We start from the raw sequence: 57,671 nt of genomic DNA, 5'->3' as shown, positions 1-57,671 counted from the left end.
GTCGGCCGCGGCCGCCATCAGCCACTCGGCGGTCTCCGCGTCCGTCTCGGGCGGGACCACCAGCAGGTCCCAGCGGCCGGAGCGGTAGGAGACCAGCATCAGCAGGTCCAGGTCCTGTTCCGCGAACCAGCCGACCTTCAGCACGTGCCCTTCGACCGGCACCCTGCGCGGGACCACCGGCCAGCGGGCCGGGTTGACGGTGGCCCGCGTGATCCGCTCCCCGCGGCTGCCGAGCACGCCCGCCAGCGCGGGAAGCTCCGCGGTCAGGTCCCGGGAGTACGGCCACCACGCGCCGTCGATGAGGGTACGGCCCGAACCGGCCGGGACCAGGGACAACCGCGGTGGCCGCGCGACAGGGAGCCCTGTCTCAGGAGCCGGGGGAACGTCGGGAACGTCGGGGACGCATACGCGCGCCCTTGGCGTGTCGCCCTTGGTCGCCGTCATGACGCGAACCTCACCCCGGACCGGGGTCGACCGGACCGGTGGTCGTCGATCGCCGAAAACGACACGGGCAGGCTGCGGGTGCACGGAGAACTCTCGGTGACCCCACCCTACTCCCGCGCGGTCCCCGGCGGAGCGGCCCACCACCGGGTGCCGTCAGTCGATCGCCACCAGGTGGTCGGCGGAGCCGCCGCGCCATTCCACGAGCAGGATCGTCGCGTCGTCGCTGGTGATTCCGCCGCGTGCCTGCATCAGCGCGTGGGAGAGGTCCCGTACCGTGGCGCGCGTTCCGGCGCGGTGGCGCCCGACGTCGGCGATGACGTCGATGAGCTGCGGGAGCCCGAACTCCTCACCCCCGCTCACGTGTTCCTCGACGAGGCCGTCGGTGAAGCACAGCACGCGGTCGCCCGGCAGCAGCTGCTGCTCGCTGATGAGGGGTTCCTGCCCGCCGAACCCCACCGGGAGGGTCGTGCTGCCCCCCAACTGCGCGACGACCTCGTGGTCGCGGATGAGCAGCGGCCACGGATGGCCGGCGTTGACCCACTGCAGGTGCCCCGTGCGCACGTCGAGCTGCATCATCTGGGCGGTGACGAACTGCTCGGGCCCGAACTGCGCCGCGATGATCTCGTCCATGTAGGCGTAGATCCCGGACAGGCCCACGTCGCTTCTGCGGGAGTGCCGGTAGCCGCCGATGGCGGCCGTGGCCATGACGGCGGCGCTCAGCCCGTGGCCCATCGCGTCGATCATGGCGAAGTGCAGGACGTCGCCGTTCAGGGCGTAGTCGAAACTGTCGCCCGCCACGTCGTAGGCCGGTTCCAGGATTCCGGCGATCTCGACCTGGGGAACCGACATGCGCAGCGGCGGGAGCAGCGACCACTGGATCTCGGCGGCCACGCTCATCGGGGCCCGCCGCCGGGCCAGTGCGAAGATGTCGGTGTAGCTGTCCTTGGTGACCACCATGTCGGCGACCAGGCCGGCCAGCCGCCGCAGCAGCCGCCGGTCGTCGTCGGTCACCGTGTCCAGGCTGACGGCCATGACACCCACCTGGTCGCTGCCGTCCAGCAGCGGCAGGAACATCCGCGTCCCCGCGGCCAGCGGAACCTCGACGGTCCGCGCCTCCAGGAAGGCCGTGCCGGCCGGTGAACCGTCGATCGGCTGCGGCGCCCCGGGGAGCAGCCCGGTGCCGGGCAACGGCATGAGCATCAGCTGCTCGTAGTCCTGGAGCAGTACGGACACGTCCCGGCCGCCGACCCTGGCCACCTCCTCGGCGACCAGCGGGGCGATGAGATGCGGCGGCATCTCGTGGGCACGGTCCAGCAGCACGCCCAGCAGACGCTCGCCGAAGCCCTCGGACCGGTCGACCGGGATCTCGTCGAACCGGCGCTGCTCCTCGTTCATGGGCACCACATAACACCATCGGATCCACCACCCGCGGTGAAGTGCGGCACCACGTCGCGACCTGGCGGTCTGGGCACGCCGTTCCGGGGCAGGCGGCCGGCGAGGGGCGTTCACCGATCCGTGGGAAACCGGGATCACCGGCAACGCTCCCGACCAATGACAGGCCACCACGTGACAGAGAGCATCTGGACCTACCGGGCGACGTCCGGCCACCCCGCGGGAGCGGACCTGACCGGCTTCAAGGTCGAGGCGACCGCCGGAGCCGTCGCGTCGGTGGACGCCGAGCGGCGGCGCGTCCTGGTCTCGCCCTCGCCACCGGCCTGATGGCCGGCCTGTTCGCGGCCTTCGCCTACTCCGTCGTACCGGGCCTGGCGCGTTCCTCCGACCGCACCTTCGTCGAAACGATCCGGATCAAGAACCTGGCAGCCGCGCGCAAGGGCTTCGAGGACAGCTGGGTCGCTTGGAACATCGTCCGCGCCCTCCTGCACACCGCCGCCTTCGGCTGCCTGCTGTGGGCGCTGATCGTCTTCGGCACCCACCGGTCGCAGGAGACCACGACCGCTGCCCCTCCGGCTCTGCGACCGCTCGCAGCCACGGCACAACACGACAGCCTCATGGACGCTCCCCTGGCACCGATGGCGCAGGCGGGCCTGATGCCGCGGGGACCACAGGCCCGTGGAACCGGTGGCCCGCGCTGGTAGTCCACCGGGACGGCAATGGGGAACCGTCGACGCCGCACACTGCTGCACGCGACCACGCGCTGGTCGCCGGACCGGCGGCCTCGCGGTCAGGACCAGCGGGCGCGCGGCGGCAACAGGCAGGTGGGCAGGCCGCTCAGAGAGTGGGTCAGGGCGCGCACCACCTGTCGTGTCCGCCGATGCGGCATCATTCACGCCATGCTCGACGACCTCGCCCTGGCCCAGCAGGCGGCCCTTGCCGGCGCCGCCGTGGGGCTGCGCTACTTCGACCGTGTACGCACCCTCACCCAGCAGCAGAAGGCGGACGGTTCGGTGGTGACCGAGGCGGATCTCGCTGTTGAGGAAGAGGTACGCCGTGTCCTGCTTGCCGAGCGACCCGACGACGCCTTTCTGGGGGAGGAAACCGGGGAGCGCGGGGCGGGCAGGCGCAGGTGGATCCTCGACGGCATCGACGGGACGCTGGTGTTCGTCCAGGGTGACGACCGCTGGCAGTCCCTGATCGCCCTGGAGGAGGACGGCTGCGTGGTGGTCGGAGTCGCGATCGTCCCTGCCCAGCGGCGGATCTGGTACGCGGTTCGCGGCCAGGGCGCGTTCATCGCCGATGTCGAGGACGGCCGTCCGGTCCGCGAGCGGTCCTTGCGGGTCGGTGAGTCGCCGTCCACGCTGGCGGAGTGCACGGTGGGGGTTCTCCCGCCGCTCGACCTGATTCCCGTGGCACTCCGCGCCCAGGTGGACAGGCTGACGGACAAGGCGGTTGTCGCCGACTGGTCGGTGCACGCGGGGCTGCTGGTCGCCTCGGGAGAGTTGGACCTGGCAGTGCAGGTGGGAGGGAAGGTCTGGGACTACGCGCCGCTGTCCCTGATCGTGGAGGAAGCAGGGGGCTCGTTCAGCGGAGATCGCGGGCAGTCCCACCCGGTTACCGGAACCGCCGTCTTCGCCGGCAGCGTCGACACGCTGACGGCCGCGCGCGCCGCACTCGGCGGCTGCTGAGAGCTTCCGTCCTCGTCGCCGCCCCAGGCACCAAGTGGTGCGCCTGCAACCCCCGAAGTGCGGTTCCTCGGCGACGGTCAGGACGATCCCGATGCCGCGACGCGCCACGCCCGGCGCACCTCTCGCGGCGGCCGTCGCCGTATTCATAACTCCCGCCTTAACGAGCCTTCCCGGATCGGCAGTTGGTCGGCGCTCCGCGCGGCCCGAGGCTGGAGGCACGGATCGGCTCCCGCTCGGGCGGCCTGCCCGAGGTCGGCCGCCGCGCCCACCTCGCGGACGGCGTCCGGCACGCCCTGGGCCGCGCCCCGCGCGACGTCGCCGACCACGCCCGCCGCGCCGCCGCCACCCGCATCTGGAACGAAAGGCACCACGCATGAAAAACCTGCAGCAGGCCACCCTGGTCCTGACCGCCCTCGCCACCGGCCTGATGGCAGGCCTGTTCGCGGCCTTCGCCTACTCCGTCATGCCGGGCCTGTCACGCTCCTCCGACCGCACCTTCGTCGAAGCGATGCAGAACATCAACAAGGCCATCCTCAACCCGGTCTTCATGCTGCCCTTCATGACCGCGATCCCCCTGCTCGCCCTCGCGGTCGTCCTGGCCTGGCGCGGCCACGGCCGGGCCGCGCTGCCGTGGCTGATCGCCGCGCTGGTGCTCTACCTGGTCGCCTTCATGGTCACCAGCGGCATCAACGTCCCGCTCAACGACCAGCTCGCCAAGGCCGGCAGCCCCGACCGCGTCAAGAACCTGGCGGCCGCACGCGAGGACTTCGAGGACAGCTGGGTCGCCTGGAACATCGTCCGCGCCCTCCTCCACACCGCCTCCTTCGGCTGCCTGCTGTGGGCACTGATCATCTTCGGCACCCACCGGTCGCAGGACACCGCAACCACCGCGCCCCCGGCCCTGCGGCCGCTCGCCACCGCGGCGCACAGCGCCCCCGCGCCGATGGCGCCGGCAGGACCGACCCCGCAGGGCCCCTGGACCGGCGGCCCCCGCTGGTAGCCACCCGGCCACCCGCGCCCCCGCCGAACCGCGGAGCCGGACTACACCGAACCCGCTTTCACCGAGGCGAAGAAGCAAGTGGGGCTGTACTACGTGGCGGAGAAGTACCATTCCATTTCCCGGAACATGTAGTCGCAGACCCACGAGGAAGCCACACGCATGCTCTCAGGCGACCAACCGTACGACGGCCACGACCCCGCCACGGTGCTTCTTCTGCTGCTGGCCGGCGCTGTCGCCACTCCGTGGCTTCTTGCCCGCGGGATCAGGCTCGCGCTGCGAGCCCGGAGCATCCGGTCGGCAACGGCGATCAGATCCGCGGCGACCCTGGCGGGATGCGCCACCGTGGGCATGTACACCTGGGGGGTCCTGCACCTGCTCTTCTTCGATGACGCCGATCGGGCGACCGCATGCAATGCCGCGGTCGGAAAGGGTCATTTGACGGGTTATGAGCCGTCGTTCATTCCCCTCCATTTCGGATGCCGAAGCAATGACGGACGCACCATGGAAGCGGTCATTCCGTCCTATCTCAACTCTTCCGTGATCACGCTCGCCGCATGTGCCGTCGCACTCACCACCGTCGCCGTCATCGCAAGAAGGAGGACCGATACGTGACGACGAATCTGCCGCGGCGCAGCAGCAGCGGGCGCTCCCCGAATCCCACCACGCGTCGGGTACCGCCCTCCGGATTCGCCCCGGATTCTGCCCGGCCGGCTGTGCTCAGGGGGATTCCACAGGGTGCGCTGCGATGACCTCGCGGCGGATCTGGCACCACTCGGGGGCCTGACCGGCCGTCCAGCGGGGGTCGCTGCGCTGGGTCCGGTCGCGCTCCGCGGCGAGTGATTCGCCGGTGGGGAGGCTGCCGAGGGCGAAATCCCCGACGGACCCCTCCACCAGCGGGTCGCTCCCCGTGGCCCTTGCCACCAGTCCGGCGTCGCCGCCGCCGAGCGCGCAGGGGGCGAGGCCCAGGACGGTCGCCGCGAGGTAGAAGGTCTGGTAGAGCACGCCGACGTTGCGCAGCGTGGTCGCGTAGGCGATCCGCTCGTACTTCCAGGCCAGCCGGGAGAAGCGCGAGGTCACGGTGAGCACCGCGTCGGGTGCGCCGTCGCCCTTGGACTGGACGGCGGTGGCCACGAGCGCGTCGACGACCGGCCGCGCGTCGCACACCTCCACCAGCTCGTGCCGCCAGGGATCGTAGTGGTAGAAGGAGCGCGCCAGGCCCTCCACCCGGTGGGCCGTGACGTAGACCTCCAGGTCGTGGGCGCCTCCTCCGCTCGGGTAGGGGCGGTCGGCCGCCTCGTAGGGCATGCCGCGTTCCGGGTAGGGGCCGTAGCGGGCCCTGGTGCGACTGGTACGGAAGAGGAATTCACCGAGCTGGTCGACGGACATGGGCCGGGGACCGTAGGTCCGGATGGACTGGCGGGCTTCCAGCACCTCGCTGAAGGACGGTTCGTCCGGCCGGGCGCGCAGGTGGGCGGGCCGCCGCAACGCGACAGCGCGGCCGTGGTGCCCGGCGCGGACGGCGGGTTGCGGTGCGGTGGTGCCCAGCAGCCGGAAGGTGGCGCCGTAGGGGCGGTCGTCCCAACCGAGCCTCGACCGCGTGTGCACCTGGAGGTCGTTCGCGGACCACTGGCCGAGCACGCCGGTGTCCTCCGCGAAACGGCCGCCGGCATCCGCGACGGCGAGCAGCCCGCAGGCGACGAGCCAGCGGACCGTCTCGCGCGCGGTCGCGGGTGGCAGACCGCAGCGCGGGTCCGGTGGCGCGTCCCAGACCGCCGGCGCGCCCAGCGTGCCCAGCAGCGCCACCACCCGTGGATCGGGCAGCAGGACGCGCAGCCCGCGCAGCGCGGTCTCGGCCGCCGTCGTCCCGTTCTCCGCACGCATCACCGCGGCGCGCGACAGGCGGACCGTCGCCCCGGGCGCCAGGTCCGCCGGTGTGTGCGGCACCGGCTCGGCCATCGGCACCATCCGCATCAGCTCGCCGTCCTCGGCGAGCACGTGGCGCACCGCGCGGGGGGACAGCACCGCGAGCAGCCGCCGGAAGCGGGCGATGCGGCCCACCGCCGTGCCCGGGTCGGGATCGTCGAGCAGCAGGTCCTCGGCCCGCTCCGGCGCGGCCGTGCCGAGGAGGGCGCTGCGGAGGGCCGCCTCCACCTCGGCGTCGGCGTCTCCCAGATCGGCCGCGTCGCCGGGCCCGCGCAGCGTCAGCTTTCCCGCGGCGCGGACGAGTTCCCAGGGCGCGGGGAGGGAGAGGGCGACGGCGGGCGAACCGGTGGTGGGAAGGGGCGGTGAGGTGGTCAACGTGGGCTCCCGGCGGGTCGGGCGCTCCCCTGCCGGAAGCGCGGGTGGAACGGCTTGTCCGGCAGGGCGGGGCCGCGTTCCGGGCACCGGGCCGGTCACAGGAACATCGCCACGGGGTTGAGTCGCTGCTCCGGCAGCGGCTCGTCGAGCCAGCCCATACGCACGGGCACGTCGTAGAGCCGGCCGGGCCCGAACCGCGCCCAGAAGTGCCGCAGTCCGGGCACCACGGCCTTGAACACCGGCAGGCCGATGTCCGGCCGGGTCATGTCGACCCCGTAGGCGTCGAGTCCGGCCTTCGTGCACAGGTCCACGGCGTACCGCAGATCGACGGCGATGTCGCCGCTGGTCTGCCGGGGGAAGGAGTCCAGCCGCACGGGTGCGGCGGCCGGGTCGGGGGCGAGGTGGGGGTGGTCGGCGAGCCGGGCGGTGCGCCACCAGTGCATCTGGACGGGGTCGGGGTAGCGGTAGCCCTCGCCGTCGTGGCCGACGTGCAGGACCGCCGGCAGGAACTGGTTCAGCTCCGAGATCGCCCTGCGCAGGGCGATGGCCGGGTCGAGGTGGGCGCCGAACGCCAGGAGCAGGTCCTCGACGGGCTTGTCCACGCGCCGCGACACGGCGGTGAAGGCCGGGACACCGAGGTCGTTGGTGACGTCCAGCACCCACAGTTCACGGCCGACCGCGCGGTACGCGGCGACGCAGGCCGCGACGAAGGGGTCGTCGGCCGATTCCAGGTCGACTGCCGGGCGGCGCAGGCGGTTGTACCACCAGATCGCCACCGCGTCCCGTTCGAAGAGCTCCATCAGGCCCTGCAGCAGCGCGTCCTCGGGCGTGGTGCCGGCAGCGCAGCCGTTGGAGTCGGCCCAGGCGTACAGCGTCCTGGTGTGCTTGGGGTAGAAGTAGTAGAGCTGCATCGTCGGCAGCCACCGGGTGGGGCCCCCGGCCAGCGAGTGCAGCGGCGACCACTCCAGCCGGGCGTCCTCGTCGAAGGGGACGGCCACCACGGTGAACGTGGAGCCGGTGCTGTTCCAGCGTTCCCGGTCCGCGTACTGCGCCGCGCTGTAGCCGGAGACCGCGTTGGGGTGGACGGCCGCGTCGCCGAGTTCCCGGTACGTGGCGGTGATGCGCGCCTCGTCCCCGTGGTAGAGGCCCGAGTAGCGCTCGATCGCCTCGCACGCGGCTCCGAGGCGGGCCTGGAGGGCGGTGGTGCCCTTGCCCGCAGCGCGGCTGCGGATGCCCTCCCGCAGCGCTTCGAGCCCGGTGGCACCGAGCGCGAAGTTCTGCCCGGCCACGCAGGTGTGCAGCAGGTCCGGGGGCAGCCTCGGGTCGTCGGTGCCGAACTCCTCGATGCCGGACACCACTCCGGTGACGGGGCTGACGAGCCGCTCCAGCCTTCCCATGAGCTCCTTGCCGTCGACGGCCCGCAGTCCGCCGTCGCGGGCGACCGCCGGCACCGAGGGGGCGAGCACGATCGGACGCTCCCCGACGCGCGCCTGGGCCGCGGGGTCGCCGCACCGCGGGCACTGCGGCCGGTGCACGGGCGGGTGTTCGAGGCGTTCCGCGGTGAGCGGCCGCACCATGTCCACATGGCCGTGGCCGGGCGCGGGGGCGCCGTCGACGCCGCCGGTCCAGGCGGCGCGAGCAGCCCACCGCAGCGCTCTGAGCGCCACCAGCTGTGCGGCGAGGAGGGTGCCGGCCGCCGTGCCGGCGGGCGCGGGGACGTACCGCCGGCCGGTGCGCTCCTCCACGTAGGTCTCGACCATCCGGTTGCGCCGCAGCCGGAACGTCAGGCACTCCCAGCACCCTCCGCCGCCCGGTTCGAAGACCGGGCCGATCCACGCCGCGGCCCCGGTGGGTCTGGCCAGCAGCCACGGTCTGCCGGACGCCAGGGCCGCCCTGTTGATTTCGTCGAGCAGCGGGTTGAGGTAGTCGTCGGCGAGCACGACCAGCAGACCCGCCCCGCGGTCGACGACCCGTGTGCCGGCGTCGGCGAGGGCCCGGCGCAGGGGTTCGGGATCCACGTCCCCGACCGTCCTCACCTCGCAGCTCAAGGCGTCCAGCAGCGGCTGGACGCCCTCGCCGTCGTAGCCGGCGGTCTCCCAGGCCGCGGCCTCGGCCGGGTCCAGCGACGCGTCCACCTCGATCACGTACCCGCGGGCCCGCAGCCTGGCCAGGGCGTGGTAGACGATCTCCGGGGCGTGGTCGGCGGAGAGGGCGGTGACCATCTCGTCCTCGGTGTGCTTCCCCGCGAGGAAGGGCGCCAGGTCGCAGGCCGCGGAGCCGTGCACGGCGTAGGCGGTGTCCTCGGCGAACAGGTAGACCGCCTCACCGGGCACGACCTCCGCGGTCAGGTGAGGGCGGAACCGCAGCACCCTGCGGCCGGGGGATCTCTCCGTCATCGTGTGCTCCTTGTGGGTGAGGACGGTTCGGCGGGCGGCGGCGTCCTGCGGACGGGTGGGACGGGTTGGCCGGCGGCGCGCAGCAGCGCGAGCACCACGGCGGGGAGGCCGTCCCCGGCGCCGAGCTGATGCTCCGCGGGTGCCAGCCGGTCGGGGAGGCAGGAGCCCTGCTCGGCGCGTGCCGCGAACTCCCAGCCGATCTCACGCAGCGTCTGCCGTGCCGACTCCCGCTCGCCGGCGGTCACGTCGTCGTCGGCGGCGACGGCGGCCGCGCGCTCGCCTGCCCGCAGCAACGCGTCACTGCCGAGTGCGCAGTAGCGGCCCGGCACCGGGCGCCGGGGAGGGGACGGGCGGCTGTCGACGTCGGCCGGCGAGTCGCGGCGGCCTGTGTCGGCCCGCGCGCGGGCAAGTGCGTCGGCGGCACGGCGCAAAGCCGCCGGGGCCCCGTCGTCCCTGGCGAGCACGGTGATGCCCAGCGCCGGTTCGTGCCGCAGCCCCATCCAGTGGGTGCCGCCGCCGGCGTCCCGGATCGCTGCCTGTGCCGCGCCGTCCAGCAGGAGCCCGGCCAGTCGCAGCAGCACCTCGTCGTCCGCTCCGACGGGCGGGTGTGCGGGGTGCGGCGGGACGGGGCGGCGGTGGCCCGTGTGGACGTCCACCAGGTGCTGGCAGGAACGCAGGACGGCTTCCGCGGCCCGGTCGGGGCCCTGCCGGGTTCGCAGCAGGCGGGCGCGCAGTTCGGCCCCGCCCCCGGGCACCAGCAGGCCCGGCACCCGCCGGCCGGTCGAGGTCAGCACGTCCGTCTCGCCCACGACGTTGCGGAAGATCGGCACGTCCAGGCGCCGCAGGTCGGCGACCGAGGCGGCGGCCAGGGCGATCCGGCCGGCCGTCACCGGCCGGGAGGGGTCGGCGCCGTGGGCCAGTTCGGCCCGCAGCACGCGCGCCAGGACCGCCTCGCGCCGCTCGTAGCCCGTCAGCGCCTGGGGGGCCTCCGCCGCCCGCATCGTGGTGAACGACGTCCAGGTGCTGGACCACATCACGCGGACCACGGTCCCGTCGAAGGCGTGCCCCGCGCCGCCGGGCGCGGTCAGCCGTTCCGCCGACCGGGCCAGCGCGGTGTCCGCCTCCCGGTAGCCGGCGGCGATCGCGGCGGTGTGCTCGCGCGGGTCGGCCACGTGGTCTCCGCACCAGGCCATGCTTTCCGGCTGCCAGGACAGCGACCCGTCGAGCAGCCCCAGGTCCCGGCCGTGCTCGTTCAGCCGCGGCACCTCCGGGCGGAAGGGGACCGGTTTGCGGTCGGCCGGACTGCACCCGCCGACGTCCACCGCCGGGCCGCCGGGGCGCAGCAGCACGGGGGCGGTCACCATGCCGGTGGGCAGTACGGTGTCCGCCAGTACGGCCTCCACCGGATCGTCCCCGCCCGTGGTGAAAAGGGGGTGCATGACCGTTTCCAGGTCCAGGACGACCGGCAGGGCACCGGACGGGCGCAGGTTGTCCTGCCACAGGTCGCGTGCCCGCACCACGGTGGCCAGTCGGATCAGCCGGCCCAGGTGCCGCGCGTAGTCGGCGAGTTCGCCCGGTGCGGAGCAGGCGCCGCGTTCCACGTACCCCTCCCAGGCGTAGCCGTCGCGGGCCAGGAGGGGGCGGCGGTGCGGCGGCGGGTCGGGGAACGCGTCGGCCGTCTCGTCCAGCAGTTGGAGGAATGCGGCGGCGCAGTGCAGGTCGCGGGGCTTGTAGACGGCGCGTCGGCCACAGGCGAAGGTCAGCACGGCGACGTTGCGCCCGTCGTCGTGGGGATCTCCGGCGTCGCCCGCGACCCGGTCCAGGGGCGCGGGGCCCGTCTGCCGGAAGAGGCCCTGGGCGAGGAGGTCGTGGTCCGCGGCGAGCCGGACGAGCATCTCCCGGGTGGCGGCCCGCCACTGCCGCACGGCGGTGCCGACCAGGAAGCCGAGGACCGGCAGCGCCGTGAGGCGCCGGCACCAGTCGCCGCGCGAGCCGTCGATCTCTCGGGGCCCGAGGAAGCGCAGGTCGAAGTCGACGGCGGGCCCGCAGTGCGCGAGGACGCGCTCCGCGCCCTGCTCGGCCAGGTCCCGTTCGGCGTTCTCGGTGAGCTCCGGCGCGCGACCGGTCGCGCGCAGGTCGGCGAGGTCGGCCCGCAGGATTTCGCGGGTGGCCTGCCGCATGCACCGCTGCGGTGCCCACAGCCCGTCGTCCCCGGCCGAGTCGGCGGGCAGGGCACGCAGCAGGAGGGCGAGGTCCCGGGCCCAGGCCGGCAGGGCGACCAGCCGGGCCGGGTCGATCCCCGCGTGCGCCGCGAGGACGTCCGTGGTGCCGAGGGCTCCGGCCGCCACCGCGGCGCGTACGGCCGGCGCGTCCACGTCGGGGCTGCCCGTGGCCGCGAGGGCCCACCGCGCGGCCCGGCGGCGGGCGTCGTCGCCGTGGATCGCCGCCGGGCCGGCGGCGGCCCGGTCGGCCGGCGGGGCGCCGGCGGTGATCACCGTGGCCAGGACGTCGGCGAGGTCGCCGAGGCCGCGCAGTGCCCGCCCGGCTCCGGGGCTTCCCGCGGTGCGGGCGGCGGACGGAAGCTTCACCGCTCCCCCTCGGGTCCGGCCGCCGTGCCCACCGGGTCCAGCAGGCGGGCGAACTCGGGGCAGTCGGCCAGCAGTTCGCGATACCGGCCGACCGCGACCGGCCGGCCGGCCTCCAGTACGAGGATGCGGTCCGCCGCGGCCAGCGACTCCACCCGGTGGGTGACCACGATCCGGCCCAGGCCCGCGTCGGCGAGTCGGCCCAGCAGCGCCACCTCGGTGGCCGGGTCGAGGCCGCTGGTCGCCTCGTCCAGGACCAGCAGCCGCGGGCGGCCGGCGAGCGCGCGGGCGACGAGCAGCCGCTGGCGCTGGCCCCCGGAGACCATGCGGTTCCCGGCGCCCACCGGGGTGGTCAGCCCCAGGGGCATGGCCCGCACCTCCTCGGTCAGGCCGACCCCGTCGAGGGCGGCCCACACCGCGGCGTCGTCGATGCCGGGCCGGCCGGCGGCGACCGTGCCGCGGATGTCGGTCCCGGTGGCGGTCGCGTCCTGCAGCACCGCGGCCAACGAGCGCCGCGCCGAGAGCGGGTCGAGGCCGTCCAGCCTGCGGCCGTCGAAGCGCACCTCGCCCTCCGCCAGCGGCACGAGGCCGAGCAGGGCCTGCACCAGGGTGGACTTGCCGGCGCCCGAGGCCCCCACCACGCCGACGAACTCGCCCGGGCCCACGTCCAGGTCCACGCCCCGCAGCAGCGGTGCGCCGCCGGGGGCGCGCACGCCCACGTCGCGAAGGGCCAGCCGGCGGGCGGAGGGAACGGTGTCGCCGGCGGGCTCCGCCTCCAGCCCCACCACCTCCAGCAGCCGGTCCACCACGGGGACCACGCCGAAGACGGCGGTGGCGATACGCCCGGCCTGGGCGACGGCGGCGATGAACTGCGTCAGGGCGATGTTGAGCGCCAGCAGGCCGGCGGCGCCCGGACGCGGGGTCCCGAACAGCAGCGGCGCGCCCAGGAGCAGTGCGTAGAGCAGGCCGGGGAGCGCCGCCGTGAGACCGGCGGCGGCGGACTGCCAGCCCAACGCCGCGAGGTCGTGCCTCTTCTGCTCGGCGAAGACCTCCAGCCAGCGGCCGAAGGCGCGCTCCTCACGACCGGCGACCCGGATCTTGTCCAGGCCGCGCAGCATCTCCAGCAGCGTTGCCGACGCCTCCCCGTAGAGCGCGAACACCTTTCTGTCGTGCGTCAGTTGGCGCGTTCCGAACCAGGCGGCGAGCAGGGCGGCGCCGAGCACCAGCGCCAGTGCGGGCAGGCTCGGCAAGGGCGCCAGCACGATGACGACGACCAGGCTCGCCAGGCCGAACAGCAGATTCAGGATGGCCGACAAGGTGGTGTTGCCCAGCATCTGGCGGACCGCGTCGACCCCGGCGACCCGCACGGCGAGGTCGCCGGCGGTGTAGTCGCGAAGCCGCCAGGCCCGCACCCGCAGGAGCCGGTCCAGCGCGGCCGGCCCGAGGACCGCCTCGGCGTAGGACTCCAGCCGGGCCAGCGCGAGGTTCCGCAGCCAGACGAGGCCGGCGTAGACGCCCAGCCCGAAGCCGACCAGCACGGCCAGTTCGCCCAGGGCTCCGGTGCGGTTCCCGAGCACCGCGGACAGGGCGATCGCGCCCGCGGACGGCAGGAAGGCGCCGAGCACCGCGGCGGCCAGGCCGGCGGCCAGCAGCAGGGGCAGGTCCCCCCGCCTGCGCCCGTGCGCGGCCAGGTCCCGCGCCCGGCGCGCCTCCAGCGGCCGTGTCACCTCCCACGCCCACCCGGTCAGCTCCGCCGCGGTGGCCGCGTCCACCCGGTCGATCGTGCCGTGGCCCGGCAGGACCAGCCGGAAGGAGCGCCCGCGAGGCAGGAGCGCGACAGGTGAACCGTCCCGCCAGTAGCCGAGCAGGGGGTGCAGCGGGGTGCGGTACCAGTCGCCGCCGAGCGTCACCGCGCGGGCCCGCAACCCGACGGCCTCGAAGGCGCCTTGGACGTCGGCAGGGCCCTCCTCGGTCGGGGCTGCGGGCCGGGCCCCTGCAGGTGCGACGCCGAGATGGGCCGCGACCTCCTCCACGCAGCCGCGCCGGGTGGAGGCGGGCGCGGGGGCGCCGGTGAGGAACCGGTCCAGCGGGGAGAAGGGCGAGGTCTCGGCGGTCACCGGTCGCCCCCCACGGCAGTACGCACGGAGGTCCCCGTACCGGCACCCGGGCCCGCACCGCGGGGCGGATCCGGGACGGCCGGGTCGCACGGCCTCACCCGGCCTTCGCGCACCACCAGTTCGCGGTCGCACGCCCGCACCGCCGAGCGCCGGTGCGCCAGCATGAGCACCGTCACGCCGCGCCGCCGCAGCCGCACGAAGAGCTCCTGCTCCACGGCCCGGTCCAGGGCGCCCGTGGCCTCGTCGAGTACCAGCAGGGACGGGTCAGCGGCGAGTGCCCGGGCGATCTCCAGCCGCTGCCGCTCGCCCCCGCTGAAATTCACGCCGCCCTCGGCGACCACCGCCCGGTGGCTACCGCCCCGCATGTCCACCACCCGGTCCAGGCACGCGTCGTGGAGGGCCCGGTCGATCGCCTCGTCGCTCACCGTCTCGTCCCACAGCGCCACGTTCTCCGCCACCGTTCCCGCGAACAGCTCGATGGTCTGGTCCACCCAGGCGACGCTCCGGACCAGTTCGCCCCTGGGTCTTTCGGCCGGCGGCCGGCCGTCCAGCAGCACCCGCCCCGTTCCGGGGGCCAGCACCCCCGCGGCCAGCCGGGCCAGCGTCGTTTTCCCCGCACCGGTCGGCCCGGTGACCGCCACCCACTCCCCCGCCGCCACGTCGAGGTCCACCTCGCACAGCACGGCCCGGGCAGGACCGTATCCGGCCGTCACCCCCTCCATCCGCAACGAGCCCGCGGCGCGGGAACCGGTGTCCGGCCCCACCGTCCGGACCGCGGACGGGTCGTACGGCTCGGCGAGCAGGTCGTCCAGCAGGCCGATGCGGGTGAGCAGCCCGGGCACCGCGAGCAGCCCGCCCACCGCTGTGGCGGCCGCCGCGGTGAAGCCGCCGGCCAGGCTCTGCACCGCGAAGAGCGCTCCGAGCGTCATGTGCAGATGGAGGATGCGCGGCGCCGCGGCCAGGACGACCAGGGAGGAAACCCCGACGGCCAGCACCGAGGGAAGAGCGGTGAGTGTCTGCTGCTGCCGGTTGTGCACCGAGGTGGCGCGCACGGCGACCGCGTGCAGGCTGCTCCACCGACCGGTCACCTCGGCCTCACCGCCGCCGGCCTTGACCGCGTCCAGCGCCCGCAGCGCCGTGAAGCCCGCCGCGTCCCTGCGGGCGGTCAGCCGGGTCTCCACCAGGGCGGCCGCCGCCTGACGCCGCCAGCTCAGGAGCGGCACCGCGACCACCAGCAGGCCGAGACCGACCGCGAGACCGCCGACGACCCGGTCCTCGCGCACGATCACCGTGCCGAGCAGGGCCGCGTTGACCACCGCGCCTGCCGCGGGCACCAGCTGGTTGACGAGACCGAGGCTGAACGCGTCGACCGCCTGCGCCCTGGCCGCCATCGCACCCGGATCGCGCCGCAGCAGGGTCCGTCCGTCGATGTGCAGCAGCCGCCACACCAGGTCCACCGACATCATCAGCGACTGGCGCACCTGGAGACGGCCCAGGATCTGGTTCTGCGCGGCCACCGCAAGCCCGGACACCAGGCCCACGGCGACCGTGACCGCGTAGAGCCGCGGACCGCCGCCGGCACCTCCCGACACCGCGTCGGCGGCCAGCAGTTTCAATGTCATCGCGAGCAGCAGGGACATGGCCCCGCCCACCAGCGACAGCACCACGGCGCACAGGACGCCGGGCCACTGGGCGGACAGCACCGCCGCCAGTCGCCGGCCCGCGGTGCCGCGCGGCCCGCCGCGCACGAAGTCCGCCCCCGGCCGCGCCGTCAGCAGCACCCCGCTGAGTTCCGGCGCCAGTTCGGCGAACGGCATCCGGTGCCTGCCGACGGCGGGGTCCACCACGGTCAGCAGGTCGCCGCGCAGCCGCTCGACCACGACGAAGTGACCGTCCGAGAGGTGCGCCACCACCGGCAGTGGCATCGAGGCGAGCCCGGAGGGATCGGGCACGCCGTCCCGCCACGGGACGGTGAGCCGCACCGCCGACGCCCGCATGCCCTGGTCCCGGGCGGCGCGCAGCCAGGTCAGCGCGTCGACACCGTCCCTGGACGCGCCGGTGGCCTCGCGCAGTTCGCGCAGCGGCACGCGCCGGCCGTGGCAGGCCAGCACCGAGGCGAGGCAGGCGGGCGCGCAGTCGGTCTCCTCGGCCTGCGGGACGTAGGGGACGCGGCGGGCACGGCTCACCAGCTGCCCCCCGTCAGCACGTCCAGGGGGTGGACCGAGCCGGTGCGGACCCGCGCGACCACCGGCACCAGCGCCGGCAGTTGGGACGCGACGTCCCCGGTGTCCAGCAGGATCCGGGCCGCACCGGCGACCTGCGCGGCATGGAGATCCACCGTCACCAAGCGGAAGGGGCCCTGGCCGCGCACCGCCAGGGAAGCCGGCAGGCCGCCCAGCATCCGGCTGACGTCGGCGCTGGTGATCGGGTAGGAACCCACCGAGCGGACCTCGCCGCTCACCGAGACCGCCGACCGGTCGGACGACAGCTGCGCGCTCACCGCCGCTCCCTGGGCCACCGGGAAGCCGCGGTCACTGCCGAGGAACATCCACGCGCGCAGGCCGCCCGCGCCGCTGTCCAGGGCCACCACCGGTGTGCCGGGGGAAAGGACCGTGCCGGGAGCGGCGGCGATCCCCAGCACGTTCCCGGCGGCCGGCGCACGCACCGCACGCGTACCGCCGCCCGCCAGGGCGACCTCCGCGACCTGCTGGCCGGCACGCACCGCGTCCCCCGGCGCCACGGCCACGCTGAGCACCGTCCCCGCGACGGAGGATGCGACCGGCCGGGGCCCGTCTCCGTGCACCAGCACGCCCTCCAGCCGGACGGTCGACTGCACGGTACCGACCGCCGCCCACGACACCAGGCCCGCGACCACCGCGAGCACCAGCGCCAGCGCGATCAGGAAGCCCGGTGGCGCCAGGGCCATCCGCTCACCGGCGATGCGCGCGGCGGAAGCCAGCCGCTCCTGCGCCCGCGCCTCGGCGACGGCCTCCCGCTCGGCACCGGCCGCCGGCATCCCGTCCTCCGTCCGCGGCGCGCCGGTGACGGACTCCGCCGCGTCCGCGCCGTTCGGTACCTGCCGCGCGTCGATGGCCGTCCCCTTCTCCCTGCCGTGTTCGGGCATCACGTGCGCTCCGGGGAAAGCTCTGCGGGGGAGCCGCCCGGGGAATCGTCCGGGGAGGCGCCCGGGGAATCGCCCGGGAAGGCGCCCGGGGAGCCGCCCGCCCCCGAGGAGCCCGGCGGGACCTCGCGTACCGGCAGCCGGGACCAGCCTTGGACCGCGGGCGACCAGTGCGGTGCGGCGCCCGGCAGGACGACGAGCCTGCCCGGACGTCCGGCCAGGAAGCGGAGGAACTCCGCGCCCGCGATGTCGGCGTGGTGCATGCCGAGGCAGATGTGGGGACCGTGACCGTAGGCGAGGGCGGCCTCCGGGCCGGTGCGGGGGCCGGCACCTGCGGGCTCGCCGAGGAGCGCGGCGGCCAGCAGCACCACCACGGTCTGCCCCGCCGGGAGTGCGAGACCGCCGGCCGACGCCGGGCAGGCCGCGCGGCGGGCCAGCATCCTCAGGGGGCTCGCGGCGCGCAGGGCGGAGCGGAAGGCGTCGTGGGCGCGGTCCGGCTCACGGCGCAGGCCTGCGAGCCAGTCCGGCTCCAGGGCCGCCCGGTGCGCCGCCTGGGCCAGCGCCTGGCTGAGGGTCTCCAGCCCGGCCGTCAGCAGGAGCACGAACAGCGCGAAGCCCTCCGCCTCGTCCGCGGCCCCGGCCCGTACGGCCTCGGCGATCGCGCGCAGCAGCCCGTGGTCCGCGGTGGCCAGAGCGGTCCTCGCGTACCGCCGCAGTTCGGCGAGCTCGGCGGGGAGGGCGTCGCCGTCTCCCCCGGGGGTGCCGGGTCTGATGCGGTCCCTCAGCATCCGGGCCCAGTGCTCCAGCCGTTCGGTGTCCTCCCCGGGCAGCCCCATGACCAGGAGCGCCAGTCGCACCGGCAGGCGGTCCGCGTAGCCGGTGACGAAGTCGAAGCCCTGCCCGGCGTCCGCCGGCCACGTCCGCTCGACCGTTTCGGCGATGGCCGCACGCGCGGCCGAGGCCGACCGCCGGGTGAAGTACGGCGCCACCACGCGGCGCAGCCGGGCGTGCGCCGAGCCGTCGCGCAGGCTCGGCATGGACCGGAACACCGCGTCGAGGTCGTCGTGCGGGCTGATCCGCAGTGCGGGCAGCCTGCCGTCGCCGTCGCCGACGACCAGCCGCGGATCGGCCAGCGCCTCGCGTGCGACGTCGGCACGGGCCACGACCGTCAGCCCGTGGCCCGCGTGGAGCGCCGGCCAGCGGTGTGCCACGGCCGGGCTGAGGGCCGGACGCCGGCCGTCCAGGCATGCCAGGACCTCGCCGACCGCCGCGGAGCTCGGGATCGCGGTCTCCCCCATGGGTTCTTCTCGCTCTTCTGTCGGAGCCGGCTGGCGGGGCCCGGCCCCGCCAGCCGACGGACGAATCACCGGTCGGGGCGGTCTGTCTACTGCGGGGGAGGCGCGGCCTCCGAGAGGCAGCAGTTGCCGGACCCGACGGTGCTGGCGGTGCAGCCGGGGCAGGAGACCGAGCTGGCCGAGCCGCAGGTGCCGGCGCCGACGGCCCCGAGCAGCCCCAGGGACTCGTCGCTGATCTCCTCGACCGGCGCGGGCGGCACCGGCAGTGCCTCCCGCGCGCTGATTCCGTACTCGGCGAGCACCGCGACCGGCTCGTCCCGGTAGCGGGTGGCGAGCTCCTCGTCGCTCCAGAGCTGTGCCACGAGGGCGCCGAAGCTGCGTCGCTCCTCGGCGGTGAGCTGGATGTCGGACATCACACGTCCAATCTCGGTTCGGGGTCCACGACCACACGGCCCGGGGACCTGGAGGGTGGCTTCCACAGGCCGGGACCGACGGCCCCGTACCGTGCGGAACGCGAAGCGGAAACCCGTACCCGGGTCCGCCGAGACGGAAATCTCGCACAGCGCGCCCGCCCCCGACATCGGGGAAACCCGCAATGCCGGCCGCAACAGCGCTGCTTCCGCAGGGGCGTTGGCCGCCGCCCGGTGACCGCGGCAAGCCACCACCCGCTGCTGGTACGCGTGCGGGACATCCCGCCTTGCGCAAGCCCTCCGAACGGGCGGCTTCGTGCGGACTTGACGGCTCGTTAGCGTCCCTTCCCGGGCACGGCGGTTGCCTCGGCCGTGCCTGACACCCACGTACCGGGTCAGCACGACTCTTTCTTCGAGAACCAGCAGGGGAGACAGACGTGACCAGCCTGCCGCGGACACCGCCGGAGTACGCATCCGCCGGCGCCGGTCAGAGGATCGTCGGCCGGCTCGCCCATCTCGACCGGCTACGCGCGTTGCTCGACGGCCCTTCCCGGCAGGAGGCGTTGCTCGATCTGCCCGGAGAGCCGGCTTCCGGGAAGACCGCGCTGCTGGCCGCGTTCGGTGCCGAGGCCTCGGCCCGGGCCCTGCCGGTGTGGACCTTCTCCGGTACGGTGTGCGGCCCTCGGGGAGGACATCCGCGGACGGACGTCCCGCGCTCCGCCGGCGCCGCGGAGGACCGGGGCCGGGCCGGCACGGACCTGCGGGCCGCGTTCGCCGCGGCCGTGCGGTCCGGCGGCGCGGGCCTGCTGCTGCTCGACGACCTGCATCTCGCCGACAAGCGCTCGGCGCAGTCGCTTGCCGCACTCCTGCGGGACCCGGTGCCGGGGCTGGTCGTCGCAGCCGCGTACCGTCCGCGCCAGTGCACACCCTGGGTCCGGTCGGCGCTCGACGGCAGGGTCGTCGCGTCCTGGCGGCTGCCCGTCGGACCACTGGGGCGCGGCGATGTGGCGCTCATGGCCCCGGGCCTTTGCGCCGCCTCCGTCGACCGGGCCCACGCGCTCGCCCAAGGGCTGCCCGGCTACGCGGCGGCCCTGCTCCGCGGAGCGGACGGGCCCTCGCGCCCGGACGTCCGGGAGGAGCCGGTGCCCCTCCGGATACCGGGGCTCGACGCGGAACTCGCCTCGCTGACCGAGGACGAACGGCAGGTGCTGGACATCGCCGCGGTTCTCGGGGAACCGGTCGACCCCGGTCTGCTCGTGGCCGTCGCCGCCAGGAGCCCGGCGCACTGCGCCCGCGTCGTGGACCGGCTGGCGACACTGGATCTGCTGCGGCCGTGCACCGATCCGCCCCACGCGTGGGGGTTCCGGCACCCGCTGGTGCGCGCCGCCTGCTACCACCAGGTGCTCCCCGGACAGCGGTGGCTGCTGCACACCCGGGCCGCCTCGGTTCTGAGGCACCGGGCCGCACCACCCACCGAGATCGCCGAGCACCTGGCGCGCGGCGAATGCCGCGCGGACCCGTACGCCGTCCCCGACCTCGCCGCGGCGGCCCGCGACGTGCTCTCCGCCCGCCCGGACAGCGCTGCGCGCTGGCTGCGCACCGCGCTCCGGCTGACCAGGGACCCTGCTCACCGTGCGGACCTCATCCTGGACCTCGCCGAAGCCGAGATGTCCTGCGGGCGCCCCTGGGTGAGCCGGTCCCTGCTCAAGGAGGTGCACTCGGGCGGGGCGGACCGGCGCCGGCTGACGCTTGCGAGGCTGGCGCACTCCCGGGCCGAGCTCACGATGGGCCGCCCCCGCGAGGGTTACCTGCCGCTGCGCCGGGAGCTGTCCCGCGCCGAACGCATGGGGGGAGAGCTGGGGGCCAAGGTGGCCGCGGAGGCCGCCGTCTGCGCGGTGATGGACGGCAACCACGACGCCGTCGGGCACCTCGAACTGGCGTCCCGCCTCCTGCCGAGCCCGCCCGCGGCCGAGTTCACGACGCGGTTGGCGGTGATCGAGGCCTTCACGGCCGCCTATACCGGCAGGATTCCCGCGACCGGCCACCGCCTGGCCTCGGCCGCTGAGCTGATCGACGGGCGCTCGGACGACGAATGCGCCGCGGACCTCGGCACACTGACCTTGCTGGCCTGGGCGGAGACCCTTTGGGAGCGCGACACCGAGGCGCTGCGGCACTTCGCTCGTGGGCTCCGCGTGAGCGACCGGGGCGGGCCGCCCCGGTCGCTCACGCCCTACCTGCTGGCGGGGCAGGCCCGCGCGGCGGCGAGGCAGGGCCGTACGGACGAGGCCCTGGCAGCGGCGGCAGACGCCCGCGGCGCCGCCGGTCGGATGGGCATCACGGCGCTGGAGGAGTACGCCGCCGTCACGCACGCCGAACTGGCGGCCCGCCTCGGCGGCCCCGCCGCCGGCTTCCCGTCCCCGCCTCCGCCCGGCGCCGGGCCGGCGTCGTGCGACCCACGCGGCTGGCTCGCCGGCATGACCGCGCGGACGGCCGCGCGCCTGCGGTGGGAACGGGGCGATCCCGCCGTGACCACCGCGCTGTTGCTGCGCGCCTGCGGCGGGTCCGAGCTGCACCGCGTCGAGGCGTGTACCGCCGCGTACTGGGCGGGAGCGCTCATGGACCTCGCGCTGGCCCAGGGCGACACCGTTCAGGCAGCCGAGTGGGCGCGTACGGCCGACGAGCGGGCCGAGCAGTTCGGGCTCGACGGGCAGCGCGGTCACGCACTGGCGTCCCGCGCCCGGTTCGAGGCCCACCGGGAGCAGCCGGCCGCGGCAGCCGGGCTCGCCGCCGAGGCGGCGGAACGCTTCGCCGCGCTGGGTTTCCTCCACGACGAGGCCTCGGCCCGGCTGGTACGCGCCCGCGCCCTGGGAGACCTGCGGCAATGGCACACGGCGGAGGTCGAGATGGCCCAGGTCCGGGCGATCGCCCAGGCCACCCGCTCGCGTGGCCTGTTGGGCGCGGTGGTGGCCGAGCAGCGCCGGGTCGGCGCCCGCGCCGGCCGCCAGTCCACACCGGACTCACCCGAGCACCTGGGACTGACCCGCCGCGAATGGGACATCGCGCGCCGAGTGGCCACGGGTTCCAGCAACGCCGAGGTGGCCGCGGCCCTCTACGTCTCCGTCAGAACGGTGGAGGCCCACCTGACGAAGATCTTCCGCAAACTGGGCATGACCTCCCGCAACGGCCTGGCGGCAGCCCTCACCAGCGTCTAGCGCGTGCCCGGCACGATCCGCCGTACGGGAGCAGCCCAATGCCCTCCACCTGCCCGGATGCGCCCCTCGCGCTCCCCCCGGCCCTCCGGGGACGCCTCCGACCGAAACCGGAGGACGACCGAACGCGGAGGAAAAGCAAACCCCAGGTCACGAGCTGTGTGACCTGGGGTGTCGTGGAGCCGCCTTCGGGATTCGAACCCGAGACCTACGCATTACGAGTTGTTCGATCTTGGTCCACGGTCGTCCGCTGAAGTCCGAACGTGCAGGTCAACTGGCATGAGGGACCCGCCCGAACCCGAGCGGACGCCAGTGGACCGCGCAGCAACTGAGACCTGGACTGAGACCGCGCTTCCCCGGTCGGCCAGTGAGCCGGTCCGGCCGCGGGCACAACTTGTCGGATTGTCGTACTAGCCGCGTACGCTCCCGTCATGCGCAAGGGAGCCATCTCGCGAGACGACATCCTCAAGACGTTGCAGGAGTACGACGAGCTGGGAGGCTCGGCGTTCCTCGACCTGTACGGGTTCAAGGACGCGAGGGACTACCTCCTCCTCCACGACGGCAAGGAGTACGCCTCCAAGGCCGTCGCTGGCGTGGCCCACAAGCACCAGCACGGCAGGCCGCTGACGTACGACGAGTTCAGCGGCGGCGTCGGCCACGCGGTGGACTGGCTCAAGCGCGAAGGCTTCACCATCGGAGCGTCCCGAAGCCCGAAGTGGACCCGCGACGAACTGATCCTGGTTTGTGATGTCGTCGCTCGAAACGACTGGCGCTGGCTGGACTCCGACGACCCCCGGGTCGAGGAGCTATCCAAGCTCCTGCAGTTGCTCGGGGCCTACCCGGAGGACCAGCGGGCATCCACGTACCGCAACTGCAACGGTGTTGCCCGGAAGACCGCCGACATCGCCACCCGTCATCCCCGCTATGAGAAGAAGCCCACCAAGGGCGGCAAGCTCGACGTCGAAGTCCTACACGACTTCCTGACCCGCCCTGTCGAAATGGCCGCGGCTGCCCAGCTCCTCCGCAACGGCCTGGCTGCCGGGACGCTCCTGCCCGTGCCGGCCGACGAAGAGACCGACGACGACGAAGAGGCCAGCGCCCCGGAAGGCCGCGTGCTCTACGCCCGCCACCGCCGCCGCGAGCGCAACAAGGCCCTGCGCAAGAAGAAGATCGCCTCCGTCTTCAAGAACGGCGGCACCCTGGCCTGCGAAACCTGCGGCTTCGACTTCGAAGCCGTCTACGGCGAGCGCGGCAAAGGCTACGTCGAATGCCACCACGTCGTACCGCTGCACGAAGCTGGCGAGAGCACGACGAAGCTCTCCGATCTCGCGCTCATCTGCTCCAACTGCCACCGCATGATCCACCGCACCGCGCCTTGGCCCACCCCCGCCGAGCTGCGGAAGCTCATCACAAGCCAAACTCTGCACTGACCGCATCGACTCTTGCGACCCTCTGATCCGTAGGCGGGTGCTGTCTTCCATCCACCGCAACCTTCGGTGCCGCCGCGATGCCTCCATCAGACCCCACGCCGCCGAAACGTGTCGCAGTACGCCCACGTTGATGTCACCTACTGATGTCAGCGGGTGTCACTGTCGGTCCGAGCCAACGCTCTTTTCCAACTCTGCATGCCGCTGTCTGGGTCAGGCCACGGCCGTTCGGACTGCTGGTCGGCGGTTCCAGCGCTCCCTGGTGCACGATCACGAACGCCGTTGGGTGAGAGCGCGGATCCGGCTTCGTCCCCCCTGCCTGGCTTCCTGTCTCGTGATCATCGGAGTCCGCTGAACCGACCGAGGCGTCATTCGGCATGCGTAGAGACACCAAGCCATCACTGTGGGACACTAAGGAGGGGTTTGGCGTGGAGGGACGAATGCGCGAAGTAGACATCAAGGCTGGCATGGCAAACGCCTATTCACAGGGGGCGGAGCCTCGCCTTGTGTCACTTATGCCAAATGGGCGCGATGAACTGTGGGCGGTTGGAAAATTTCTCTTTGTTCTACCTGCCATTCCGCCTAATTGCCCTGCTCTACTTGAGTACGCGCTGCGCCTCCGACGGGAGGCCACACTGACTGGGAAATGCACCCAATGCGGCACAGCTGCCGGATTGGGCACCTTTGGGAATTTTGAAAGCGTCCCATTCGGGGAGGCTTGGTTGCCGCATCGAAGTAACTGCCCGGGGGCAGATGAGAATGTCATACCCCAGCTGCGAAGACATTATCACAATCTCAGCAAAAAATCCTTTGATGATTCCATTCAGGAAGCAAGCAATAGAACGCGCGAGAGGATTGCCCCTCTCAAAACCACAGGATTCAGCGTAAATCCGAGATTTGAGGCTTGGGCCGAGATGCTTCTTGATAAGAAGACCGAGCCCGGAACGCGCCGTTGCGACCACTTGCAGGCGAACCCTGCACAGCCGTGGAACTCGCTGATCGCCGATATCGAATGGCGCTGTGATCAATGTTTCGCCTATCTCAAACAATCCGTGGAAGAGGGAGAACTAGGGTTTGACGAGCGAGAGGAGCATACTTGTGATTATTGCCGCGAGGAAGTGCAGCGGCTAGAACCGTTAGTCATACGCATGAGCACCTTCCTAATGTACGGAGGCGTCTGTGCGAAATGCCATCGCAAGCTCCGCTCTCCAAGTCCACCGAAGAAGGTGAAGAGACGTGGGAAAAACAGTGGAAAACGTCGATGAACTTAACCTGAGTGAGGCACAAAAACTTCTAGGCACGACGAGCAATCGAGACACCGTGAACGCGGCACTACGAGAAGTTGTTCGCCAAAAGCTGGCCATCGAATTCATTGAGTACATGCGCTCAAGGGACCCCGAAGAGTTGGAAAAGCTGAGGTCTGAGGCGTGGCGGTAGAGCCAAAATTCGTGATCGACACCAGCGCGATGAATCGGCTCAAATTTGAGCCAGTCGCCGCTAGGCTGGGACCCTTAATCACTGGCGGCCTTGTGGCCACGTGCGGGATGCTAGAAATCGAGGCGTTGTTTTCAGCGCGGAGCCCAGACGACTACGAGTACCTCCGCTCTAGTCGCTCATCTATCTTCTCCTATCTCGACACCGAAGAAGCAGATTGGCAAGAGGCTCTCGACGTGCAGCGCGCGCTAGCTGCTAAGTCGCAGCAACGCGGTTTGAAAATACCCGACCTCGTTATCGCCGCCGTAGCGCACCGCTACGATCTGACTCTTCTCCACTTCGACTCGGACTTTGACAGGATCATTCAGCACACTGGACAAAAGGGAGAATGGGTCGTACCGCGAGGATCGATCGGATAATCCCCCTCTCGTTGAGTTATTTCTAAGTACCTAACCCGGATAAGGGTGATGCGATTGAACATCCTAGCTCCTGGAAGCTACCTTGGTGAAATTCCGCACATTTACTACACGCACACAGGAACAAGAACGCTGCTCGAAGTTAGACTGCCTTACGCGGTCAACAACAAGAGGTATCTGGAGTATCTTCGTAACCCCGAAAGAAGAAGCCAGGTGTCGTACGCTTCCGCCACTAAACGATGGACCATGCCGGTCGCCCAATACGCACTCTTGAGGACAGAACTCCTCGGCAAGTACGGGCAGGTGGACATCACGGTGACTGGAGTCACCTTGGATCGGTGCACATCAATGTGTGCCGACGCAAACCCCGATACTGCTGAAAAATGTACATGCGTCTGTATGGGTACGAATCATGGTTGTAGTTCTGCGCCGTACAGGCAGGTTGCAGAGTACCTGCTAGTGAACTCAACGACGACTTCCCAAACAATTCGCCTGACGATTAACCGGTAGACAGCGAGCCCGGCGTTACCCGGGAAAAGCTGTCGCCTCGCGATTTATCTAATAGTCCGGACGCAGACCACTACAATGCCGCACGCTAGAAGTGGGCTCCAGATCTCCTGTGTGGTAGGTCTACCACGCGTGCGAGCGTGGACGCTCGCGGACGCCGGTGAATGAGACAAAGGCGACGCCGGTCCGTCATTGCTCACCAGCGGATTCGGCTGACGGTTCCCGTGGTCCTTACTCCGTGGCTTCACTCGGTACGGCCACCACGAACGTGCCCTTGTTCGGGAGCGTGGCAACCAACCCGCGGTCGCGAAGCTCCGCGACCGCTCGGCGGGCGGTGCCGGGTGCGACGCCGTACTGGGTGCCCATGTCCCGCTCGTTCGGCAGCCGGGCGCCAACCGGGAGGCGCCCGGACCTGATGTCCGCCTCGACCTGGTCGGCCACCTGCACGTACACGTACTGCGGGAAGTCTCCGCTCATAGCCGGAACGTATGGCGGCAGCCCGCGCCGGGCATCTACAGGTAGCCGTATGGTGCACCATGGCGCGGTATATAGCGGTACCGTCTGAACAGCGGAAACCCCCGCGACCGTGCAGCCGGTCCGGGGGCTTGGCCGACTGCAAAGGAGTCGACATGTCCGAGCGTATCGAGAGCGACCGGCCGGACGCAGGCCACGGGAAGAAGCCCATCGCCTTGGCGGCTGGCAACGTGACCGGGAGCCGGTTGCAGCTGGCGTACCGGGCGTACTTGGATCATGCGCAGGAGTGCGCAGACTGCCCCCGCGCACCCTTCCAGTGTGACGTGGCCGCTGACCTGTGGCGCGTGTACCTGGCCGTGCGGGGTGGCGCGGTCGGCTAGGGCTTTGGGGGGCGGAGTCGCGTCGGCGAGGTCCGTACGGGCGGGGCTCGTGCGCCGCTGCGCGAGCCACCCGGACACTCGCGGGCCGCCGTTCACCGCATCACCCTCGCGGACTGTGCGGACGTACTCGAAGCCCTGGCGGACGTAATAGCGCTGGAGTGCTTCGTTCGTCGTCCGGGCGTCCAAGCGCAACCACATCGCACCTGCTCGGTACGCCCGCTCCCCCGCCCAGTCCAGCAGGCGGCCGCCTAGGTTCTGCCCAGCGTGGGAGCGGGAGACCGTTAGCTTGTTGATGAACACCGAGGGCTCGGTGAGTTCGTCGTCGCTCCACAGGCCTGCTTCGGCGGTGGTGGTGAGGGTGATGGTTGCAGCCGTCGTCGCGCCGTCGCGGACCATGAAGACCGCCCCGGCGGAGCTGGTCGCCGCGAGGCGGTCTGCCGGGTACGGACGGCTCCATTGATCGCTGTCGAGGCTGGTGAGCCACCCCGCGGCTCACGTGGCGGCACGGCTGCTCCGACCCCCACGAGTGCGGCGCCCGGCTCCACCGGTTCGACGCTTGTCCCCCGGCCTGCGGCGCGCACAAGGGCTACAAGCGCGGCTGCCCGAAGCCCTGCGCGAAGGGCTGCACCAGGCACGCGATCGCCTGCCCCGAGCGCAAGGGCGGCGGGCTGGTCTTCACCCGGCCGAAGACGAAGAAGAGCAGGTCCGAGGTGCCGATCCCCCCGCCCTTCATCCCGTACCTGATCGACCACAAGGCCCAGCAGGAGGAGATGAAGGCCGCCGCTGGCGAGGACTGGCAGGAGTACGGCGCGGTGTTCACCCGCGACGACGGACGGCCGCTCGACCCGCGCCGGGACTGGGAGGAGTTCAAGGAGATCCTTGCCGAAGCGGGCATCGACGACCGGCGCCTCTACGACGGCAGCAGGCATACGGCCGGCACGATCCTCAACGAGCTGGGGATCGACATCGTGACCATCATGGAGATCCTGCGGCACACGCAGATCGCCCAGACGCGCCGCTACGTGAAGGAGCGCTCGCAGCTCTCGAAGAACGCGATGAACCGCATCGGCGAGACCTTCCTTCCGCAGGCTCCCGCGGCCCCTACTGAGACCGCCAGCAGCCGGAGCGCACGTTCGCAGCGGCGCTGCCGGATCCGCTGAACGACAAAACCCCAGCTCAGAAGCTTCTGAGCTGGGGTTTCAATGGAGCCGCCTTCGGGATTCGAACCCGAGACCTACGCATTACGAGTGCGTTGCTCTGGCCAACTGAGCTAAGGCGGCGTGCTGCGCGCGTAGTGCCAAGGGTGGCAGGCGCAGCGGGGGAAAGTCTACAGGGTTCTGGGGGGTGGTCCTGACCGGGTGAGGGGGGGTGGTCAGGTGCACTTCTTGTGGGTGGGGGGGACGGTGCCGGAGAGGAGGTAGGCGTTGACGGCGGAGTCGATGCAGGTGGAGCCGCGGGCGTAGGCGGTGTGGCCGTCGCCGTCGTAGGTGAGGAGGGTGGCGGAGGTGAGCTGGGAGGCGAGGGACTGGGCCCACGCATAGGGGGTGGCCGGGTCGCGGAGGGTGCCGACGACGAGGATCGGGGCGGCGCCCTTGGCGGGGATGCGTTCGGGGTGGCCGGTGGCCTGGAGGGGCCAGTAGCCGCAGACCAGGGACGACCAGGCCAGGGCCGTGCCGAAGTGCGGGGAGGCGGCGCGGAAGGAGGCGACCGCCTTGCTGACGTCGGCCGGGGAGCGGAAGGCCGGGGGGAGGTCGAGGCAGTTCACGGCGGCGTTGGCGTACATCAGATTGCTGTACTTACCGGACTCGTCCCGCTCGTAGTAGCCGTCGGAGAGTTTGAGGAGCGGGGCGCCGTCGCCCTTGTTCGCGCTGATCAGGGCGCCGCGCAGGGAGGGCCAGGCCTCCTGGTCGTACATTGCGGCGATCACACCGGTGGTCCCGAGCGCCTCGGTGAGGGGGCGGGAGCTGCCGGTGGGGAGCGGGTGCTTGTCGAGGGCGGAGAAGAGGGCGTCGAGGCGCTTGCCGGCGTCGGCGGTGGAGGTGTGGCCCAGCGGGCAGTCGGAGCGCTTGACGCAGTCGGCGGCGAAGGCGTCGAAGGCGGTCTCGAAGCCGCCGGCCTGCGCGCGGCTGCTCTCCAGGGCGTCCACGGACGGGTCCATGGCGCCGTCCAGGACGAGCCGGCCGACGCGCTGCGGGAAGAGGCCCGCGTAGGTGGCGCCGAGGAAGGTGCCGTACGACTTGCCGACGTAGTTCAGCTTGTCGTCGCCGAGCAGCTGGCGCAGGACGTCCATGTCGCGCGCGGAGTCGACGGTGGAGACGTGGCCGAGCAGCGCAGCGGACATCTTCTTGCAGCCCGCCGCGAACCCGCGGTCGGCGGTGGCGAGCTTGCCCTGCTCGGCGGTGTCGTCGGGGGTGGTGTCGACGGCCGTGTAGGCGTCCATCTGCTTGTCGGTCAGGCATTTCACCGGCTCGCTGCGGGCCACGCCGCGCGGGTCGACGGCCGCCATGTCGTAGCGGGCGGTGACGGCGGCGGGGTAGCCGAGGGCCGCGTACTGCATGTAGTCGATCGCGGAGCCGCCCGGGCCGCCGGGGTTGACGAGGAGCGAGCCGAGGCGCTTGCCGGGGCCGGTGGCCTTCTTGCGGGCGACGGCGAGTTCCAGGTCGCTCTTGGCGGAGGGGTGCGCGTAGTCCAGCGGGACGCGCATGGTCGCGCAGTCGAAGTCCGGGACGCCGCAGGAATGCCAGGTGAGCTTCTGCTTGTAGTACGGCTTCAGGTTCGCGGGCGTCGCGGCCGGGAGGGGGCTGAGCGTCGCCTCGGCGGCGGGCTGCGCGGCCGCGCCGGACGCGGTGCCCGCGGCCTTCTCCGGCGCCGGGGAGGTGGCCGAGGCGGAGGGGGCGGCCGGGTGGCCGCCGTCCGAGCACGCCGAGCATGTGGACAGCAGCAGCCCGGCCACCGCGAGCGCGGCGGCCGGGAGGCGGAGCAGGCGTGTGGGGTGCATCGGCGGCTCAGGTCCTCCCGTCGGATGAATGCGAGCGTAGCGGGGGTCCGTCGCGGGCGCTCCGCGGGGTGTCCCTCTCACGGGTGAATGCGGTTTTTGCGGTGGTTTGCTGGATTACGGGCCGGTGTGGCGTGGGTAGTCAGCTGGTGGGGCGTACGGGGGGCGTGGCGGTGGCGGGGCCGTCGAGCTTCTCCGTGAGGTAGCCGGCGATCCGGGCGAAGAGGTCGCGGCTGGCCGCCGCGCCGTCGACCAGGCGTACGTCGCCGGCGCCGCGCGCGTGGAGGGCGGCGCCCAGCCGCTGGGCGGCGGCCCGGGCCGTGGTCTCGCCCTGGGCGGAGGCGAGCAGCAAGGGAGGCGGCGCGGTGCGCGACGAGGAGGAGGCGGCAAGGGGCGGGTACAGACCGGAGACACCGGCGGCGGCGCCGTAGCGGCCGGTGGCGGCGAGCGCCGCGTTCACGGCGCAGGGAGCACCGGCACCGACGCCGATGACGCCCGTGCCGCCGCGCGCGGGCAGGACGCGGAAGTGCCGGCCGGCGGCGGCGAGGGCGGCGTCCGCGCGGGAGCAGTCCGCGGGGAGGACGAGGACGAACGGGTCGGCCAGCCCACGCCGGAGGGCGAGGGAGAAGCCGTCGAAGAGGTCCGCCTCGCGCTCGGCGGGCAGGTGGGCGACGGCGACCGGGAAGGCGACGCGTACGCCGCGCGGGGAGGCGTACCACGGGGGCAGCCACACGCGTGTGCCGTCCGCCAGCTGGTCGAGGGTGCCGCCGGCCGGGTGCCCGAGGGTACGCAGCGCGGGCGGCGGCGGTGCGGGCTGGGGAGTACGCGGCGGGGCCGCGGGGGCGGGCGCGCCGGACGCCTTGCCGCCGTCGGCGCTGACGCGGGCGGCGCCGCTGCTGCCGCTGCCCGCGCCGCTCCCGCCGCCGCCGAGCAGCGGAAGGGCCAGCACCCCGGCCAGGAGCGCGGCGGCCCCCGCGGCCCCGGCACGCAGGACGGTGCCGTGACGGTCGACGGGCAGCTCGTACGCCCGCCCGGCCCGCTCCGCCCACCAGTGCCGTACGGCCCGATACCCGAGCAGTACGGCCCCCGCCCCGGCCACCACGACCAGCACGGACCACACGACGTCAGCCACGGCAACCCCCTCGGGACGGCGCCCCCGCGGGGGCCACGACGGGCAGGCAGCACCCTTCCTGCACGACGGCGCCCCGCGGGGGCCACGGCAGGCAGACAGCACCCTTCCTGCACCTTGCAACGCCCACCGTCCCAGCCCCGGCTGCCGTCACGCACTCCGCGCCGCGATCACCCGAACGCCGCACAACCGCTCCGCGGGGGGGGGTGGGGGAAGGGGGTGCCCGGCCCGGGCGGGGCTCGCCCTTCCGGGCGGGGGGTTTGCCCTTCCGGGCGGGGGTGGGGTGGGGTGGCTCGCCCTGCCCGGCCGGGGGTAGCGCGGCTCGCCTGCCGGGCGGTGGGGTGGCGCGCCCTGCCCGGGCGGAGGCGGCGCGGCCCGCCTGCCGGGCGGTGAGGTGGCTCGCCCTGCCGGGCCGGGGGTAGCGCGGCCCGCCTGCCGGGCGGCGGGGTGGCGCGCCCTGCCCGGCCGGGGGTAGCGCGGCCCTCCTGCCGGGCGGCGGGGTGGCGCGCCCTGCCCGGGCGGAGGCGGCGCGGCCCTCCTTCCGGGCGGCGGGGTGGCGCGCCCTGCCCGGGCGGAGGCGGCGCGGCCCTCCTTCCGAGCGGTGAGGTGGCTCGCCCTGCCCGGGCGGGGGTAGCGCGGCCCTCGTGCCGGGCGGTGGGGTGGCTCGCCTTGCCGGGCGGAGGCGCCGCGGCCCGTCCCAGCCGAGGCCCCCGAGTCGCCAGCAGCCCGGCGGACGGGCTCAGCCGGTCCGGAGGTCCGGAGCGGGCCCCGGGCGAAGAGGCACGGGCGCTGCGGAGGGCGGCTCAGCCGGCGCGGAGGGCGAGGGTCATGGCCTCGACGGCGAGGATCAAGGCGACGTTGAAGTCGAAGGCCTCGCGGCAGGCCAGGACCCCCGGCAGGGGCGCCCACACGGGCGGGGGCAGCTCGCCTGCCAGGCGAGGATGAGGCAGCTCCCCCTGCCCGGGCGGGGGGGTGGCTCGCCCTGCCCGGGCGGAGGCGGCGCGGCTCGCCCCAGCCGAGGCCCCCTGGTCGCCAACCGCCCGGCGAACGGGCTCAGCCGGGCCCGACGTCCGGAGCAGACCACGTCAGGCCCCACGGCCCAACAAACGCGAGCCCAACAGCAGACGGCTCATTCCAGGCCCCACGCCCGGAACAGACCACGCCAGGCCCCACGGCCCAACAAACGCGAGCCCAACAGCAGACGGCTCAGCCAGGCCCCACGCCCGGAAAAGGCCGAAACAGACCCCTCGCCCAACAGACGCGCGCCCTGCGGCAGGCGGCTCAGCCGGTGCGGAGGGCGAGGGTCATGGCCTCGACGGCCAGGAGGGGGGCGACGTTGCGGTCGAGGGCCTCGCGGCAGGCGAGGATCGCCTCGATACGGCGCAGGCTCTGCTCGGGGCGGGAGTCGGCGGCCAGGCGGCGGATGCCGTCGGCGACCTCGACGTTGGCGATGCGCTCGTCCGAGCCGAGCTGGACGGCGAGGACGTCGCGGTAGAAGCCGGCGAGATCGGTGAGGGCGAGGTCGAGGGTGTCGCGCTGGGTACGGGTGGAGCGGCGCTTCTGCCGGTCGGCCAGGTCCTTCATCACACCGGCCGTACCCCGCGGCATCCGCCCGCCCGTCCCGGCCGCCGCGCCGAGGGCGGCCCGCAGCTCCTCGGTCTCCTTGGCGTCGACCTCCTCGGCCACCGCCTTGGCGTCCTCCGCCGCCGCGTCGACGAGTTCCTGCGCCGCCCGCAGGCACCCGCCGATGTCGCCGATCCGCGTCGGCAGCCGCAGCACGGCCGCCCGGCGCTCGCGGGCCGCCTCGTCCGTGGCCAGCCGCCGCGCCCGGTCGATGTGCCCCTGCGTCGCCCATGCGACCTGCGCGGCGAGGACGGGGTCAATGCCGTCCCGGCGCGTCAGGACGTCCGCGACCGCCTCGGCGGACGGCGTCCGCAGGGTGAGCAGCCGGCAGCGCGAGCGGATGGTCGGCAACGCGTCCTCGACGGAGGGCGCGCACAGCAGCCACACCGTGCGCGGCGCCGGCTCCTCGACGGCCTTGAGCAGCACATTGCCCGCGCCCTCGGTGAGCCGGTCGGCGTCCTCCAGGACGATCACCTGCCAGCGGCCGCCCGCCGGCGACATCGACGCCCGCCGCACCAAATCACGCGTGTCCTTGACGCCGATCGAGAGCAGGTCCGTCCGGACGAACTCCACATCCGCGTGCGTACCGACCAGCGTGGTGTGGCACCCCTCGCAGAAGCCGCATCCGGGCGCCCCGCCCAGCGCCCGGTCCGGGCTCACGCACTGCAACGCGGCGGCGAACGCCCGCGCGGCTGTCGCCCGCCCCGACCCGGGCGGCCCCGTGAAGAGCCACGCGTGGGTCATCCGTGACCCCGCCGCGCCCGAGGTGACGACGGCATCGGCATCCACCGCGGCCGCGGCCAGCTCGGCCACGACATGCGGCTGCCCGACCACGTCGTCCCACACGCCCACCGCGCACTCCTTTCGCTGACGCGGTCCATTCTGCGCCATCCCTCTGACACCTCTAGCCGACGCACGACCCCGGGGGCGCCGCACCCTCACTCCCACCGGCCGGTAGCCGCTGACTCCTGCCGGAGGGGGTCGGTGCGGGGTGCCCCCGCAGGAATGCGCACCTCGCCGGGGGACGGATACGGGTGAGGTCGTACGCGCATTCCGAGGAGGTGCCCCGTGGCGGTACCCGACCCGCCCACCCGCGTGGCGCGCGATGCCGCGCCGGGCACACCGGGGGCGCGAGGAACTGCGCGAGCAACCCCCTACCGGGGCGCGGGTAGTCACCGACCCGAAGGGGCAACCCGGTCCGCCCCGGACCACCGGCCGGTGGGGGCGGGCCGCGCAGTTCCCCGCGCCCCTGATGTCACCCGGCGCCGCAGGCGCAAGCTCCGCCCCCACGCCCCCGGCGTACCCCGCGCGGCAGCGCAAAAGCGTGGCGGCCCCCGCCTAGAGGGAAAGCCGCTGCACCCCGCTCGCAACCGCCCGCCGCGCAGGCGAATCCGTGCCGGTCCAACACGACCCCCGCCGCGCCAGCAACCTCCGCAACCACAGCTCGACGGCCACGATGTCGCCGAGCCCCTCCAGCGGCGCCCCGGACATCGCGGCGGCGCGCAGCGCACCCCGCACGACGCGGGCGTCGACCAGGCCCGCGTCGGCGAGCAGCGGCGCGCGGAAGAGCTCGACCAGCGGGTCGACGGCGGACCGCATCCCGGCGCGGGCGGCGGCGGCCGCGGACGCGGAGGAGTGCGAGGCGGCGCCCCACCCCGCGGGCAGCGCCCGTACGCCCGCGCTGCCCAGCACGTCCCGCAGGATTTCCGCGCGTGCGCCGGGGCGCACGCGAAGCGCGCCGGGGAGTGCGCGCGCCGCCCGCACCACCGCGTTGTCGAGGTACGGCGCGTGCAGCCGCTGGCTCGGCACGGCCGCGGCCTGCTCCAGGACGCGGAAGTCGGCGGCGTGCCGGGCGAGGACGGCGCGGGCGCGCCGCTCGCCGGGGCGTTCGATGGGCCAGGGCCGCCGCGCGGCCTCCTGGAGCCGTACGGAGACCTCGGCGAGCGCCTCGCCGGTGAGCCAGCGGGCGGCGGGCCCGGGCCGTACCCAGGCCATCGCGGCGAGCGACGCGCCGATCGGCCCGTCGCCGGGCTGCTCCTCGGCGGGTCCGGCGCCCGCGGCGTACCGCAGGAGCAGCGCGGCCGCGTCGGTGACGCCCTGCTGGTAGGGCGTACGGGCGAGGCGCCGGGCGGCGCGGTAGACGGTGATCGGCACGGTGAAGGGGACGAACACGGCGGGCCCGCCCGCCGCGGAGCCGCCCGCACGGGTGAGGGCGGCGACGGGCCGTACGAGGTGGCGCCGCCGCCGGTCCATGAGCAGGTCGGCGAGCCGCGCGGGATGCGCGTCGAGCACCTGCCGGGCGCCGAGGCCGATGAGGTGGTCGGCGCCGCCTGCGGCGAGCCGCCGCCGGTGGCGTTCGGCGACGACGAGCGAGGGCCCGGGCTCGTCGGTGAGCGGAACGGGCGGACGGCCGCCACCAGGGCTGCCGCCAGGGCCACTGCCCAGCCCGCCGCCAAGATCGCCGCCCAGGTCGGCGTACGGCAGCGCCTCCTCGCCGCCGGCGACGACGACATGCCGCAGCCGCGGATCCGCTGCGAGCTCGCCCGCGCGGGCCATCTCGCCCTCGCGCAGGGCGAGTCCGCCGGCGGTGAGGTCGTTGAAGGTGACGGCGAGCAGCCGCTCGCCCGCCGCGGTGCCGGGCGCGCCGGGCAGCATGCCGGGCATGCCGGGCAGCCCGGCGGCGAGCAGCGCGAGGGTCGCGGAGGCGGAGCCGCCGGAGAGGTCGGCGCCGATGCCGGGCGCGGGCCCTTCCGCGAACCGCCCGTCGGGGCCCGCGGGTTCCCCGGCGAAGGCCGCCTCCGGCACGTAACGCGCCTGCGTGAGCCGCGCCTTCACCGATTCGACGAGCGCGTCCCGTATCGCGGCGATGGCGGCGTCCGCGTCCGCGGAGGTCGCGGGCTGGTGGCCGACGGCGAGGGAGGCGGTCGGCTCGTAGTTGGTGATCTCGGGGGCGCCGTCGCGCAGGGTGAGGGCGTGGCCGGGCGGGACGCGCCGCACGCCGAGGTACGGGGTGCCGTCGCCGAGCGCCTCGGGCGCGTCGGGGCAGGCGAGCAGCGCGGCGAGGTGGGTGACGTCGAGCCCGGCCTCGACGAGGTCGGCGAGCGGCAGGGCGGCGGTGGCGTAGGCGGTGCCGCGCGAGAAGCGGGTGTGGAAGACCGGGCGGGCGCCGGCGAGGTCGCCCAACACGGTGATGCGGCGGCCGAGTTGCAGGACGGCGGTGTAGCTGCCCGGCCACGCGGTGACGTGCCGCAGCGCGCCGCCGCGCGCGGCGACGAGCCCGAGCCGCAGCTCCGCGTCGCTGGCCGCGCACCGCCCGAAGACGGCGAGCCGCGCGACGCTCTGGGTGCTGGTGCCGTTGACGCCGCGCCCGTTGGTGCGGGAGCCGTTGCCGTACGCGTCCGAGCCGCCGTACGCACCCGAGCCGCCCGGCGAACCGTACGCCCCCGCGCCGCCGGAGGAGCCGTACGCGCCGCCGTAACCACCGCCGTACGCGGCCCCGTTGGAGCCGGCGGAGCCGTACGCGCCCGCCGCGTCCGCGTGGACGACCCGGACCTCGTCGGGCCGCCAGTCACCCACCGCCCACAGCGGATCGGGGCCGTCCCACAGGAGTTGGGCGCCGACCGGCAGCAGCGTGCGCGCGCTCGCGCCGGGAACGGGTCCCGCGGTGGCACTGCTCCACCCCACCAACCACCGCATCGCCGCCTCCACAGGCTGTGGACAGCCGGTGCAGGATCCGACCCACCGCTGACTCGCGCGCGCCTCGCCCCACCATGCCGCCACGTCTGACGTCCGAAAGTCCATGCTGCCATGAGGACGCGCGCAAGGAGGCGCATGAGTGCTCCCGGGTGCGCCGGTTCGTGCGCCGTACACAGCCATGCGGCATATGCGCACCGTCGGGCGCCTCGCAAAGGACCCGCAACGCCCCGCGGAGACCCCCGGAAGCACCTCGATCACCGAGCATCTCCCGTACGTAATCGGGATGTTGCGGACAGCTACGGAATCCGGAACATGCGGCTCAGGCGAAACGTCGCAATCGCGCCAAGTTTTCGGCCCGGGAGCGGCACATGCCGGGCGGGATATGCCGCGCGGCAGGGGGCCTTGCCCACGATCGTTTTCCGCCGCCGATCTTCGGCCGGGGCAGCGGGAGCCGCGCACCGGCGCGGCGCGCGTACGCCGGCGCACAACTCTGCTAGGAGTGCGACCGCCGGGGTACGTCTTCGCCCCGCCGCGCCCCCGACGCCCTTGCCGCACACGGCGGTTCGGGCAGGCCCGGCGGGCGGGCGGGGCAAGCCGGGGCGGCCTGCGCGGGGTGGCGCCGGGGCACTCGGCACCCGGAACACACGGCCCGGGAGACGGCTCAACGCCTCCCGGGCCGGTCCGCCACCCGCGGGGATTGTGGCAGCGGAACTCGCTGGCCCGCCGCACACACCGCCATAGCCGCCTGGCGGAAGCGCGGGCCGACCCACGGCTCCCCATGCAACAGCCCGCGATCGGCACGGCACAGAGCGCACGGCCGGGCGCACGGCCACATATACCGGGAGCACGCGCGGGGCGCCCGTGCGAGCGCGCCCCCGGCGGCCCTCCCCACCCCTTCCCGCCGGCTTCCCGGCCGCGTCGCAGGGCGCATTCGTCCGACCCCTGGGGAGGGTCGTCGGCGGCGCTTTCCGGACCAACTCCGCGAGCCGGTAAGGGGCTGGATTCGCGCCATCCGACACGAGACCCTTAACGGTCGGGAGGCGGCGAACTACGCTGGGTGTATCCGGTTCGCACACGTACGTGCGGCTCGGACAACCGGCTCAGGCACCGCACGCGCCGCCAACAGGGCCCCGCGGTGGCTGAATCGGGCTCCAGGGGAGGGTGACCCCCGCCACCCCGACGACCGACCAGGCCCGCCGGCCTGCCCCCAGCGGCATCACGAGGTGAACCGCAGTGAACAGAGAACACCGCGGGCCGAACGAGAAACTCGGCGCCCTTCTCGGTCTCGCCGGAATAAGCAACGCCGGTCTCGCCCGCCGCGTCAACGACCTGGGCGCGCAACGCGGCTTGACGCTGCGCTACGACAAGACGTCCGTCGCCCGCTGGGTCGCGAAGGGCATGGTGCCGCAGGGCGCCGCGCCGCATCTGATCGCCGCCGCGATCGCCGGCAAGCTCGGGCGGCCCGTACCGCTGCACGAGATAGGCCTCGCCGACGCCGACCCCGCCCCCGAAGTCGGCCTCGCCTTCCCGCGCGACGTCGGCGAGGCCGTGAAGTCGGCGACCGACCTGTGGAAGCTCGACCTCGCCGGGCGCCGCGGCCCGGGCGGCAACGGGATCTGGCAGAGCCTGGCCGGGTCCTTCGCGGTGAGCGCCTACGTCACGCCCGCCTCCCGCTGGCTCATCACCCCGGCGGACGCGACCGTCGCCCGCGACGCCCCCGCACCCGGCACCGCGCACGTCGGGCACACCGATGTCTCCAAACTCCGCGAGGCCGCCGAGGACGCCCGCCGCTGGGACTCCAAGTACGGTGGCGGCGACTGGCGTTCGGGCATGGTCCCGGAGTGCCTGCGCGTCGAGGCCGCACCGCTGCTGCTCGGCTCCTACAGCGACGACGTCGGCCGCGCCCTCTTCGGCGCCACCGCCGAACTCACCCGGCTCGCAGGCTGGATGGCCTTCGACACCGGCCAACAGGAAGCCGCCCAGCGCTACTACATCCAGGCCCTCCGGCTCGCCCGCGCCGCCGCCGACGTGCCACTCGGCGGATACGTCCTCGCGTCCATGTCCCTCCAGGCCACCTACCGCAACTTCGCCGACGAGGGCGTCGACCTCGCCCAGGCCGCCCTCGAACGCAACCGCGGCCTCGCCACCGCCCGCACCATGAGCTTCTTCCACCTCGTCGAGGCCCGCGCCCACGCCAAGGCCGGGGAGCCGGCGGCCTGCGGCGCCTCGCTCGCCGCCGCCGAAGCACTCCTCGAACGCGCCCGCGAGGGCGACACCGACCCGCACTGGCTCGGCTTCTACTCCTACGACCGGCTCGCCGCCGACGCCGCCGAGTGCTACCGCGACCTCGGCATCCCCCGGCAGGTCCAGCGCTTCACCGAGCACGCGCTGGCCCGGCCCACGGAGGAGTTCGTCCGCTCGCACGGGCTGCGGCTCGTCGTCTCCGCCGTCGCCGAGCTCGAATCCGGCAATCTCGACGCGGCCTGCGCGGTGGGGGCGAAGGCGGTGGAGGTCGCGGGCCGGATCTCCTCGGCCCGCACCACGGAGTACGTCCGCGATCTGCTCCACCGGCTGGAGCCGTACGCGGACGAGCCGCGCGTTCTCGAGCTCCGCGAACGCGCGCGGCCTCTCCTGGCCGCTCCCGCGTAGGGCCCCTTCGCCGGGCACGGCGTTCAGCTGCGCCGGGCGAGCGTTTTTAGGGGCGCGGGGAACTGCGCGCTCAGTCCCCACCGGGGCGCGGGTCGTCACCGACCCGAAGGGGCAGTTCGGTCCGTACCGGACCACCGGCCGGTGGTGGGTTGCTCGCGCAGTTCCCCGCGCCCCTAAAAACGCTCGCCCGGCGGCGTAACCGCAACCTCCCCGCGCCCCTGACAAGCACCGCCCTGCGCAAGGGCGCACCCCCCGGGAGACGGACCCGGCGCCGCAGGCGCACCCCCCCGGGGGGAGGGACCCGGCGGCGGGGGCTTGGCCCGCAAGCCGGCGCGCAGCGCGTAAGTTGATCACGAGCACCCCCCACCGCAACCCGCAGGGAGTCGCACCGTGTCCCCCAGGAGCGCGGCTCACGGTGAGCCGTACGACGTGACGGTCGTCGGTGCCGGCGTCGTGGGCCTGTCCACCGCCTACGCCCTGACGCGGGCCGCGCCCGCGCTGCGCGTCGCCGTCGTCGAGAAGGAGGCGGGGCCGGGGCGGCACCAGACGGGGCGCAACAGCGGCGTCATCCACAGCGGCATCTACTACCGGCCCGGCTCGCTCAAGGCCCGCTACGCGCTGGCCGGCGCGGCCGAGACGCCGCGTTTCTGCGCGGAGCACCGCGTCCCGTACGAGATCACCGGCAAGCTCATCGTCGCCACCGAGCAGGCCGAGCTGCCGCGGCTGCACGCCCTCGTCCAGCGCGGCCGCGAGCACGGGCTCGCCGTGCGGGAGCTGGGGCCCGTGCAGATCGCGGAGTACGAGCCGGAGATCGCCGGGCTCGCCGCGATCCGTGTCGCCTCCACCGGCATCTGCGACTTCGGCGGTGTCGCCGCCGCCCTCGCGCGGCTGGCCGCGGACGCGGGCTGCGTCCTGCGCTACGGGCTGCGGGTCACCGCGGTGGGCCGTACGGACGGCGGCGCCGTCACGCTCACCACGGCCCCGGACGGGCCGACCCTGCGCACCAAGGTCCTGGTGAATTGCGCGGGCCTGCACAGCGACCGCCTGGCCCGGCTGGCAGGCGACGACCCCGGCCTGCGGATCGTGCCCTTCCGCGGCGAGTTCTACGAGCTGGCGCCCGGGCGGCGCGGGCTCGTACGCGGTCTGGTCTATCCCGTGCCCGACCCGGACTTCCCCTTCCTGGGCGTGCACTTCACCCGGGACGTCCGCGGCGGTGTCCACGTCGGCCCGAACGCCGTGCCCGCCCTCGCCCGGGAGGGCTACCGCCGGTGGACCGTGCGGCCGCGTGACCTCGCCGACACCCTCGGCTACTCCGGGGCCTGGCGGATCGCCCGCCGCCACTGGCGGCAGGAGGCCGGCGAGCTGCGGCGCTCGCTGTCGAAGCGGGCCTTCACCGCCGACGCCCGCCGCCTTCTGCCCGCGCTGCGGCCCGCTGACCTGCGGCCCGCCCCCGCGGGCGTACGCGCCCAGGCCGTCCTGCCCGACGGGACCCTCGTCGACGACTTCCGCTTCGCCGGCTCCCCGCCCTTCGTGCACGTGCTCAACGCGCCCTCCCCCGCCGCGACCGCCGCCCTCCCCATCGGCCGCGAGGTCGCACGCCGGGCCCTCGCCGCGCTCTGACCCACGCGATACGGCCCCGGGCCCGCCCCGCCCGTACCGCCGCCCCGGCCTCGGCGCCGTCCCGTACCGTCCCCGTCCCCCGTCCCGGAGCGCACCCCACACCGTCCCCGTCCTAAGCCGCGCCCCACACCGTCCCCGGCCCCGTCCCCGCGCTCTGACCAGCACCGGAGTGTCCGGCGTACTCCCGTAGAATCGAACCCATTGTGTCCACGTCATCCCACGCCTCCGCCTCCCCTGTCGCCCCGGCCCCTGCCCACGCTCCCGCCCCTGCCGCCGGGGCGGTCGGCGGCGGTGTGCCGCGTCCGGCCGCCCGGTCCGCGGCCCGCTTCCCGGACGGGCCCGCGGCCGATCCGGCCGGCTCGCGCGAGGAGCACCGCATCCGGTCCTTCCACGCGCGCCGCGGCCGTATCACCCAGGCGCAGGCGGCCGCGATCGACCGGCACTGGGACACCTGGGGCGTCGAGCTGGACGGCAGCCCGCTGGATCTCGCCGCGCTCTTCGGCTCGGCCGACTCGCCCGCCGAGCTGCCCGTCGTGCTGGAGATCGGCTTCGGGATGGGTGACGCGACCGCGCAGATGGCCGCCGCCGACCCCGGCACCGGCATCCTCGCCGTCGACGTCCACACCCCCGGGCAGGGGAACCTTCTCGCTCTCGCCGACCGCGCGCGCCTGAGCAACGTCAGGGTGGCCAACGGCGACGCGATCGTCCTGCTGCGCGACATGCTCCCGCCGGCCTCGCTGGCCGGTCTGCGCGTCTACTTCCCCGACCCCTGGCCCAAGGCCAAGCACCACAAGCGGCGGCTGATCCAGCCGTCCTTCCTCGCGCTGGTCACCCCGCTGCTGCGGCCCGGCGCGGTCGTGCACTGCGCGACGGACTGGGAGCCGTACGCCGAGCAGATGCTGGAGGTCCTCGGCGCGGCTCCCGGGCTGGCCAACGCGTACCCGGCGGATGGATTCGCCCCGCGCCCCGACTTCCGTCCGATGACGAAGTTCGAGCGGCAGGGGCTCGCGAAGGGGCACGTCGTGCGCGACCTCCTCTTCACCCGCGTCTGAGCCTCCCGGAGCGGCCCCGCCTCCTCCCCGCGTCACGCGCCACGACCTGCCCCGTACCCTCGCGGAGCAGGGCATCCGCCCCGTACTGTCGACACGTGGCCACGTTTTCGTACCCGTCCGCGCCGGACGACCCGCCCGACCCGGAAGTGTCCGGCGGGTCATCCGACGAGCACGCGTACGGGCCGATGACGCCCCCGCCGCCGTCGGTGCACTACGCGCCGCGGCGGCCGTTCTGGGAGAGCCGGGCAGTACGCACCGGCGCGCTGTTCACGGCGCTCGCGGTGTGCGGTGTGGTCATCCTCGCGGTGGTGCGGCACCACATAGGGACCGAGCCGTTCCTGGTGGGGGCCACGCTCGCGGTGCTGCCCGTGCCGCTGCTGGTGTCGGGGTTCCTGTGGCTGGACCGGGCGGCGCCCAGCCCGTGGCAGAACGTCGTGTTCGCCTTCGCCTGGGGCTCGTGCGCCGCGACGCTGGTCGCGCTCTTCGCCAACGAGTACGGGGCCAAACTCCTGGCGAACACCCTGTCCGCGACGCCCACCCAGTCCGACCAGTGGGGCGCCACGTTCGTCGCCCCGCTCGTGGAGGAGACGGCCAAGGGCTCCGCGATCCTGCTGCTCTACCTCTTCCGGCGGCGCCACTTCGAGTCACTGCTCGACGGCATCGTGCTCGCGGGCATCGTCGCGACCGGCTTCGCCTTCACCGAGAACATCCTCTACCTCGGCACCGCGTTCGGCGAGGACAAGGCGGTGGGCGCCGGCGTGCTGAGCTCCACCACGCTGGGCACCTTCATCGTCCGGGTGCTCATGACGCCGTTCGCGCACCCGCTCTTCACGTCGATGACCGGCCTCGGCTTCGCCATTGCCGCGACCAGCCGCCCGCGCAGCCCGTTGCGCTGGATCGCGCCGATCGGCGGCTGGCTCGTCGCCATGGTGCTGCACGGCTCGTGGAACGGCTCCTCACAGCTGTCCCCGGTGACCTTCCTGACCGTCTACGCGTCCGTCATGATCCCGGTCTTCGGCCTGCTCGTGGCCCTGACGTTCTGGGCCCGCTCGTCGGGGCTCCGCACCGTCCGCGAACACCTCGCCCCCTACGCGGCAGCCGGCTGGCTCGCCCCCCGCGAACCCGTGGCGCTGGCCTCCATGCGCATCCGCGGCGACGCCCGCGACCTGGCCCGCCGCCACCACGGCGACCCCGGCGCCCGAGCCGTCCGCGACTACGCGGCCTACGCCACCCACCTGGCCTTCCTCCGCGCCGCCGCAACCCGCGGCCGCCAACCTGCCGACTACGCCGCCCGCGAGTCCGAACTCCTCCAGCACCTCTGGCACCACCGCCGCGTGGCCCAACCCGCCCTCCTCCACTCCACCCCCCTCCCCTGGCCCCCGCCCTTCCCCACCCCCCGCCCTTACACCCCCTGGCCACCCCCGTACCCCCCATACCCCTACCCCGCCCCGACCCCGTACGGGCCGCCGCCGGGCGGGCATTTGTAGCAGAATGGCCCCATGGATTACGCACGCATGCGGGCCATCGTCGCCTGAGCCCGTCCGTGACTACGCGGCCATGGCCATCGCCCACTACCTGGTCGTCGACCCCCGCAAATCCACCCTCACGGCATTCTCCGACCCCGGCCCCACCGCCGAAGGCCCCAGCTACCGCGCCCAGCACGACTACGCGTTCGGCTCCCCCGTCGCCGTGGGCCCCTGGACTCTCCAGACGACCGAGCTCCGCCCCTACCCCGCCACGTCCTGAGCCGCCTTCCCCCGCTCCTGTCTGCGCCTGCTGTTACAAATAACCCAGACGCGGCGACGCTGGGGGGATGTGCGATGGCAGGCACCACAGGCTCTGATGGGCTCGACGAGCCAGCGACGGGTATCTACGAGAAGTTGATCACCCGCAGCCTCGCCGAGCGCATGGCTCAGCTGGATCCCCTCCGGCTGGTCGCCATTGACGACCAGGTGCGTCCGGAGTCTTCAGCGCATGTCCTCGCACGGCATATCGGCACCACGGTCCAGCACGTGCTCCGCGACCTCTCGCCTGACGAGCAGGTGGCGGCAGCCAATCAGGTCCTCGCTTCTCTCGGGGAGCTGCCGGGTGCCCAGGAGTGGACCAGTACCGTGGTGGATGGTCCACGGCAACTGCTGGCGATCGCCGAGCGGAAGGCCCCTGGGGTCTACGAGATCCATCGCCCGGCGACACCACTCTCCGAGACGGCGCTGATCACCAACTCCCCAGAAGACCCAAACCTCGGTTTCGAGTTGCGCGCGGAGATGGTGACCGCCGACAGCATCGATCTGCTCTGCGCCTTCGTGAAGTGGCATGGCTTGCGCGTCCTCGAAGAGCAGCTCACGGCCGCCCGCGAGCGAGGGGCGAGAATCAGGGTCATCACGACGACGTACATCGGCGCCACGGAACGCCGAGCGCTTGACCGCCTCGTCCGGGAATTCGGCGCCGAAGTCAAGGTCAACTACGAGACGAGGAGCACCCGCCTACACGCCAAGGCGTGGCTCTTCCACCGCAAGACCGGGTTCGACACGGCGTACGTGGGAAGTTCCAACCTGTCACGGACGGCGTTGGTCGACGGGCTGGAATGGAACGTACGGCTGTCCTCGGTGGCCACTCCAGCGGTGATGCGGAAGTTCGAGGCAACTTTCGACTCGTATTGGAGCGAGCCAGCCTTCGAGTCCTACGATCCGACTCGCGACGGGGACCGCCTCACACGAGCGCTCAGCATTGCGGCCGGTGGGGTGTCAGGTGGCCGTCCGACGTTGCAGCTCTCTGGCCTTGAGGTGCGGCCGTACCCGTATCAGCGGGAGATGCTGGAGCGGCTGGAGGTCGAGCGTGAGGTGCACGACCGGCACCGCAATCTACTGGTAGCGGCGACCGGAACCGGGAAAACCGTCATGGCGGCGCTCGACTTCCGCTCCCTCCAGAAGAAACTCGGGCGGCAACTACGCCTCCTCTTCGTGGCGCATCGGCGCGAGATCCTGGACCAGTCGATGCGCACTTACCAGGAGGTTGTGGGGGATGCCAACCTCGGGGAGGCTCTGCACACCGGGGACATCCCGAAGGACTGGAAGCATGTCTTCGCCAGCGTCCAGTCGCTCAACGCCGAACGGTTGCAGGACATCGACCCGCATCACTTCGACGTCATCGTGATCGACGAATTCCATCACGCGACGGCGAAGACCTACCGCAGGATCATCGAGCACTTCACGCCCATCGATCTTCTGGGTCTCACCGCCACACCTGAACGCATGAAGGGTCCCAGCGTTCAAGACGAGTTCTTCGACGGCAGGATCGCGGCCGAGATGCGGCTCTGGGAGGCTCTGGAAAACGACCTCCTCAGTCCCTTTCACTACTTTGGCGTCACCGACACCACAGACCTCACGGGCGTCACGTGGCGGCGGAGCTCCCAGGGCTATGACACAACGGAACTGAGCGAGATCCTCACTGGCGACACGGCGCACGCGCGCCTCGTCCTCCGTGCGGTACGCGACAAAATCGCGGACCCGACTGCGATGCGCGCCCTGGGGTTCTGTGTCTCCGTTGAGCACGCCCACTACATGGCGGCCTGCTTCCGGGAGGCAAACCTGAAGGCCGTTGCCCTGTCAGGCGAGACCCCGCGGAAGGAGCGGCGGGATGCGCTGACGCAGCTGGCGGCGGGTGAACTGCACGCGATCTTCTCCGTGGATCTGCTCAACGAGGGGTTGGACATTCCGGATGTCGACACCCTTCTCCTACTGCGCCCGACGTCGAGCGCCACCGTATTTCTTCAGCAGCTCGGACGCGGCTTGCGGAGGACCGAGGGAAAAGCCGTCCTCACGATCCTTGACTTCATCGGACAGCACCGCGCCGAATTCAACTTCGAAGTGCAGTTCAGCGCGCTGACCAATCTTCGCAGGAATCGGCTCGCGACCAGCGTGGAGCAGGATTTTCCGCAGCTTCCCTCGGGATGCCAGATCATCCTCGAACGCAAGGCCAAGGAACGCATCCTAAAGAACATCAGGGATCGCATCGGCATCAATGCGCCGCAACTGGCCAAGGAGATCGCCGACTACGCCCGGCCAGCTTTGGCCGACTACCTCAAGGAGAGCGGCCGCGACCTGCGACAGATCTATCGCGGCGGCAATTCTTGGACCGGACTCCTGCGACGCGCCGGGATACTCCTCGATGACGCTCCGTCCGGGGAAGGCCAGCTCCTGAAGCGCACACCCGCGTTCCACCACGTCGACGACCCGGTACGGATCAACGCGTACACGCTTCTCCTCGCCGACGACGCAGTGGACTACGAAGCCCTCGACCCGCAGCTTCAGGCCTATGCGCGCATGCTTGTCTTCTCCCTGTGGCCCAACGGTGGCGCCTTCGACGGGTACGGTGCGGCCCTGCGTTCGCTGGCCGTCCAGAAAGCGTTTCGCGATGAGGCACGGCAACTCCTGGCATACAACCTTGCCCACACAGAGCACGCGCCCATCCCGCTCCTCGGCGATCACGCCGGGCTCCCGTTGTCCGTACACGGCTCGTACAACCGCGAGGAAATCCTCACCGCACTCAGCCAGACAACACTGGGCGGCTACACGCCGAACAATTTCCGAGAAGGCGTCAGATGGTGTCCGAACATCGCGACCGACGCCCTGCTCGTGACACTGGAGAAAGACGAAAAGGACTTCTCTCCGCAGACGCGATACCGCGACTTCGCCATGAACGAAACCCGATTCCACTGGGAGAGCCAGAGCACGACATCCGACACCTCACCAACAGGCGTCCGCTACCGCACCCACCGTGAGCGCGGCACCCACGTCCTGCTGTTCGTCCGACGCTTCAAGCACACCGACATCGCTGGCCCGCAGCCGTGGATGCTGCTGGGCCCGGCGGAGTTCGTCGAATACCGCGGCAGCAAGCCGATGGGGATCGTCTGGGATCTCCGCCACCGCATGCCCGCAGACGTATGGACGTACTCAGCGATCGCAGCCAGTTGACGGGCAGCGCGTGAGCGATTCGTCCACATGCTCCCGGATGGCACCGAAGTCCTCTGAGGGGGAAGGTCCCGCACCGGGCCCAGAGGGGTGGGCGCACCAGGGCCCGGCTGCGCACCGCCCGGCCTGGTAGGCCCTACATCACATCATTTGTGGGGGTTCTTTTCCTCGACGGATTCGGCCTGGAAAACGCGTGACACCCCTGTAACACTCTGTATCTGACGGGGCGACAGACAACGGCAGGGCTTCCGCGGGTGGGTGGCGGGGGTAGGGGCCGGTGGATGGCGTCAGGCGGGGTGAGTTGAGGAGGGGTGGGGCTGTGGAGTCAGAGGTGTGGTCGGAGGGGCGGCAAGAAGGGGAGCGGGGTTCGGGGGCGGGGTTTCGGATGGATGGCGGGGGGCGGGCGGAGCGGTTGGTCGTGGAGCAGTATCCGCGGGCGGCGGGGGACGCGTACGGGAGTCTGCTCGGGGAGATGGCGGGGTCGGTGGTGGAGTCCGCGGACGGGATGCTGGTGGGGGGGCCGGGGCAGGCGGAGGTGGAGGCCGCGGCGGTGATGTCGGGGCGCGGGGTGCGGGTCAGGGCGATGTATCCGCGGGCGCTGCTCGCGGTGCCGGAGAAGGCCTCGTGGCTGCGGCAGGTGTCGGACGCGGGGGTGAGCGTGCGGGTGCTGGACCACCTGCCGCACGACCTGATGGTCTTCGACCGGCACACAGTGTGCCTGGCGGCCCGCACGGTGGTGTCGGGCGCGAAGGAGCCGCCGCTGGTGCGGGTCAGCGGGGAGTTGCTGGCGTCGTCCTTCGCGGCGATATACGAGTCGTACTGGCGGCGCGGCACGCCCCTGTCGCGGATGTCGCCGGGGCCGCACCACGCCCAGCTCGGGGAGCGGGAGCGGGCCGTGATCCGGCTGATGGCCAATGGCTACTCCGATGACAGGATCGCCAGAAAGCTGGGTATCACCACTCCGGACGTAGTGTCGGTGATGGCCGCGCTGATGGAACGGCTGGACGCGGGGAGCCGTTTCGAGGCGGGGTACAAGCTTGCCCGGGAGGTCGACCCGCGCGACCTGTGAGGGTCGCGGGCCGGCGCGCGGGCCGGAAGGGAGCCGTGAGGCCGGTGCGCGACCGCGAGGCGATGCAGACGCTGCTCGCGCGGGCCAGGGCCCGGGTCGACCCGGGCGAGTTCGGCCTCGCGCCGCGCGCCGACCCGCGCGGGCGCAAGGTCAGCGGGCTGACGCACGAGCACATGACGCGGCTGCTGGGCTGGCCGGAGCACAAGTACGGCTACGTGGAGCGCGGCCGGCTCGCCGCGATCGAGGCGGAGCTGCTGGAGCCCGTGGCGCGGGTTCTGCGGCTGTCGGACCACGAGTGGGAGGCGCTGGTCCTCTACGCGACGGGCGTGCCGCCCGCCTACCGGCTGGACCCGGAGCTGGGCAGGGCCGTGCCCAGCCCCTGGGAGCGGGTGCTGCGCGGCTCGCACGAGATGGCGTACGTCAACGACGCGGCGTGGGACGTCGTCGCGTACAACGCCGCCTTCGCGCGGCTCTTCCCGCGCCGCGAGGTGCCCGGCAACACGATGCGCTGGATGCTGCTGGACACCGAGGCCCGGGAGGTGCTCGGGGACTGGGCGGAGAGCTGGCTGCCGCGGCTCGTGCCGCAACTGCGCGCCGCCGTGGTGGCCAACCCGCACGACCGGCCGCTGGCGCAACTGCACGCGGACGCCATGCGCGACCCGGTCGTCGCCCCCTTCCTGGAGGCGCCGACCGGCGAGTACATCGGGCCGCGGGCGGAGAGCGCGCTGCCGCTGGTGCACGCCGAGCTGGGGCCGGGGTGGGTGACGCTGTGCACGGCGGGGCCGTTCGGGGTGCCGGGCGGGCGGCTGATGTTCGTCCTCTTCGACCAGGGGGAGGAGCCGCGGCACGGCCCGTCCCTCACGGCGCCCGCCACCGCGCCCGTCGACCCGGAGGGCCTCGCGGACGGCGGACGCCGGCTCATCACCGCCGATACGGCGAAAAGCCCTGCTGGGCCGCACAATTGGGCCCTATGAGCTTCCCTCTTCCGCATGCGCTGCGGTCGCTGACACCCCACGTCCACGCCTGGCTCCCGGACGGCCACGCGACGTGGGGCATGGCCAACTGCGTCGTGGTCACCGGGCGGGGCGCGGGCCCGGGCCCCGGCACCGCGCTGCTGGTCGACACCCCGTACACCGCCGGAATGACCCGGCAATTGCAACGGCTCATCGCAGGGCTCGGCAATGGCCACGCCGACGACAACGAAGGCGGCGGCCCGGTGGTCCGCACCGTCGTGAACACCCACGGCAACGGCGACCACTCGTACGGCAACGCGCTCTTCCCGGGCGCCGACGTCATCGCCACCGACGCCAACGGCGAGCACCTGTGCGCGGAGCCGGAACCGGCCGTGCTGGCCGGGCTGGTGGCGGCCGCCGACCCGGCCACGCCCATGGGGGCGTACATGCGGCGGCATTTCGCGCGCTACGGCGACTTCGGCGGGGTCACGCCCCTGCACCCGAACCGCACCTTCAGCGGCGAGCTCGACCTGGACGTCGACGGGGTCGCGGTGCGGCTCGTCGAGGTCGGGCCGGCGCACACCGCGGGCGACCTGATCGTGCACCTGCCGCAGGAGGGCGTGGTGTGCGCGGGGGACGTCGTCTTCAACGAGGACCACCCGGTGCACTGGGCGGGGCCGCTGGAGTCGGTGCACGCCGCGTGCGAGCGCATCCTGGAGTGCGACCCGCGGGTCGTCGTGCCGGGGCACGGGCCGGTGATGACGCCCGCGGATGTGCGGCGCTACGCCGACTACCTGCTGGACCTGCGGGAGGTCATCCACCGCGGGCACACGGCGGGGCGCCCGCTGCCCGTCCTCGCCGCGGATCTGGTCGCGGCGGACCCCTACCCGCAGTGGGGGCTGGGCGAACGGATGGCGATCCTGGCGGCCGTCGAATACCGCGCCCTGGACGGTGCGACGGACCGGGCCGACCTCGTCGCCCTGGTCGGCCTCGCGGCCGGCTTCGCGGCGGGGGCGGACGCGCCGGACGGCAACGGGCCGGAGAAGGCGGAGGCCCCTCAAGGCGCGGCGGCGGACGGTACGGCGGCCGCGGGCGGCGCCGGGAGCTGACCTGCCGGCCGGGCGGGAGGGGGCCGGGGGCTGGAGATGCCGACGGCCCCGGCGTCGGGGGGGGTGAACGCCGGGGCCGCGGCGGCTCCTGGGGGCCTGCGAGCGGGCGCAGGGCCCTTGCCGTGACCGTACTCCTGCGGTGTTTCCTTCGCACGTCTGCGGTGTGCGTGTCCGGTGAATCCGCCGATACCGGGGACAGACCGTGTGCCCGACCCCCGATACCTGCAAGCCTATGCCTGTCGCCTAGCTTATGCGCAGATATCCGTACGTGCGTGCGTTTCGGCGTGGCGTTTCGCGCCGGATCTCAGACGGCGACGTCGTGGCCGTGCAGCCACGGCACCGGGTCGACCGGTGCGCCGCCGCCGGGGCGTACTTCCAGGTGCAGGTGCGGGCCCGGTACATTGCCGGTCGCACCGACCCGGCCGATCGTGTCGCCGGTGGTGACGCGGCCGTCCGTGGCGACCATCGTCGACAGGTGGCAATACCAGAGCTCGGTGCCGTCGTCGAGCCGCAGCACCACCCGGTAGCCGTACGAGCCCGCCCAGCCGGCCGAGGTGACCGTACCGGTGTGGACGGCGTGGACCGGGGTGCCGGTGGGGGCGGCGAAGTCCTGGCCGGTGTGCATGGCCCACATGTTGCCGGACTCGCCGAAGGCGTTGGTGAGCGTGTACGAGGCGACCGGCTTGACGTAGGAGGCGGCGAGCTGCGCCAGCCGCTCCGCCTCGGCCTGCGCGGCGGCCTCGGCGGCGGCCTTGGCCTTCGCCTCGGCCTCGGCCTTGGCGGCGGCGGCCTGCTCGCGCACCTTGCGGGCCGCGGCTTCCTTGGCCGCCTTCTCCGCGGCGATCCGCTCCGCGGCCTCGCGGGCGCGGCGCTCGGCGTCCGCGCGCTGCTGGGTGACCTGGGCGATGATGCGGCTGCACAGCGCCTCGCCGGGGTCGGCGGTCTCCGCGCCGGGCTCGGCGCACGGGGCGTCCTGGGCCTCGGTGGTGGGCGGGGCGGCGGGGGCCGCGGTCGCCGCCCGGGTGACGGCGGCGGGGTCGTACGACGGGGTGCCGACCGCGACGTCCGGCAACGGGACGGCGGGGGCCGCGGCGGGAGCTGCCGGCGCGACCGGCAGGTCAGGAGCCGCCACCGGCGCGGCGGCGGCGGGCGGTTCGGCCGCGGCGGCCACGCCGCCCGTGCCGACCGCGGCCATCGCCGCCATGCCGAGCACGGCCGATCCGACGCTGGCCGCGCTGCTCAGGCCGCCGGCCAGACCCGGGAGCCCGCCGCGCTGCCGGGGCAGGCGCGGCTGGCTGCGTGGGCCGTCGCCCGGGAGGCCGTCGGCGTCGGGCCGGGGGGAGCCGGCCGGCGCGGGGGCCTCGGGGGCGGGGACTGCGGCGGGTGCCGGGAGCGGGGCGGCGGAGCCGGGGAAGCCCTGGGAGCCGGGGGCTTGGGGGGCGGCGGGGGTGCCGGGTGCCGCGGGGAAATAGCCGGGGCCGTCGGGCGAGAAGCGCTCGCCGGGCTCTCCGAAGTGCCATTGCCCGGTCGGTTCTGCCACCGGGGTCGGAGCGTAGGCAGGCTGGTTGGACGCCACGGGGGCGCACTCCTTTCCTTCCTTCTCGCCTACCGGGTTAGCTGACGGGTTCGGAGCAGGAAGGTCTCCTACGGACGGCCTGACGGCCCCCCGATTCACCCCATTGGACCCCTTCCGTGGTGACGGAAGGGCGGGTCCCCGGTTCCCGCGGACGGGATTCGGCAAGCGCACGGTGCCGCCTGTCGGCGGCAGTGACGACCGCGCTGCGTTATCGAACGTTAATAGAGCCGGACGGGTTTTCCAAGCCGAATCGAAGAGTTGGGGGTGGGAAGCAATCGGGCAGGGTATCCGTAGAAGGGAGGAAGCGGACACGCGGCGTGGCCGGGCAGTGATGCGAGTGTTCGCCAGTTGTTACCGGAAGGGGGAGGGATGATCACGCGGGGTGAGGGGTCGGTGACCCTCGCGGCGGCGCGGGTGCGCCAGTGGTCTGAACCTGTGCCAATTCGCGAATCCCTTGGCACGCCAGGGGCGTGAGCCGCACGATGGGCAGGCCCGATGCTCTTGTCATGCACTCGTCCATGCCATGACTCCTCAGCACCATGCCGCCTCAGCACCATGACGCCTCTGGGAGCCCCCGATGCATCGCCCCAACCCTGCGGAACCCACCCGCCGTTCGCTGCTGCGCGGCGGACTCGGAATCGGCGCCGCCGCCACCGCGGGCCTGGCCGCCGACCTCTGGCCGGCCGCTTCCGCCCCGGCCGCCACCCCCGCCTCTGCCCGCGCCGCAGCCGCCGCGGTCGACTACCCGTCAGCCACCTGGGCGCCGGCCAGCACCGCCAACTACACGGCGTCCAACCGGCCCTCCAGCTACCCGATCCAGATGGTGGTCATCCACGTCACCCAGGAGACCTTCGCCGACACGATCTCCCTCTTCCAGGACCCGGCGCACGCGGCCGCCGCCCACTACGTGGTCCGGTCCGCCGACGGGGCGATCGACCAGTGCGTCCGCGAGCACGACATCGCCTGGCACGCGGGCAACTGGGACTACAACACCCGCAGCATCGGCATCGAGCACGAGGGCTGGGTCGACCAGCCGTCGTACTTCACGACCGCGATGTACCACTCCTCGGCAGCGCTGACGGCGGCGATCTGCGACAAGTACGGCATACCCAAGGACCGCGCCCACATCATCGGCCACGTCCAGGTGCCCGGCACCGACCACACCGACCCGGGCCCCAACTGGGACTGGGTGCGCTACATCCGGCTCGTCAACGGGGTCTGAGCCGGGCCGGGCCGCGCGGCAGCCGGGCCCCGACCGCCCGCCGCAGGCGCCGACCGGCCGGTACGGGGCCCGGCGCCCGCTACGGAGCGGACCGGTCGGTGGCGCCGCCGCGCGGGAAGGGCTCGTCGAGGGGGAAGAGGACGCTCAGCCGCGGCAGCCGCCGGGCCGCTTCCTCCTCGTCGAGGGCCGACCAGCGGCGCCCGGAGGGGTCGGGGCTGTCCGCCGGTACGGGCGGGGCGCCGGTCCCCCGGCCGCCGCAGCCGGCACCGTAGGGAGCGGGCCAGTGGCGGCGGGCGCCGCGGGCGCCGCGGACGGCGGCGTAGAAGGCGTCGCCGAAGTCCTCGCAGGGTCCGGTGACCAGCTCGTACGCGGCCAGGCCGACCGTGTCGAGGGCGGGCCACGCGGGCCGGTCGGCGGCGGGCCAGGCGGCGCGGGGGCGACCGGACAGCCGCAGCACCTCGGGGGCGTAGGCCAGGACGTCCGGGTCGTTCACCGCGGCCTCGAAGACCGCGCGGCCGAGGCCCATCATCCAGTGCTGGAAGGAGCGGAAGGTGTCGTCGGAACACCAGCCACCGAAGATCCGGTCGGCGGCGGCCCACAGATCCCAGGTGAGGGCCAGGTCGGTCAGCTCGTCGAGCCAGGCCTGGAAGGCCACGATCTCGTCACCGGTGCGCCGCGCGAGGCTGTCGCGCAGTCCGGCGTCACGCTTGTCACTGCCCAAGCCGTGCCGCCGGGAGTCCTCCAGGAGGGCCCAGAAGGAGTCGGTGTTCATGGGGACTGACTATGCCAGGGGCTTCTGACGACTCCAATTCGCTTGTCGGGAACGGAAGTTGAGCCCGCACGCTGGACGGGCGGCTGTGACCTGCGGGCCGCGCGGGATTCCGGATCCCGGGCAGCCACGGGCGCTCCCGCGGCTCGCGCCGCCCTGCGGCCCGGCAGCGCCAGGCCCCGCGCCGGGCAGCGCGTCGCCGTCGCCCGCGCCCCGCCCCGCACCCCGTGACCGTACGGGCGGACCGTCGTCCACAGGCTGTGGACGGACGGGTCGCGACCTGGTCGGCGGCGCTGGTGCCGCCGGTACGGGGCCGGGGCGGGACGGAGGGTCAGGCTCTCCAGAGCCAGGCGAAGACGGCGGCGCACGTGCCCATGGTGACCAGGATGGCGATCAACCGGACCGTCAGTTCCGGCGACTCAATGGCACGCTGCACCGTTCGCCACAAGCCATTCGTAATCATGGCTCACCTCCTGCTACGGCAGGTGTCCCGCGCTGTAGTGGCAGGTCACCCGCCTTACTCACAACGGTGATGCCCCACCAGCCCCAGCGCCCACGCCACCCCGCGCGATTCACCCGACTGGCGGAACGTGATCCACCGTTCGGCGGTACGCTCCGACCGCCCCGACCACGCGCCGGCGCCCGCAGCGCCCGCCGGTACGACTGGTCCGCGCCCCACCGCGCCGCCCGTCCCCGCCCCGCGCACCGGGCCCGCAGCGGCGCTGCCGCCGGTCACCGCGCCCGCCCGCCCCGCCGCGACCCGCGGCAGCCGGCCCCCGGGGCCGGCAACCGGCCCAAGACCCAGGCCTTTACCACCCCGCACCTCGCACCGTAAAGCGCCGCCGCAAAACACACAAACGAGCCGCACATCATTCCCGCCGCGCGCGCCCGGCGTGCGCGGAGGTCCCCTTCTGCAGTCTTTGCATCAGCGGTCGGAAATCGTCACGGAGGACACCGCCGACCGCCCCTTTCCGAAAGCAACCGGCGCATTGCATTCAACGCCCCTCTCCTTCAGCTCGTCCGGGTGACCTGCACGTCTCTCCCTGCCCTACCGTGTTCGCACGCGGGCCGACGACCGCGTCCGTGCGCGTCGAGAGGAAATGGGGACACCGATGCTCCGGCTGCTGCGTTCCCTTTCCACGCCTCCGGCGCGGAGGGCGGTCAGCAGACCTCGCAGGTTTGCCATCGGCGCGGGAGCAGTCCTTTCGGCGGCGCTGCTCGCGACGGCGGCCGGTTCCACCGCACCGGTCACGGCCCACGTCGGCGGAGACGGCGCAGGCGCGCTGCCCCCGCCCGGCGACACGCTCGGCTGGACCGCCGCCCACGAGACCACCACCACCGGCGGACAGCCGCCGACGGGACCCGGGAGGGGGACGGTCCGGGGCTGCCCTCGCAGGAATGCGCTTCCCCGTCCCTCGGCGATCCCGGACGAAGGTGAACGCGCGTTCCGAGGAGATACCCCCGGAGTGGCACCCGGCCCCGCCCCCGCCTCCGCACGAAGTGTGCTGTGCCCCGCCGGTCACACCAGGGGTGCGTGGGGACATCTCCCGGGCGGAACCCGGGGAAGAGCCGCGCGGCCGGCCTCCACCGGCCCCGGGGACACCGGCGGCGACGGCTTCACGCCGCTCCTCTTCCACGCGCCCTCCGGCGACGTCGAGGCCTGGAGCATCTCCCACCACACCGGCCCCGCCGACCCGCTCGTGGTCTGCAACGACCTCTCCTCCGGCCGGCCCTGTACGGGCGGCCCCTGGCCGCGCCCGCTCAACACCACCGCGGGCCCGCTCGGCAGTGGCAGTACGGGTGACGTCTTCGCCACCCTCACCCCGCAGTACGTGCGGGACCCACACCGCGCCGGAGTCGTCTACTACCCCGCGGTCGCGGCCGGTTCGGTCGGCGCCGGATGCCTCGACCTCGGCGCCCGCGCCAACTGCGGCTACGTCGCACTGGAGTCGTCCACCGGCTCGCCGAGCGCCGCCAACAGTCTGGCGGGCCTCGTCACGACCGGCGACGGCAAGGCGTACGGCGTGGCCAGCACCGGCGAGGTGCTGTGCTTCGACACGGCGTCCCGGAGCCCCTGCACCGGGCAGCCGTTCGCCGCGATCGTGCCGCCCAACCACGATGCGCCCGGGGCGACTTACTCGCCCTACCAGGGCGGGGCGACCGTCGCCGGCGGCCGCCTCTACGCCTCCTCCTCGCCGCAGAACGGCAGCACGCCCACCTCGCTGGGCTGTTACGACCCGGCGACCGGCGCGGTCTGCGCGGGCTGGACCACCCCGCACCCCGCCGTGTCCGACCCGAACGCCTCCGCCTACAACGCCTTCGTCTCCTACGACACCGCAGGCGCACCCAACGGCGTCTGCACCACGGCCTCTTCGGGCAGCTCGCCGACCACCGGCTGCTTCACACTCGACGGCGGCACGCTCGCGCCGCCCGCCACCGGACTCGGGCAACTCCCCGCCGGAGCGCTCGTCTTCACTCCCGAGGTCGTCAACGCGGGCGGTGACAAACGCAGTTACTTCGCCGAGCTGGGCGGGGCGCCGCCCGGCACCACCACCTGCTACAGCTGGACGCACGCCGCACCCTGCGCCGGCTTCCCGGCCGTCAACGGCGGCGTCACCCGCGACTACGGCTACGCGTACGACACCACCACCCGCTGCCTGTACGGACTCGGCGACGCGGGCATCCTCTTCTCGGCGGACCCGGCCACCGGCGCTCGCCGTGCCTGTGCACGGGCGCGTCCGTGACCCTCACCCCGCCGGCGTCTCCTGCGGCGGGGCGCGCCACGCCGCCGCGTACCCGCGGGCCCGGCGCACCGGGCTCGACCTCGCCCACACGACCCGGCGCCGGGCGCGGACGGCACGGTCGACCTCTCCGGGATCTCCGCCGCCCAGCACCCCTCCCTCACCGGCGCCAGCGCCTTCGCGGGCGGCGCGCGGCCGTCGCTCGCCGCCGCCTCCGGGGAGACGCCCCGCAGATCCGCCTGCGGACGGTCGTCAGCACGGGCTGCGCCACCGCGCAGGTCCAGGACATCGCCAACGGCGCTGACGCGAGCGGGGCGTTGACCTCCACCACCGTGACCGTGCCGTCGCGCCGGGGGCCGCGTGCAAGCCGCACGACTGCCCGCCGGCGCGGGCCCGGCCCAAGGGTCAAGTCCGGCCCCGTCGGGCTGCTCCAGCTGCCCGGTACGGCGCGCTGGCGCGCCACCGTCAGCGACGCCGGTCCCGTCGCGGCCGCGGATGGACGCGTCAACGACTCGACAGCGCCTCAGTGTTCGCAGGCCGCGGGCAGCTTCACGCTCGCCGCGGGCGACAGCAGGCAGGTCTCCTGCGACTCCTTCCTGCTCGCGCCGCCGGTCGAGAAGACGGCGTGGGCGAGCTTCGTCCCCGCCAACTCGCCGCGCGGCACGCCGTACACCAGCACCGACCCGTCGTCGGCGGCCGCGTGCCCGCTGCTGTGCGTCCCGTGCCGGCCGACAAGTGCTGAGGGCTGCGCCCGGCTGGTGACGGCCGGGGTACGCGCGGGGCCCGTCTCCCCCGGCACCCCCGGGAAGGGCGGGAGGCGGGTCCGCGCCGCGCCGCCGCGGGCAGGTACGCTCGTGACCCTCACGGCGGCTCCGCTGCGTACCCCGGCCTCGTCCCGTACGCTGCCCGCGAGCCCGTGGGCCACGGCAGCCCGGCCCGGCTGCCGGCCGGACGCCGACCAGTACGGCACAGGGCATCGAGGGGTACGACGGGTGTCCCCTCTCCACAAGGGCGCGGCGCGAGGGGCGGATCACGTGGCAGACCAGCACGACGGCACCGGCATACCCGGCGGGCAGCCCCCCGCCCCGGAGGGGGCCCAGCCTTCCGCTCCGGCCGCGAAGAAGTCCCCGGCGGGGCGGGACGCCTCGGGGCCCGCCGCGAAGAAGACGCCTTCCGCGCGGAAGGCTTCCCCGGCCAAGTCGCCGCAGCCGCCCGCGGCGAAGAAGGCGCCCGCAGCGCGGAAGGCCTCCCCGGCGAAATCCCCGCAGCCGCCCGCCGCACAGGAGGCCCAGCCGTTGCCGCCCGCGGCACCGACGCAGGCGCCCGCGGACGGGTCGGGTACGGCGCCTGCCGCGCCGCAGCCCGCGCGTAAGACCGCGGCGACCCGCAAGTCCGCGGCCCCCGCCGCCGGTACGCCGGCCGCACCCGCCCGCAAGTCGGCGACCGCACGCAAGACCGCGGCCGGTACGGGGTCCGCCCAGGGGGCGGAGCCGCAGCCCGAGGCCGCGGCGGCCGGTACGGGAGCCGGTACGCAGGGGGCCCAGGCCGCAGCCGCAGGCAAGACCGCACCCGGTACGCAGGACGCCCAGCCGCAGCCCGCAGCTGACGCCGGTGCGGAAGCCGGTGCGCAGGGGGCCGAGCCGCAGCCCGCGCCTGCCGCGCAGGAGGGCGAGACCGGCACCGGTACGAACCCCCGTACGCAGGACGCCCAGCCGCAACCCGCGCCCACAGCCGCGCGCAAGACCGCCTCCGGCACGAAGAACGCCCAGCCGCAGCCCGCAACTGGCGCCGGTGCGGGAGCCGGTACGCAGGGGGCCGAGCCGCAGCCCGCGCCTGCCGCGCAGGAGGGCGAGACCGGCACCGGTACGAACCCCCGTACGCAGGACGCCCAGCCGCAACCCG

Annotated in this window: 41 protein-coding genes, 1 tRNA gene, 3 pseudogenes and 1 riboswitch (1 of these 46 only partly in view); of the genes and pseudogenes, 25 read left to right on the top strand and 20 right to left on the bottom strand. The window is 73.5% G+C overall.

The window, feature by feature from the left end; translation table 11 throughout:
• Positions 1–336 carry the 5' portion of a DUF5994 family protein gene (locus ACH4SL_RS01800; RefSeq protein WP_398441321.1) on the bottom strand. The gene continues 153 nt to the left of window position 1, outside the view, so only the first 336 of its 489 coding nucleotides appear in the window; it begins with the start codon at positions 334–336; its stop codon lies beyond the left edge, outside the window.
• Positions 337–597: 261 nt separating this feature from the next.
• Positions 598–1,839, bottom strand: a complete 1,242-nt coding sequence (locus ACH4SL_RS01795; protein ID WP_398441320.1) for a PP2C family protein-serine/threonine phosphatase — start codon at positions 1,837–1,839, stop codon at positions 598–600.
• A 171-nt stretch (positions 1,840–2,010) separates the two neighbouring features.
• On the opposite strand from ACH4SL_RS01795, the gene ACH4SL_RS01790 reads away from it, so the two are divergent.
• The 6 genes from ACH4SL_RS01790 (at position 2,011) to ACH4SL_RS01765 (ending at position 5,139) form a co-directional block, all read left to right on the top strand.
• Positions 2,011–2,163, top strand: coding sequence for a hypothetical protein (locus ACH4SL_RS01790; protein ID WP_398441319.1), 153 nt, complete (start codon positions 2,011–2,013; stop codon positions 2,161–2,163).
• Entirely contained in the window at positions 2,163–2,540 is a 378-nt protein-coding gene (locus ACH4SL_RS01785) for a hypothetical protein (protein ID WP_398441318.1), read from the top strand. Before ACH4SL_RS01790 ends, ACH4SL_RS01785 begins: the two co-directional genes overlap by 1 nt.
• Positions 2,541–2,735: 195 nt before the next feature.
• Entirely contained in the window at positions 2,736–3,527 is a 792-nt protein-coding gene (locus ACH4SL_RS01780; RefSeq protein ID WP_398441317.1) for an inositol monophosphatase family protein, read from the top strand.
• Between the two features lie 182 nt (positions 3,528–3,709).
• Entirely contained in the window at positions 3,710–3,904 is a 195-nt protein-coding gene (locus tag ACH4SL_RS01775; RefSeq protein WP_398441315.1) for a hypothetical protein, read from the top strand.
• The gene (locus tag ACH4SL_RS01770) at positions 3,901–4,527 is read left to right on the top strand and encodes a DUF1772 domain-containing protein (RefSeq protein WP_398441314.1); all 627 of its coding nucleotides are present in this window, start codon (positions 3,901–3,903) and stop codon (positions 4,525–4,527) included. The genes ACH4SL_RS01775 and ACH4SL_RS01770 overlap by 4 nt, the downstream gene beginning before the upstream one ends.
• Before the next feature lie 159 nt (positions 4,528–4,686).
• Complete coding sequence (locus ACH4SL_RS01765; protein ID WP_398441313.1) at positions 4,687–5,139, top strand: hypothetical protein; 453 nt, start codon at positions 4,687–4,689, stop codon at positions 5,137–5,139.
• A 105-nt stretch (positions 5,140–5,244) separates the two neighbouring features.
• On the opposite strand, the gene ACH4SL_RS01760 is transcribed toward ACH4SL_RS01765, so the two are convergent.
• From ACH4SL_RS01760 to ACH4SL_RS01725, 8 genes are all read right to left on the bottom strand, one after another.
• Entirely contained in the window at positions 5,245–6,825 is a 1,581-nt protein-coding gene (locus ACH4SL_RS01760) for a SagB family peptide dehydrogenase (protein WP_398441312.1), read from the bottom strand.
• 95 nt (positions 6,826–6,920) lie between these two features.
• Complete coding sequence (locus ACH4SL_RS01755) at positions 6,921–9,221, bottom strand: TOMM precursor leader peptide-binding protein (protein WP_398441311.1); 2,301 nt, start codon at positions 9,219–9,221, stop codon at positions 6,921–6,923.
• Complete coding sequence (locus tag ACH4SL_RS01750; RefSeq protein ID WP_398441309.1) at positions 9,218–11,809, bottom strand: type 2 lanthipeptide synthetase LanM; 2,592 nt, start codon at positions 11,807–11,809, stop codon at positions 9,218–9,220. Before ACH4SL_RS01750 ends, ACH4SL_RS01755 begins: the two co-directional genes overlap by 4 nt.
• The gene (locus ACH4SL_RS01745) at positions 11,806–13,923 is read right to left on the bottom strand and encodes an ATP-binding cassette domain-containing protein (protein WP_398441308.1); all 2,118 of its coding nucleotides are present in this window, start codon (positions 13,921–13,923) and stop codon (positions 11,806–11,808) included. The genes ACH4SL_RS01750 and ACH4SL_RS01745 overlap by 4 nt, the downstream gene beginning before the upstream one ends.
• Positions 13,920–16,109 carry an ATP-binding cassette domain-containing protein gene (locus ACH4SL_RS01740; protein ID WP_398441307.1) on the bottom strand — a complete coding sequence of 730 codons (2,190 nt, stop codon included), beginning with the start codon at positions 16,107–16,109 and terminating at the stop codon, positions 13,920–13,922. Before ACH4SL_RS01740 ends, ACH4SL_RS01745 begins: the two co-directional genes overlap by 4 nt.
• Positions 16,106–17,047, bottom strand: a complete 942-nt coding sequence (locus tag ACH4SL_RS01735; protein WP_398441306.1) for an HlyD family efflux transporter periplasmic adaptor subunit — start codon at positions 17,045–17,047, stop codon at positions 16,106–16,108. Before ACH4SL_RS01735 ends, ACH4SL_RS01740 begins: the two co-directional genes overlap by 4 nt.
• The gene (locus ACH4SL_RS01730) at positions 17,047–18,342 is read right to left on the bottom strand and encodes a cytochrome P450 (RefSeq protein WP_398441305.1); all 1,296 of its coding nucleotides are present in this window, start codon (positions 18,340–18,342) and stop codon (positions 17,047–17,049) included. The genes ACH4SL_RS01735 and ACH4SL_RS01730 overlap by 1 nt, the downstream gene beginning before the upstream one ends.
• A gap of 86 nt (positions 18,343–18,428) precedes the next feature.
• The gene (locus ACH4SL_RS01725; RefSeq protein ID WP_398441304.1) at positions 18,429–18,755 is read right to left on the bottom strand and encodes a hypothetical protein; all 327 of its coding nucleotides are present in this window, start codon (positions 18,753–18,755) and stop codon (positions 18,429–18,431) included.
• Between the two features lie 431 nt (positions 18,756–19,186).
• Between ACH4SL_RS01725 and ACH4SL_RS01720 the strand changes: the two genes are divergently transcribed.
• The 5 genes from ACH4SL_RS01720 to ACH4SL_RS01700 all read left to right on the top strand — a co-directional run bounded on the left by ACH4SL_RS01720 (position 19,187) and on the right by ACH4SL_RS01700 (position 25,238).
• On the top strand, positions 19,187–21,961 hold the full coding sequence (locus tag ACH4SL_RS01720) for a LuxR C-terminal-related transcriptional regulator (RefSeq protein ID WP_398441303.1): 2,775 nt from the start codon (positions 19,187–19,189) through the stop codon (positions 21,959–21,961).
• A gap of 428 nt (positions 21,962–22,389) precedes the next feature.
• Positions 22,390–23,388, top strand: a complete 999-nt coding sequence (locus ACH4SL_RS01715) for an HNH endonuclease (RefSeq protein ID WP_398441302.1) — start codon at positions 22,390–22,392, stop codon at positions 23,386–23,388.
• Between the two features lie 425 nt (positions 23,389–23,813).
• Positions 23,814–24,650 carry a hypothetical protein gene (locus tag ACH4SL_RS01710; protein ID WP_398441301.1) on the top strand — a complete coding sequence of 279 codons (837 nt, stop codon included), beginning with the start codon at positions 23,814–23,816 and terminating at the stop codon, positions 24,648–24,650.
• Positions 24,622–24,822: a type II toxin-antitoxin system VapB family antitoxin gene (locus ACH4SL_RS01705; RefSeq protein WP_398441300.1), complete on the top strand. Its 201-nt coding sequence runs from the start codon at positions 24,622–24,624 to the stop codon at positions 24,820–24,822. The genes ACH4SL_RS01710 and ACH4SL_RS01705 overlap by 29 nt, the downstream gene beginning before the upstream one ends.
• 11 nt (positions 24,823–24,833) lie before the next feature.
• Complete coding sequence (locus ACH4SL_RS01700; protein WP_398441299.1) at positions 24,834–25,238, top strand: PIN domain nuclease; 405 nt, start codon at positions 24,834–24,836, stop codon at positions 25,236–25,238.
• Between the two features lie 735 nt (positions 25,239–25,973).
• On the opposite strand, the gene ACH4SL_RS01695 is transcribed toward ACH4SL_RS01700, so the two are convergent.
• Positions 25,974–26,219, bottom strand: coding sequence for a GntR family transcriptional regulator (locus tag ACH4SL_RS01695; protein ID WP_398441298.1), 246 nt, complete (start codon positions 26,217–26,219; stop codon positions 25,974–25,976).
• Positions 26,220–26,371: 152 nt separating this feature from the next.
• Here ACH4SL_RS01695 and ACH4SL_RS01690 point away from each other — a divergent pair, with 152 nt between their 5' ends.
• Complete coding sequence (locus ACH4SL_RS01690) at positions 26,372–26,596, top strand: hypothetical protein (protein ID WP_398441297.1); 225 nt, start codon at positions 26,372–26,374, stop codon at positions 26,594–26,596.
• A gap of 141 nt (positions 26,597–26,737) precedes the next feature.
• Here ACH4SL_RS01690 and ACH4SL_RS01685 read toward each other — a convergent pair.
• Positions 26,738–27,043 (bottom strand): annotated as a pseudogene (locus ACH4SL_RS01685) (GNAT family N-acetyltransferase); the annotation flags it as partial.
• A 41-nt stretch (positions 27,044–27,084) separates the two neighbouring features.
• Here ACH4SL_RS01685 and ACH4SL_RS01680 point away from each other — a divergent pair.
• Positions 27,085–27,756, top strand: a pseudogene (locus ACH4SL_RS01680) (tyrosine-type recombinase/integrase); the annotation flags it as partial.
• A 43-nt stretch (positions 27,757–27,799) separates the two neighbouring features.
• Here the strand turns inward: ACH4SL_RS01680 and ACH4SL_RS01675 are convergent.
• From ACH4SL_RS01675 to ACH4SL_RS01655, 5 genes are all read right to left on the bottom strand, one after another.
• A tRNA-Thr gene (locus tag ACH4SL_RS01675) sits at positions 27,800–27,876 on the bottom strand.
• 92 nt (positions 27,877–27,968) lie between these two features.
• Positions 27,969–29,594: an alpha/beta hydrolase gene (locus ACH4SL_RS01670; protein WP_398441296.1), complete on the bottom strand. Its 1,626-nt coding sequence runs from the start codon at positions 29,592–29,594 to the stop codon at positions 27,969–27,971.
• Positions 29,595–29,733: 139 nt separating this feature from the next.
• Positions 29,734–30,723, bottom strand: coding sequence for a hypothetical protein (locus ACH4SL_RS01665; protein ID WP_398441295.1), 990 nt, complete (start codon positions 30,721–30,723; stop codon positions 29,734–29,736).
• 1,278 nt (positions 30,724–32,001) lie between these two features.
• A complete protein-coding gene (locus ACH4SL_RS01660) occupies positions 32,002–33,195 on the bottom strand; it encodes a DNA polymerase III subunit delta' (protein WP_398441294.1) in 1,194 nt (397 codons plus the stop codon).
• 486 nt (positions 33,196–33,681) lie between these two features.
• A complete protein-coding gene (locus tag ACH4SL_RS01655) occupies positions 33,682–36,039 on the bottom strand; it encodes an asparagine synthase (RefSeq protein WP_398441293.1) in 2,358 nt (785 codons plus the stop codon).
• A 1,233-nt stretch (positions 36,040–37,272) separates the two neighbouring features.
• On the opposite strand from ACH4SL_RS01655, the gene ACH4SL_RS01650 reads away from it, so the two are divergent.
• The 9 genes from ACH4SL_RS01650 (at position 37,273) to ACH4SL_RS01610 (ending at position 49,461) form a co-directional block, all read left to right on the top strand.
• Positions 37,273–38,688 (top strand): MFS transporter, encoded by a 1,416-nt coding sequence (locus ACH4SL_RS01650; RefSeq protein ID WP_398441292.1) that lies wholly within the window; start codon positions 37,273–37,275, stop codon positions 38,686–38,688.
• Between the two features lie 390 nt (positions 38,689–39,078).
• A complete protein-coding gene (gene lhgO / locus ACH4SL_RS01645; RefSeq protein WP_398441290.1) occupies positions 39,079–40,308 on the top strand; it encodes an L-2-hydroxyglutarate oxidase in 1,230 nt (409 codons plus the stop codon).
• Positions 40,309–40,511: 203 nt separating this feature from the next.
• Positions 40,512–41,360 carry a tRNA (guanosine(46)-N7)-methyltransferase TrmB gene (trmB, locus tag ACH4SL_RS01640; protein ID WP_398441289.1) on the top strand — a complete coding sequence of 283 codons (849 nt, stop codon included), beginning with the start codon at positions 40,512–40,514 and terminating at the stop codon, positions 41,358–41,360.
• Positions 41,361–41,455: 95 nt separating this feature from the next.
• Positions 41,456–42,847, top strand: a complete 1,392-nt coding sequence (locus ACH4SL_RS01635; RefSeq protein ID WP_398441288.1) for a PrsW family intramembrane metalloprotease — start codon at positions 41,456–41,458, stop codon at positions 42,845–42,847.
• Positions 42,848–42,917: 70 nt separating this feature from the next.
• Positions 42,918–43,106, top strand: a complete 189-nt coding sequence (locus ACH4SL_RS01630) for a hypothetical protein (protein ID WP_398441287.1) — start codon at positions 42,918–42,920, stop codon at positions 43,104–43,106.
• Positions 43,107–43,180: 74 nt separating this feature from the next.
• Positions 43,181–46,333 (top strand): DUF3427 domain-containing protein, encoded by a 3,153-nt coding sequence (locus tag ACH4SL_RS01625; protein WP_398441285.1) that lies wholly within the window; start codon positions 43,181–43,183, stop codon positions 46,331–46,333.
• Positions 46,334–46,748: 415 nt separating this feature from the next.
• Positions 46,749–47,399, top strand: a complete 651-nt coding sequence (locus ACH4SL_RS01620) for a LuxR C-terminal-related transcriptional regulator (protein WP_398441283.1) — start codon at positions 46,749–46,751, stop codon at positions 47,397–47,399.
• Positions 47,400–47,443: 44 nt separating this feature from the next.
• Positions 47,444–48,373 (top strand): XRE family transcriptional regulator, encoded by a 930-nt coding sequence (locus tag ACH4SL_RS01615; RefSeq protein WP_398441282.1) that lies wholly within the window; start codon positions 47,444–47,446, stop codon positions 48,371–48,373.
• Positions 48,370–49,461: an MBL fold metallo-hydrolase gene (locus ACH4SL_RS01610; protein WP_398441281.1), complete on the top strand. Its 1,092-nt coding sequence runs from the start codon at positions 48,370–48,372 to the stop codon at positions 49,459–49,461. The genes ACH4SL_RS01615 and ACH4SL_RS01610 overlap by 4 nt, the downstream gene beginning before the upstream one ends.
• 304 nt (positions 49,462–49,765) lie before the next feature.
• On the opposite strand, the gene ACH4SL_RS01605 is transcribed toward ACH4SL_RS01610, so the two are convergent.
• Positions 49,766–51,001: a M23 family metallopeptidase gene (locus ACH4SL_RS01605; RefSeq protein ID WP_398441280.1), complete on the bottom strand. Its 1,236-nt coding sequence runs from the start codon at positions 50,999–51,001 to the stop codon at positions 49,766–49,768.
• 47 nt (positions 51,002–51,048) lie between these two features.
• Positions 51,049–51,211: riboswitch (cyclic di-AMP (ydaO/yuaA leader) on the bottom strand.
• Positions 51,212–51,614: 403 nt separating this feature from the next.
• On the opposite strand from ACH4SL_RS01605, the gene ACH4SL_RS01600 reads away from it, so the two are divergent.
• Entirely contained in the window at positions 51,615–52,259 is a 645-nt protein-coding gene (locus ACH4SL_RS01600; protein ID WP_398441279.1) for an N-acetylmuramoyl-L-alanine amidase, read from the top strand.
• A 79-nt stretch (positions 52,260–52,338) separates the two neighbouring features.
• Here the strand turns inward: ACH4SL_RS01600 and ACH4SL_RS01595 are convergent, their stop codons facing one another.
• Positions 52,339–53,031 carry a DUF4240 domain-containing protein gene (locus tag ACH4SL_RS01595; RefSeq protein ID WP_398441278.1) on the bottom strand — a complete coding sequence of 231 codons (693 nt, stop codon included), beginning with the start codon at positions 53,029–53,031 and terminating at the stop codon, positions 52,339–52,341.
• A 1,463-nt stretch (positions 53,032–54,494) separates the two neighbouring features.
• Between ACH4SL_RS01595 and ACH4SL_RS01590 the strand changes: the two genes are divergently transcribed.
• A complete protein-coding gene (locus tag ACH4SL_RS01590) occupies positions 54,495–55,772 on the top strand; it encodes a hypothetical protein (RefSeq protein WP_398441277.1) in 1,278 nt (425 codons plus the stop codon).
• A 520-nt stretch (positions 55,773–56,292) separates the two neighbouring features.
• On the opposite strand, the gene ACH4SL_RS01585 is transcribed toward ACH4SL_RS01590, so the two are convergent.
• Positions 56,293–56,634, bottom strand: coding sequence for a hypothetical protein (locus ACH4SL_RS01585; protein ID WP_398441276.1), 342 nt, complete (start codon positions 56,632–56,634; stop codon positions 56,293–56,295).
• 169 nt (positions 56,635–56,803) lie between these two features.
• Here ACH4SL_RS01585 and ACH4SL_RS01580 point away from each other — a divergent pair.
• Positions 56,804–57,671 (top strand): annotated as a pseudogene (locus ACH4SL_RS01580) (hypothetical protein); the annotation flags it as partial.

Origin of the sequence: Streptomyces sp. NPDC021020 (genome assembly GCF_044333285.1) — a bacterium.
Classification (GTDB): Bacteria; Actinomycetota; Actinomycetes; order Streptomycetales; family Streptomycetaceae; genus Actinacidiphila.
Note: the sequence above shows the minus strand (reverse complement) of the source record. Positions and strands in the feature narration are given on the sequence as shown.

Bases quoted from the DNA above. Each gene is read 5' to 3' on its own strand.
- ACH4SL_RS01600 (WP_398441279.1), top strand. From the start codon at position 51,615: ATGCATCGCCCCAACCCTGCGGAACCCACCCGCCGTTCGCTGCTGCGC.
- ACH4SL_RS01670 (WP_398441296.1), bottom strand. From the start codon at position 29,594: ATGCACCCCACACGCCTGCTCCGCCTCCCGGCCGCCGCGCTCGCGGTG.
- ACH4SL_RS01785 (WP_398441318.1), top strand. From the start codon at position 2,163: ATGGCCGGCCTGTTCGCGGCCTTCGCCTACTCCGTCGTACCGGGCCTG.
- ACH4SL_RS01695 (WP_398441298.1), bottom strand. From the start codon at position 26,219: ATGAGCGGAGACTTCCCGCAGTACGTGTACGTGCAGGTGGCCGACCAG.
- ACH4SL_RS01780 (WP_398441317.1), top strand. From the start codon at position 2,736: ATGCTCGACGACCTCGCCCTGGCCCAGCAGGCGGCCCTTGCCGGCGCC.
- ACH4SL_RS01610 (WP_398441281.1), top strand. From the start codon at position 48,370: ATGAGCTTCCCTCTTCCGCATGCGCTGCGGTCGCTGACACCCCACGTC.
- ACH4SL_RS01735 (WP_398441306.1), bottom strand. From the start codon at position 17,047: ATGCCCGAACACGGCAGGGAGAAGGGGACGGCCATCGACGCGCGGCAG.
- ACH4SL_RS01730 (WP_398441305.1), bottom strand. From the start codon at position 18,342: ATGGGGGAGACCGCGATCCCGAGCTCCGCGGCGGTCGGCGAGGTCCTG.
- ACH4SL_RS01770 (WP_398441314.1), top strand. From the start codon at position 3,901: ATGAAAAACCTGCAGCAGGCCACCCTGGTCCTGACCGCCCTCGCCACC.
- ACH4SL_RS01715 (WP_398441302.1), top strand. From the start codon at position 22,390: ATGCGCAAGGGAGCCATCTCGCGAGACGACATCCTCAAGACGTTGCAG.
- ACH4SL_RS01630 (WP_398441287.1), top strand. From the start codon at position 42,918: ATGGCCATCGCCCACTACCTGGTCGTCGACCCCCGCAAATCCACCCTC.
- ACH4SL_RS01625 (WP_398441285.1), top strand. From the start codon at position 43,181: ATGGCAGGCACCACAGGCTCTGATGGGCTCGACGAGCCAGCGACGGGT.
- ACH4SL_RS01690 (WP_398441297.1), top strand. From the start codon at position 26,372: ATGTCCGAGCGTATCGAGAGCGACCGGCCGGACGCAGGCCACGGGAAG.
- ACH4SL_RS01755 (WP_398441311.1), bottom strand. From the start codon at position 9,221: ATGACGGAGAGATCCCCCGGCCGCAGGGTGCTGCGGTTCCGCCCTCAC.
- ACH4SL_RS01595 (WP_398441278.1), bottom strand. From the start codon at position 53,031: ATGAACACCGACTCCTTCTGGGCCCTCCTGGAGGACTCCCGGCGGCAC.
- ACH4SL_RS01765 (WP_398441313.1), top strand. From the start codon at position 4,687: ATGCTCTCAGGCGACCAACCGTACGACGGCCACGACCCCGCCACGGTG.
- ACH4SL_RS01795 (WP_398441320.1), bottom strand. From the start codon at position 1,839: ATGAACGAGGAGCAGCGCCGGTTCGACGAGATCCCGGTCGACCGGTCC.
- ACH4SL_RS01655 (WP_398441293.1), bottom strand. From the start codon at position 36,039: ATGCGGTGGTTGGTGGGGTGGAGCAGTGCCACCGCGGGACCCGTTCCC.